Source organism: Burkholderia sp. PvR073 (genome assembly GCF_054055695.1).
In genome coordinates, this window is record NZ_JBSRXO010000003.1 from 512,299 (window position 1) to 558,920 (window position 46,622).

A 46,622-nucleotide genomic window follows, 5' to 3' on the forward strand; every position below is an offset into this window, starting at 1 on the left:
GGCTCGCCACCGCGCCGACAGCCGCGGTCGGGGAGACGCAATATTTTCAGGAAATTCGCAGAAAGGTGTTGCAAAGACCGAAATACCCGTGCATAATCTTTCTTCTGTTGGGGGCGTTAGCTCAGTTGGTAGAGCAGCGGACTCTTAATCCGTAGGTCGAGTGTTCGAGTCACTCACGCCCCACCAGGAATTCCGAAGCCCGGTTAGCGAAAGCTAACCGGGCTTTTTCCATTTCCGGCGCCGCCCGGCTCTCCCGCATCACGGCATGCGCATACATACATGCCCCGCTCCCGCGCTTTCCCGCTAGAATCGTCCGACAAATATCACACGACCGGACGGTGATCGCCGTATCGCCGCCGGCACTGAGAGAGCATGGGACGTCGAACATGGAATCATGTGAGCGAGACGCGACCATTCAGAGGCCATGGTCACGCCGATATCGGTGCGCACGTCGAGTCGCACCCTCCACCCGATCGCATCCGGATGCATCACACGACGCACGAAGCGAAGCCGGTCATGCTGCGTAAGGACGCACTCGTCGCGTTCGCGCTCGGCATTGCGCTGCTCGTGGCCGCGGCCGCGCTCGCCGTCACCGCGGGCGGCGCGACCGGCCATCTGGTCCGCGCGCCGGGCACGGTCGTGCGCATCGTGCAGGACAGCGACGCGATGCGCGCATACCGCCCGATCGTCGCCTATCTCGCGAACGACGGCCGGCGCCGCGAAGTCGCCGGCAATACCGCATCGATGGTCCCGGCTTACGACATCGGCGAAAGCGTCGACGTCCTGGTCGACCCGGACCATCCGAACCGCCCCGCGCTGATCGACGATTTCGCGCAACGCTGGTTTCCCGTCGCGGTGCCCACCCTGCTCGCGGTCGCGTCGCTTGCGATCGGCAGCCTGCTGTACGTGAACGAGCGCCGCAACCGGCAAGCCGACGCGCTTTCCGCTCCGGCCGCCCGCAAGACGATCCGGCGCCGCTGGAACATCGCGATCGTGCTGATTCCGATTGCGATCGGCACCGGTTTCCTGGCCGGCGCCGGCGCTGTCGGGCTGCGCCAGTGGCAGATCGACCGCCATTACGCGCGCTCGACCGGCCATGTCGTCGAGATCGCCGAAACGGCCCACTCGCCCCCCGCCCGCACATCGCTCTATTCGGTGAGCGTCGCGTTCACGACCGACAGCGGCCGCCAGGTCACGTTCGCGCAAAGCTCGGCGTCATCGCAACCCGGGCTGTACGAAGGCGAGATCGTCAACGTGCTGTACGACCCCGTCACGCCCGAGCGCGCGGTCGTCGACCGGTTCTGGGATCGGTGGGCGCTCACGGCGATCCTGTTCGTGATCGGCGCGCCATTCCTGGCAGCGGGGTTGTTCGTTGCCGGGACCCTGTGGCCCGAGCATCGGCCGCACGAAATCGCTGAATGACCAACGACGGACCGGGCCGGCGACACCGCGGCCCCCGCCTCACCGCTCCCTGAACGCCTCCACCTTCGCGCGGTTCCCGCACGTACGCATGTCGCACCAGCGTCGCCCGACGCCGCGGCCGCGATCGACGAAGAACCACGTACAGCGGCCGCACTGCCGCACACGCGCGAAATCGTCACCGCGCAGCAGATGCTCGAACCCGAGCGCGGCCGCGTCGATCCAGCGCGACGCGGCGCGCGCATCGGGGCGCCACGCGAAACGGCCATCGACGGCGTCGAATGTGCCGCGCCCGATCGCCTCGCGAATCGCCACGGCGAGCCGGTCCGCCGCTCGCACGCCGGCGCTGCCGCCGTCGCCGGCCGTCAGGTGCGCGAGCGCCGCATACGCATCCTCGCGAAAGCCGTGCAGCGCAGCCAGTTCGTCGGCGCCGTCCTGCCGGGGATGACGCAGGAACCGCGTCAGGTCGGCCGCCGCCAGCAACCCGGACTTCCCGGCCCACGCGCGGACGGCCGGCCAGTCGACGAGTTTGTCCTCGTCGCGCGTCTTGCCCGTGTCGGCCACCGTGTTCAGAAAGTCGAGCGCCGGATGGCCGCCGACGAAATCAGCGGCGCTCCATGCGTGCGCCTGCCGCGCAGGCTCGTATCGAGTAACCATTTATTTGCACCTATCGGTTTCATGTCCGGACGAACCGGCGTAACCTGTTAACAACCAATATAGGTTAGCACGGAGGTACCGATGCTCGATCTCGCCAATCGCTTCATTTTCGAAGGTCACCGGATCGCCTGGGGCTCGCTCGGCGAAGGGCCGCCGCTCGTGCTCGTGCACGGCACGCCGTTTTCATCGCAGGTGTGGCGCCGGATCGCGCCGTGGCTCGCGCGGCGCCATCGCGTGTTCTTCTACGACCTGCTTGGCTACGGTCAGTCGGACATGCCTGACGCGGACGTATCGCTCGGCCGGCAGAACGTGCTGTTCGGCGCGCTGCTCGACGAATGGAATATTTCGCGCCCGCGCGTGCTTGCGCACGACTACGGCGGCGCGACGGTGCTGCGCGCGCATTTCCTCGACGGCATCGCGTATTCGGACCTGACGCTCGTGAACCCGGTCGCGATCGCGCCGCAGGGCTCGCCGTTCGTGCGGCATGTCGCGCAGCACGAGGCCGCGTTCACCGGGTTGCCGGCCTATGCGCATCACGCGCTCGTGTCGGCCTATATCGGCAATGCGGTCGCGCAGCCGTTGAGCGACGACGTGCTGTCGATCTACCGCGCGCCATGGCTCACGGCCGCCGGCCAGGCCGCGTTCTATCGGCAAATCGCACAGATGCGCCAGCGTTACATCGAGGAAGCCGAGGCCCGCTACGCGCCACCGGACTTTCCGGTGCGCATCGTATGGGGCGAGGACGACGGTTGGATTCCGCTCGAACAGGGGCAGGCGCTTGCCGATCGCATCGCGAACGGCAAGCTGATCAGGGTGCCGCGTGCGGGTCACCTGGTCCAGGAAGATGCGCCGGAGGCGATCGTCGCCGCCGTGCTCGACCGGTAGGCGCACCCGCGCGGGTAGAACGTGCAGTGCTGCTTACCAGGGCAGCGAATAGGTCTTCGTATTCGTGAAGCTCTTCATCGCTTCCTGCACGCCCTCCTTGTAGCCGAGGCCCGAATCCTTCATGCCGCCGAACGGCGTCAGTTCGAGCCGGTAGCCCGGCACTTCGCGCACGTTCACGCTGCCGACCTCGAGCTCCGTGATGAAGCGCGTGATGCTGTCGAAGCGGTTCGTGCAGACCGACGACGACAACGCATAGTCGGTGCTGTTCGACATCCGGATCGCCTCGTCGATGTCGCGAAAGCGCATGATCGGCGACACGGGGCCGAACGTTTCGTACTTCACGAGCGGCATGTCGGGCGTCACGCGATCGATGACGGTCGGCGAGTACAGCGCACCGTCGCGCACGTTGCCGACCAGCAGCCGCGCCCCGCGCGCAATCGCGTCGTTCACCTGCTGCTCGCAGACCTTCGCGGCCGCTTCGTCGATCACCGTGCCCATGTCGACCGACGGATCGGCCGGGTTCCCGTACGCCCACGCACGGGTTTTCTCGACGACCAGCTCGGTGAAGCGATCGGCCACCGCCTCGTGCACGAGCATCCGCTTGATCGCGGTGCAGCGCTGCCCCGAGTTCTTGTACGAACCCGACACGGCGAGCGTGCTCGCCTCGTCGAGATCGGCATCCTCCATCACGATGATCGGATCGTTGCCGCCCAGCTCGAGCACCGCGCGCCGGTAGCCCATCCGCGACGCGATCGACTTGCCGATCGACACGCCACCCGTGAACGTGATCAGATCGATCGCCGGGTTCGTGATCAACTCGTCCGCGATTTCCTTCGGGTCGCCGGTCAGCACCTGCAGCATCTGCGGCGGCAGGCCGGCTTCATACAGGATGTCCGCGAACAGGTAGCACGACAGCGGCACCTTCTCCGACGGCTTCACGACGATCCGGTTGTTGGTCGCGACCGACGGCACGACCTTGTGCGCGACCTGGTTCATCGGATGGTTGAACGGCGTGATCGCGGAAATCACGCCGAGCAGCGGCTCGCGCTGCGTGTACACGCGGCGCTTCTTGCCGTGCGGCGTCAGATCGCACGAGAAGATCTGCCCGTCGTCCTTCAGCACTTCGCCCGCGCCGAACGTGAGCACGTCGGCGACGCGCCCGGCTTCATACGTCGAATCCTTGAGACACAACCCGGCCTCGGCCGTGATCAGCGCCGCGATCTCGGCGGTGCGCGCCCGCACGATGTCGGCCGCGCGGCGCAGGATCGCCGCGCGCTCGTGGCGCGTGAGCGACGGCCGGTACGCACGCGCGACCGCAAACGCGCGCCGCACGTCGTCGAGCGTCGCCTTCGGCACGGTGCCGACGAGCGCGCCGTCGTATGGGTTGCGCACCTCGATCACCGCGTCGCGATGGATTCTTTCACCATCGATTCGCAGTGCTTCGCGATGAAGCGCGCGGACCTCCGTCGATGCTGCAATGGCGTTCATGAGTATCTCCCTGGCGGATGCGTCCGCGTCACTGCAGATGGTTGAGCGCAATGTCGATGATGTCGAAGTTGCGCAGCCGCGCGCGGCCCGTGACGGCGGTCGCGACCGGCTTGCTGAAGATCAGCGGCACGATCTGCTCGGAGATCCCGCCGTGCGAGCGCAGCGGCACGTCGAGCCCCGACAGGTCGTGCTTGATGCGGCGCGTGCCGAGCACGACGTCCTGCTTCGAGATCACGATCAGGTCGCCCATCCGGTCGGGCGGCAGCTCGAAGCGCGCGCAGCCTTCGGCGCCCGTCAGCACGACCTCGATGCCGTCCACCGCGGCAAGCCGCGCGCGCAGCGCGTCGACCTGGGCGGAATCCGGCACGTAGACGGTCGCGAACGAGCCGAGCGCGCCGTGATGCACGACGTACGGATCGGTGATCGGCAGGATCACGCGCGCCGCGTCGTGGCCGAGCCACGCGTCGAACAGCTCCTGCAGGTAGATCACGTTCGGCTCGCCAGTTTCGCCGTCGTGCTTCGCGTTCATCCCGTGGTCGGCCGTGATCGCGACGATCGCGCCGAGCTCGTCGAGCCGCTTCAGATACGTGTCCATCATCTGGTAGAACGCGTTCGCGCCGTCGGTGCCGGGCGCGCACTTGTGCTGCACGTAGTCGGTCGTCGACAGGTACATCAGGTCGACCGGCCGCGTCTCGAGCAAACGCACGCCGGCTGCGAACACGAATTCCGACAGGTCGGCGCTGTACACGCTCGGCACCGGCTTGCCGACCAGCTCGAGCACATTGTCGATGCCGTTTTCCGAGAGGCTCGCCTCGTCGGCCTTCTCCGACGAGAAGCAGATGCCCTTGAGTCCCTTGCCGAGCAGGCGGCGCAGCTTGTCCTTCGCGGTGACGACCGCGACGCGCGCGCCCCGCTCGGCGAAGGTAGCGAGCACGGTGGGCGCGACGAGGTACTTCGGATCGTTCATCAGCACCTCGGCGCCGGTGTCGCGATCGTAGAAGTAGTTGCCGCTTATCCCGTGGATCGCCGGCGGCACGCCGGTAACGATCGACAGGTTGTTCGGGTTCGTGAAGCTCGGCACCACGCACTCGCCCTTGAGCGCCGTGCCCGGCTTCAGCAGCGTGCGCAGGAACGGCGCGACGCCAGCCTCGGCCGCCATCTCGAGATATTCATACGCGCAGCCGTCGACGCAGACCACCACCACGGGGCGGCTCATCCAGTTGTAGCGACGGCCGTTCACTTCCACGGATACAGGCGTTTCACTCATGACGTTCATTCCTTTCGGTTCGAAGAGGGGTTGAGTCGTCGGCGCCCGCGCCGCGCCGATGGGGGTGTTCCATGCTTGACATTAAAATTGATGATTTGTAGATTGTCAACAATAGGCAGAGAACAGAAAGCAGAATGTGTCAGCACGACGAGGATCTGTACGACCAGTGGGTGTACATGCAGCGCACGACGCAATGGCGCTTCACGGCGGCGCTCGACGCGGCCGTCGCGCAATACGTCGACGAAGGCGGCCTCGCCGCGCGCGGCGGACGGTTTTATCAGGAGGTCAAAAAGCGCGGCTACATTCTGTATCCGGGCAAGCTGACCGAAGTCGACACGTTCCGCCTCGGCTGCATCGGCCACTTCGGCGAAGCGGGCATTCCGGGCGCGGTCGCCGCGATCGCCGACACGCTGAAGGCGATGGGCGTGCGCCGCGTGTCCGCCGAAGCGGCGGCCTGACGCGACGCACCCGGCCGCATCGCGGCGCGCGACCCACCGCCGCGCGCCGCCGTGCGGCGGTTTCGCTTTCGTTTTCCCGCCGTGCGCGGCACGGCAACCCGACTCTTACCGGCACGACACCCGATGCGACCCTTCTGGATCGAACAAGCACTGTTCAACGACGGCGATCTCGCCCCCGCGCTGCAGGGCGCGACGCAGGCCGACGTCTGTATCGTCGGCGGTGGCTTCACCGGGCTCTGGACCGCGATCCAGGCGAAGCAGCAGAACCCGGCGCTCGACATCGCGATACTCGAGGCCGACCTGTGCGGCGCCGGCGCGAGCGGACGCAACGGCGGGTGCCTGCTCACGTGGTCCGCGAAATTCCTGACGCTGCGCCGGCTGTTCGGCGAAGCGGAAGCGATCCGGCTCGTGAAGGCGTCGGAGGCGGCCGTCCAGCACATCGCCGACTTCTGCCGCGCGCATCGCATCGATGCCGAACTGCGGCTCGACGGCACGCTGTACACGGCGACGTCGCGCGCGCAGATCGGCACGCTCGCGCCGGTGCTCGACGCGCTCGCCGCGTGCGGCATCCACAGCTACGAACCGCTGCCGGCCGCCGAAGTCGCGCGCCGCTCGGGCTCCTCCCGCAATCTCGACGGCGTGTACTCGCCGATCGCCGCGACCGTGCATCCGGGCAAGCTGGTGCGCGGGCTGCGCCGCGTCGCGCTCGACATGGGGATCCGGATCCACGAGCGCACGCCGCTCGTCGACTTCACGCCGGGGCAGCCGGCCGTCGTGCGCACGCCGTCGGGCAGCGTGCGCGCGGGCAAGCTGGTCTTTGCGATCAACGCGTGGATGGCGAGCCGCTTCCCGCAGTTCGAACGCACGATCGCGGTCGTGTCGAGCGACATGGTCATCACCGAAAAATGCCCGGAACTGCTCGAGAAGACCGGGCTCGTGGACGGCGTGTCGGTGCTCGATTCGCGGATCTTCGTGTACTACTACCGCACGACGACCGACGGTCGGCTGATGCTCGGCAAGGGCGGCAATACGTTCTCCTGGCGCAGCCGCATCGCGCCGGTGTTCGACCGGCGCTCGCCGTACGAGGCGCAGCTTACGCGGAGCCTGCGCGACTTCTTCCCGTCGCTCGCGGGCGTGCCGGTCACCGCGAGCTGGAACGGCCCGTCGGACCGCTCGGTGACGGGCTTCCCGTTCTTCGGCCGCCTCGACGACGCGCCGAACGTGTTCTACGGCTTCGGCTATTCGGGCAACGGCGTCGGGCCGACCTACATGGGCGGGCAGATCCTGTCGTCGCTGGTGCTCGGCCTCGACAACGCGTGGACGCGCAGCCCGATCGTGCGCGGCCCGCTCGGCCATTTCCCGCCGGAGCCGATCCGCTATGTCGGCGCGCACGTCGTGCGCAACGCGATCCGCCGCAAGGAGCGTGCGGAAGACGAGAGCCGGCGGCCGGCGGCCGTCGACACGTGGCTCGCGAAATTCGCGAGCGCGGCGGGGAAGGCGGACAAGGGGTGACCGACGGGTGCAATGCGATGGTGGGAAAAACGGCAGCGCCTCGCAAGGCCAGTGCACCGACGACTCGCGCGCCCAACTCCGCCGTTCTCAAAAATATTCAGGAATATCTCTAAATAATTGCAAATCGACAAAACACGCCCGCTGAAATCTCGATTAGATAGTTACTCACTTCGAGGCATTTTTCTCGTCTCCCCAATCGAATATCTCGATTTTATAACCGTCAATGACTTGATAGGATGTCACGCCCTCGATAAAAAAGCACATCTGCTACACGTCAATGCATACGTCGTCAACTATTGAAATTTTGATTAGCGACTCACGATCCATCTCCAGGGGATCTCAGTTCGGACATGCCGCGATCGCGATCGACGGAATCGTATATGGCAGGGCGCATCCGGGATGGGATGTCGATAACATCTCGCGTTATCTTGATCGCCAGCAGACCAAGATGCATCGCGACACGATCGGTTATCTCATCAATGCCAACGAGCGTGAAAAGGCAATCATCACTTCCGAGATAAAAAAGAGGCGCCTGGAAAACAGGCACTACTCCCTCGTCGACAATAACTGCTCATCGAATATAGCGGAAGTCCTTGGCAAGGCAGGCATTCTGGCTTACGACCCGAGATGGCAGCTGCCGGGTATCATAGCGCCTGCAGATTTGATGATCGGCTTGCGCCATTCGAAGCGATTGATTGGAATTCGACGATATCCGAAGAAATGATGCGCTTTTTGCTATTAGCCGCACTCACCGTAATGGTCAGCGCGTGCTCGAAATATAGAGATGAGAACTGGACGGCCCTTCAGGACATGCCGGCCTTCGCCGAACCAAACGACGACAGAACCCAGCCGATCTTTACGGTCAGGAAAGGCGAGTCCTGTGTCCCCGTGACGGATCGCGTTGCAAAGATTTATGCATACACCCAAGTGCGCTGCGAATCCGGAACGGGCTGGGTACTGGACGATTTCTTCGATAAACAGCGCGGCAAATGATCGGCCGCGGGCGATCACTGCTTTCGGCCGGACATCATCAACGTCGAGCAAACGGCCGTCAGGCGCCGCTCACGCGCGCGGCTTTCTCTCGCGCCGCCTTGCCCGTCGCGGGCGGCCCCTGCTCGTGCGTGCGGCGCATCCGCGCGAGGCCGTGCGCGACGTGCTCGCGCACGAGCGCGACCGCCTTCTCCTCGTCGCCGGCCGCGAGCGCCTGCACGATCTTGTCGTGCTCGGCCGCGGACACCGCGATGGCATCCTCTTCCGCCTCGATCGCGGCCTGGCGCAGCAGCCCGAGCTGGCGCACGAGCCGGCGATAGGTATCGGTGAGGTGCGTATTGCCGACGCCGACTACCATCGCGTCGTGGAACTGCACGTTCAGCTCGGTGTAGCGCGTGACGTCGTGCGCCTTCGCGGCTTGCTTCATCGACTGGATGATGCCCTTCAGCACCTTCAGCGTGTCGGGCGAAATGCGCTTCGCGAGCGCACGCGCGACCGACTCGTCGAGCATCGCGCGCACTTCGTAGATTTCCTCGGCCTCGCGCAGCGGCACGACCCGCACCGTCACGCCACGGTTCTTCTCGTTGCGCAGCAGCCCGGCCTGCTCGAGCGCGCGGAACGCTTCGCGCACGGGGCCGCGTGACACGTTCAGCCTGGTCGCGATATCGACTTCGTTAAGCTTCTCGCCCGGGGCATATTCGCCGGACACGATCGCGCGCTCAAGCATGTCCTGCACGATCATCGCGAGCGACTGGCTTTGCAGGAGTTCGATGGCGTTGAGTGCGTTCGGGGCGATCATGATCGGGCAGGCAGCGAAGCTGCGGGTGAGAACGAAGGCGCCATATCGGCGAATGATCCCTGTATACCCTCGGCCCGATATATTGTCAACAGTTTTCAGTTTCCAAAAACCAATCGCGCGGCCGGCGTGAATATGCCGGACCGCGCAATGTTAGCCCGCCGTCAGACCGTCTGCTTCACCGGCCCCGGGTCGCTCTGGCTCGGCCGGCCCGTCTCGACGTGGCCCGCGAAGCGGCGCACGACCTTGTCGTCGCCGCCGCGCAGCGTCGTCGCGGTGATCGTCAGATCGTACCAACCGTGGCTCGACGACAGCTCGAAGTGATCCTCGATGCGCGCGCCCGGCTCCAGCGTGTAGGTGCGCGCATGCGCGTGGCTGTACGCGTTGTCGACGACCACACGGCACGCCGCGCGGCCGCTGTTGCGCAACTGCAGGTACACGTGGCGGTTGCGCACGTCGTAGCCGATCTTCGCTTCCGGGTTCGCGTGAGTGCCGTCCGCGGCCAGCCGCGTGTTGCCCTGGAACTCGCACAGATAGCCGTTCGGGCCATAGGCGGCGAGATGGTAGTCGCCGCGCGCGGCCGACGTGCTCCAGGTATCGGCGAAGCGGTCGTGCGAGGACACCGCGTAGCGGCGCGGCGGCGTCGCCGGATTGCGGCGGTCGTACACGTAGAACGCGGCACCCGCGTCACCCGAGTTCGCGAAATCGAGCGACACGCTGTCGTCGCGGCCGTTCACGCGGGCATGCACGAACAGCTCGTACGGCAGCGCGCGCGCCGGACGCGTGCCGGGCTCCTGCGCCGGCATCGACTGCTGCGCGGGCACTTGATACGCGTGGCCGGCGGTGGAGATGTGCTGCGGCACCGTGAAGCTCACCGTACGCGTATCGGGGCGCGCGGAGAAGTCGAACGCCGATGTGAGATCGCCGCAGACCGACCGGCGCCACGCGCTGATGTTCGGCTCCTTCACGCCGAAGCGCGCTTCGAGGAAACGCAGCACCGACGTGTGATCGAACGTCTCCGAGCAGACCCAGCCGCCCTTCGTCCACGGCGAGATGATGATCAGCGGCACGCGCGGCCCGAGGCCGATCGGCTGGAGGCCGCCCGGGTCCGCGCCCGGCACCAGCGGGCTCATCTCGCCGGGGTACTTGTTCAGGTCGAGCAGTTCGTCGCCGAGGTTAGACAGCAAGTTCGACGACACGATGCCCTGGCCGCCCACGCCGCTCGTGACCGGCGGCACCGGCGGCACGACGTGGTCGAACAGCCCGTCGTTCTCGTCGTAGTTGAGGATGAACACCGTCTTCGCCCACACCTCGGGGTTCGACGTCAGCGCCTCGAGCACCATGTTGATGTAGAACGCGCCGTCGGTCGGCGACGCCTGCGGGTGCTCGCTGTACTTGTACGGCGACACGATCCACGATACCTGCGGCAGCCGGTTCGCCTGCACGTCGGCCTTCAGCTCGGCGAGCGTGTGGTCCGACGCGCCCTTGTCGACCAGCGGGCCGCTCGCGCCTTCCTTCACCTGGAAGCGCTTGAAGAACATCAGCGAATTGTCGGTGTAGTTGTCGGTCGGATCGCCCGGAATGCCGGTGCCGCCCTGGTACACCTTCCAGCTGATCTTCGCGTCCTCGAGGCGTTCGGCGTAGGTCGTCCACGTGTAGCCGTTCACGTTGTTGCGCTCGCCGATGCCCGGGCCGTTCGGCTGGTTGCCGTAGATATTGCGCGGGTCGATCGTGCCGGTCCACAGGTAGATGCGGTTCGGCGCCGTGTCCGCGTGCGCGGAGCAGAAGTACGAGTCGCAGATCGTGAACGCGTCGGCGAGCGCGTAGTGGTACGTGAGGTCCTGACGCTTCAGGTAGCCCATCGTCAGCACGTCCTGCTTCTGGTTCACCCACTGGTCCCACTGGCCGTTGTTCCAGGACAGGTGGCCGCTGCTCCAGCCGTGGTTGGTGCCCGGCTGGAATTCGGTCGTCTGCTTCGGGTCGAGGTAGAACGGCAGCACGTACGGCGCGGCCGGGTCGAGGCCGCGCGAATGGTAGTTCTTCGTGAACACCGACGCCGGCGGCTGCTGCCACACCGGCGCACCGCTCGGCAGCAGGTGCGGACGCGGGTCGTTGAAGCCGCGCACGCCGCGCAGCCCGCCGAAGTAGTGGTCGAACGAGCGGTTTTCCTGCATGAAGATCACGACGTGTTCGACGTCGCGAATCGTGCCGGTGCGATACGCGGCCGGCATGGCCAGTGCGTTGCGGATCGCGGGCGGGAAGCCGGCGTAGGCGGCCATCGCGCCGGCCGACTGGGCGGCGAGGCGCAGGAAATCGCGTCGATTGTTGGCGGACATGAAGAGGATCCTGTGGGTCGGTAAGGGTGGCGCCGGTCGAGCGGGGCCGGCGGTCGTGCGTTGCCGCTATTAGTCCGCACCGGCATGTCCCGGCCGTGACCGGTTCCAACAGGTTTCTTGCGCTTACCCCCAGCTTTTTTTCGAAGCGGCGCACGACGCGCCTTTCATCCGGCCGACACATGCGTACGCTACGCTGACGCGCGATGAAGAGGGGGGAGAAGCCGAGTCGTGTTCGATCAGCTGAAGGCGTTCCACGCGACCGTCAGGCAGGGCAGCATCACGCGCGCCGCGCGCCATCTGGGCGTGAGCCAGCCGACGATCGCCGCGCAGATCCGGCAGGTCGAGCAGTTGTACGGCGTCGAGCTGTTCTACCGCAGCGGCCGCAAGCTCGAGGTCACCGAGACCGGGATCGAGCTGCTGCCGCTCGTCGAGAAAATGATCGCGCTCGAGGCGCAGGCCGACATCATGCTGCGCAACGTCGGCGGCCTGTTCGAAGGCCATCTGCGGATCGGCGCGACGGGGCCGTACTACATCATGGACGCGGTCGGCCGCTTCTCGCACGCGCATCCGTCGATCGCACTCACGTGCCGGATCGGCAATTCCGAGGAAATCCTGCAGGCGCTGCAGGAATTCCGCATCGACCTCGCGGTGTCGTCGCAGCGCAATGACGCGGACGGCCTCGAACGCAAGGTGATCTCCACCGATCCGCTCGTGCTCGTCGTGCATCGCGACCATCCGCTCGCGCGCTTCGACGCGATCGACGCCGCGCAGCTCGCCGATGTGCGGCTGCTGATCCGCGAGGAAGGGTCGGTCACGCGCCGCTGCACGGAGACGATCCTCGCGGCGGCCGGCGTCGCGGCCACGTCGGTCGCCGAGATCGGCAGCCGCGAAGCGATCCGCGAGGCGATCCTGCATGGCGTGGGCGGGAGCCTGTTTCCACGCGGCGAGGCCGAGCGCCATCCGGACCTGCGCGTCGTCGCACTGCGGGGCGTCGACACGACGATCGACGAATACGTGTACTACCTGAAGGCGCGCCGCCAGAGCCCCGCGATCGATGCGTTCCTCGCGTGCATCCTGCGGGCGCAGTCCGCCACGCACGACGCGGCACGCGCGGCGCGGCAGGTGAACGCGCGCTGAGCCGCCGCGCGTTCACCGGTTTCGCGTATTGCCTGTCGCACTTCCCTGCCCTTTCCGGCGCTTTTCCCGCGCCTTCCCTCGTTGTCGTCCTCGTGCCTTCGTTGTTGCTTCCTTGTTGCTTCCCGTCGCGCGTTATTTCGGCAGCGCAGGGATCATCCACGTCAGCACGTGCTGCTGCAGGAACACCAGCACGCCGAGCAGCAGCGTGAGGATCACGCTGTGCCAGAAGGTGCGCGCGAACACGACGCCTTCCTGCCCTTTCAGGTCGGTCGTCGACACGCCCGTCGCGATGTTCTGCGGCGAGATCATCTTGCCCATCACGCCGCCCGACGAGTTGGTCGCGGCCATCAGCACCGGATCGAAGCCGAGCTGGCGAGCGGCGACGACCTGCAGGTTGCCGAACAGCGCATTGCCGGACGTGTCGCTGCCGGACAGGAACACCGCGATCCAGCCGAGCGACGCCGACACGAGCGGGAACAACGCGCCGGTCGACGCGACGCCGGTGCCGAGCGTGTAGCTGATCCCCGAGTAGTTCAGCAGGTACGCGAGCCCGACGATCATCATCACCGTGACGATCGCGATCCACGTTTGCCGCCACGTCTTGACCACGCATTCGAAGAACGCGCCGATGCCGGTGCGCGTCAGCACGGCCGTGATGATCGCCGACAGGAGGATCGCGGTACCGGTGCCGAGCGGCTGGAAGTCCCAGATCGCCGCATACGGCTTGTGGTACAGCGACACGAACACCGCGTTGTGCAGGCCCGGCCACTTGATCTTCACGTCGCCGATCGCCGCGATGTTCGCGTGCACCCAGACGATCACGACCACCGACACGACGAGCCACGGCAGCCAGCCGCCGAAGCCCGCGCGCGCGGCGCCGGCCGTGGCCGGCACGCTGCGCGCGAGCGCGTACTGCGGGTCGGGCTGCGGCTTCCACACTTGCAGGAAGCCGATCGTGACGATCAGCGACGTGAGTGACGACAGCACGTCGGTGAGCTGGTACCCGAGGAAGTTCGACGTGACGAACTGCGCGATCGCGAAGCTGGCGCCCGACACGAGCAGCGCGGGCCACAGTTTCGCGATCGAGCGCAGGCCGCCGTATGCGCCGACCACGTAGAACGGCAGCAGCAGCGCGAAGAACGGCAGTTGCCGGCCGACCATCGCGCCGAGCGTTGCGGGCGGCAGCGACGTGACCGCGCCGAGCACGGTGATCGGCACGCCGAGCGCACCGAACGCGACCGGAGCCGTGTTGAACAGCAGCGTGTAGGTGAGCGCTTCGAGCGCGGGGAAGCCGAGCGCGATCAGCAGCGCGCTGGTGATCGCGACCGGCGTGCCGAAGCCGGAGATCCCTTCGAGCAGACAGCCAAACGAGAACGCGACGACGAGCAGCACGAGGCGGCGGTCGTCGGGCAGGTTGTCGAGCATCCACTGCCGGAACTGGTCGAAGCGGCCCGACTTCACCGCGATGTTGTACAGCAGCAAGGCGTTGAACACGATCCACATCACCGGCACGAGCGCGAGCGCCATGCCGGCGCCGACCGCGTTGAACGCGAGGCCGACCGGCATACCCCACGCACCGATCGCGACCGCGAGGCCGGCGACGAGCCCGGCCAGCGACGCCTGCCACGCCGGCCGGCGCAGCACGCCGAGCGCGATCAGCGCGACCGCGATCGGGATCACCGCGACGAGGAACGACAGGAGCAGCGAGTTGGCGATAGGCGTCAACGGCTGCGCGAACAGGATGCCGGGCGGCAGGGCTGCGGTGGGATTCATCGTGTCTCGTGTCTCCGTGTCGATAGGAGTTAGCGCTTCAGCGCTTACTCCTATCCCATGCTTCGCGGTCGGCGGGAGTTAGCGCTTCAGCGCTTACTCCCGTCCCATGCTTCGCGGTCGACCGCAGTAGGCGCCCTGGCGCCCGCGCACACCCCGCCCCCGTATCAAACGCGCGTTCCACGGCGGCGAAGACGCCCGACGCTTGCGCATGCAACCATGCCGCGGCGCCGACCGATCGGTCGCTTAAAAAAGGTTAGGAGGCGCATCGCGCTTGTACAAGGAGGGCAAGCCCGATGCGCGCGGCGCCGATACACGGCGTCCCCCGCACGCTGACCGGCGGCCGGCGGCCCGCTGACACGTCCGCCAGCAAGCCGCCGGGCGCAATGTTGCTCAACCGGCAAAGGTGACTGATGGCGGGCGGGGTGTTTCGTTTGGCGTCCGAAGCCTAGACTGGCCGCATCGATTCCGCCCGTGCCGACGACGGCGCGGCTCCGGAAACCTCACGGAGCAAACACGATGAAAACCATGAAACTCGCGGCCTGCACGTTGCTGCTGATCGGCTCGGCTGTCGCCGCCCAGGCCCACGCCGCGTCGACATTGACGCGTGCGGAAGTTCGCCAGGAACTCGTGGAACTGCAGGCCGCCGGCTACCGGACGAGTCTCGCCAGCAGTCCCGACTTTCCGCAAAACATGCAGGCGATCATGCGGCGTGCCGCGCAGGCGCGCGGCGACGCGGCCGGCTACGGCAGCGACGGCCATGCGAACGTGGAATCGGGGAAGCCAGCGCTGCCGCACGTGGTCGATCGCGACACGTACGCGCATCATTGAAGCGGGTGAACCGGGTCGCTCGCGTGAACACGCGACCATCCGGCCCGCAGCCGGCTACCCGCCGCGCGACGCGCAGCGGGTTGCTGCCATCAAACGCTGAAGCGGTTCAGCGTATACGCGCGATAGGCCGCGACGAACGCGTCGAATGATCCGGCCTCCTTCGCTTCCAGCTCGGCCTGCTCGGCCAGCGACTTCGCCGCGAGCGCCTGCTCGGCGCGCATCGTCTCCGCCGACGGCGGGTTCGCACGGAAATGCGCGGCATGCGCTTCGCTGTGCGCAAGCGCGAACGCGAGGAACGACTGCCCGTTCTCGCGCATCTCGCGCAGCACACGCGCCGACGGCGTGCGCTCCGGATCGGCAAGCTTCTCGCGCTGCGCGGCGATCGCACGCGCATGCTCGTCACCGCCGCGGATCTCGTCGAGACGGCGCCCGACGGTTTCGATATCGGTCATCAGGTCGTCGGCCCATGCCTGCAGCGTGACCGGCTGGCCGTCGCGCATCAGCGTGAGGCCCGGCTTGCGCCCGTCCATCGTCACGCTGGCGAAGTTCGCATTTGCTTCCTTGTACGCGTCGCAGTCGAGCGCGGGGCTCTCGTCGAGCGCGCACGCGAGCAGGAACGCATCGATGAAGCGGGCGGTCTCGAGCGCGATGCCGGTCGGCTCGAACGGATCGATGTCGAGGCAGCGCACTTCGATGTACTGCACGCCGCGCGACGCGAGCGCATGCAGCGGGCGCTCGCCCGAATACGTGATGCGCTTCGGACGGATCGTCGAATAGAACTCGTTCTCGATCTGCAGCACGTTCGTGTTGATCTGGATCCATTCGCCGTCGCGATGCGTGCCGATCGCCTCGTACGGCGGATACGGCTCGCTCACGGCCGTCGACAGCGCGTCGAGATAGCCGGACAGCGTGTTGTAGTCGACGTGCAGCGCGGCCTGCGCGGTCGTGTTCGAGTAACCGAGGTCGCTCATCCGCAGGCTCGTCGCATACGGCCGGTACAGCGTGTCGGCATCGAACGCATCGAGCTTGTGCGGCTTGCCGCGCAGGAATCTCGTGTCGAGCGCGGGCGATGCGCCGAACAGGTACATCAGCAGCCAGCTGCGACGGCGGAAGTTGCGGATCTGCGCGAGATAGCGCTCCGACTGGTAGTCGACGAGCGTGGCCGTCGAGCCTTCGTCCGCGTGCAGGCGCCGCCACACTTCCTCGTGCAGCGAGTAGTTGTAGTGGATGCCGGCGATGCACTGCATCGTGCGGCCGTAGCGATGCGCGAGGCCGCGGCGGTACACCGTCTTCAGGCGGCCGATGTTCGACGTGCCGTAGTCGGCGATCGGGATTTCATCGTCGGCCGGCAACAGGCCGGGCATCGATTCGTTCCACAGCATCTCGTCGCCGAGCGATGCATACACGTAGCGGTGCAGATCGTCGAGACGTTCGAGCGTGAGCGACGCGTCGGGCTCCGCCGGCGTGATCAGTTCGATCAGCGCTTCGGAATAGTCGGTCGTCAATGACGGATGCGTGAGGGCCGAGCCCAGCGCGCGCGGATGCGGCGTAAACGCGATCATCCCGTCGCGCGTCACGCGCAGGCTTTCCTTTTCGATGCCGCGCAGGCCGTCGGGCAGATGCTGCCGCGTCGGGCCCGAGCTCAGCGCTTCGAGACGATTCAGCAGCAGTTCGGACTGGCGGTGAGTCATGGTGTTCGACATGGAGACGCAAGTGCGTGACGGACGCGCGCGGAACGCCGCGCGCGGCCGGCTGGATTATTGGTCGCTTCGTTGGTAGCGGGCACTTTAACATCTCGCCGAAACACGCGCTTGAGGTGGCTCAGGGCGGTGCGCGCCCGCCGCAGCGGGCCGCCGGGCGGGTCGATGGCGACAATCGCAGCGTGCGCGTCCGAGGGCCGTCGGCACCGCCGGACGCGGCGATCACGTGAAATTCGTCGGACGGAACGCGAACGGTGCGAATCGTGCGCGAAGCCGCGCCGACAGGTGCAACCCGCGCGGCCGAACCCGCCGGGCGATATCGTCGAGGCGCGGTCGACCGTACGCCGCGGGCGACAGGCGGCGGAGCGGCTTGATCGCCGTCAGGCGTCGCAACCATGAGGACGACCGACCGATCGCTGCCGGACCCGCGCCCGCCGCAGGTTGCATCGCGGCGTTGCCCGGTCGCCCCGCGGGCAGGCCACCACAACCGTCATCCGCCGCGCGCGCCGCCGGCCCGGTCCGCCACGTCGTTCCACAGATGAAGCGCCGCATACGCGCGCCACGGCCGCCAGCCTTCGGTACGGTGCTTCTGGCTCGCGAGCCGGTCGAGCGACGGATCGCGCGCGGTGATCGACTGCATCAGCACCAGATCGGACGCCGGCCACGCGTCGGGGTCGCGCCACGCACGCATTGCGATGTATTCGACGGTCCACGGGCCGATGCCGGGCAGATCGAGCCATGCGCGGCGCAATGTCCCGAGGTCGGCCTGCGCGGGATCGAGCGGCACGTGGCCGGCCGCCACCGCGCGCGCCATGCCCGTCAGCGCCGCGGCTCGCTTGCCGGGCATGCCGATCTTCTCCAGATCGCACGAGGCGAGCGCGTCCGGCGTCGGGAAACGCCAGGCCGGCGCGCCATCCGGCGTCGACATGCCGTCGTCGTGCACGACGCGCTCGCCGGCCCGCTGGACGAGCCGGCCGACGATCGTCGTGGCCGCCTTCACGCTCACCTGCTGGCCGACGATCGCGCGCACCGCGAGCTCGAACCCCGACCAGGCGCCCGGCACGCGCAGCCCCGGCGCGGCCTCGACGAGCGGCGCGAACCACGGGTCGCGCGCGAGCCCGCCGCCGATCGCGGCCGGATCGGCGCCGAGATCGAACATCGACGCGACGCGGCGCGCGAATGCGTCGTCGACATGGCGCGCGGCCGCCCCTTCGACCGTCGCGATCAGGCAATGCCGGCGCGGATGCTTCGTGACGGTAAGGCGGCCCGCGTCGCCGTTCAGATCGACGATGCGGCGATACACGCCGTCGACGACCTGTTCGACACCCGGAATCGCACGTCCGCTGAAGAAGCGCAGCACGCGCGCCCAGTCGTACGGCGCCTTGAAGCGCAGCGCCATCTGCGCGGACGGCGGCACCTGGCCGCCGTCCGCGATCGACGTAATCGTGGTTGTTTCGATGCTCAAACTACGTTGCCCTCCGCAACGGCTTCGGTTTCATCGTCGCGCACACGGCGCGCCTCGGACGCGAGCAGCGTCGCCTTGCGGCGCACGCCCCAGCGATATCCGGCAAGCGCGCCGCCCTTCTGCACGACACGATGGCACGGAATCGCGAGCGCGACCGGGTTCGACGCGCAGGCCGATGCGACGGCGCGCACCGCACGCGGCGAGCCGAGCGCCTCGGCGATCTCCGAGTAGCTGCGCGTTTCGCCGTACGGGATGTGCGTCAGCGCTTCCCAGACGCGCTGCTGGAACGCGGTCGGCGCGATGTCGAGCGGCAGGTCGAACGCGTGCCGCGTGCCGTCGAGGTACGCGCGGATCTGCGCGACGAACGGCGCGAGCCGCGACGGCGCTTCGACCAGCTCGGCGCGCGCGAACGCATCCTTCAGTTCATCGACGAGCGGCGCCGGTTCGTCGCCGAACGCGATCCGGCAGATGCCCTGTTCGGTCGCGGCGACGAGCACCGTGCCGAGCGGCGTCGACGCGGTCGCATAGTCGATCCGCAGGCCGGCGCCCTGACGACGGAACGCGGACGGCGCCATCCCCAGCTCGCGCGGCACCGATGCGTAGAGCCGCGACGGCGAATTGAAACCCGCGTCGACGGCCGCCTGCGTGACCGGCTGCCCGCTTTGCAGCGCCTCGCGCAGGGCGGCGCCGCGCTGCGCGGCCTGGTACTGCCGCGGCGACACGCCGACCACGCGCTTGAACAGCCGCTGCAGATGAAACGGGCTCACGTGCACGGCATCGCTGAGCTGCTGCAGCGTGAGCCGCTCTGGATGCGCGTCGAGCACCGCGCATGCCCGATTGACGATTTCGAGCTCGCGCGGCAGCCCTTCCGGCTGGCAGCGCTTGCACGGGCGAAAGCCTGCCGCGCGCGCCGCGGCCGGATCGGCGAAGAAGGACACATGCTCGCGCCGCGGCAGCCGCGACGCGCAGCTCGGCCGGCAGAACACGCCGGTGGTACGCACGCCATAGAAGAACGCGCCGTCCGCATGCGGATCGCGGGCGGTCACGGCGCCCCAGCGGGCATCGTCGGTCGAATAGGCGGTTTTCATCTGAACCTCGCACTCTCTAGTGTAGATGGTGCCTACTCTAGACATCGGCATGGGCCGTCGCGCCCTGAATCTTGCTCTGTGATTCGCATCGGCAAAACCGGGGACGCATCCAAATCGATCAATCGGACGAAAAGCCGCGCGAGCGCTGCCCGGACGCCGCTTTGGTCATCTTCCCGTCACCCTTTTGCTGCAGTGCGGCTGCGACAAATCGCCGTCCTGACCATTTTTTACACTCGGAATATTGCAACGCACCATCGCCGTGTGTATAGTTGGAACTGTCTCCTCCATGTCTCCTCCTGATATGGATTAAGCCCGTTCCGCTCTGCGTGAACGGGCTTTTTTTCGTCCGTCGATCGGTGACGCGTTCCGGCATCCCGCGCCGGCGCGGTCTACACTCGGGGCACGCCATCCGTGAAGGAGTGCCTGCTCATGAAACCGACCATCCGCGCGATCGATCACGTCGTCCTGCGCGTGACCGACATGGCTGCGATGACGCGCTTTTACTGCGACGCCGTCGGCTGCCACGTGGAGAAGGAACAACCCGACCTGGGCCTCGTGCAGCTGCGCGCCGGCGACGCGCTGATCGACCTGCTGTCGGTCGGCGGCCCGATCGACCGTCCCGACAGCGGCCCGCCCGGCACCGGCCGCAATCTCGACCATCTATGCCTGCGCGTCGAGCCGTTCGACCCCGACGCGCTGATCGAGCATTTCGCCGCGCACGGCGCGCGTCCGGGCGCCCCCGCCGAGCGCTACGGCGCCGGCGGCTACGGGCCGTCGATCTATCTGTTCGATCCCGAAGGGAACATGCTGGAATTCAAGGGGCCGCCCGCCGCGATCGGCTGAGCGTCGGCCGTCACGCGCCGGCGCGCGCCTTCAGCACGGTCCATTCGACTGCAACCGGATCGTGGTCGGCGCTCGAGATCCACGCGGCGCCGTCCTGCACCGTGCATTGCAGACGCATCGTGCGCTCGGCGAGGCGCCCAAGCGCGGCGGCGACGCCGTCGGCCAGCGACAGCACCTGCACGTTGCGCAGCCGCTCCACCTTGCTGCGCACGCCCTGCCACCAGATGTCCGAGGCCTTGCCGCCGTATGCGATCACCGTGACCTGCCCGGCGCGGCCTGCCGCCTTCGAGATGCGCCGTTCGTCGGGCTGGCCGGCCTCGATCCATACGTCGATCGCGCCCGTCAGGTCCTTTTGCCACAGGTCGGGCTCGTCGACGTCCGACAGCCCCTTGGAGAATTCGAGACGCTCGTGCGCGAACAGCGCGAACGCGACGATGCGCACCATCATCCGGTCGTCGGTTTCCGACGGGTGACGGGCGACCGTCAATGCGTGATCGGCGTAGTAGTGCCGATCCATGTCGGCGATTTGCAGCTCGGCTTTGTAGATCGTGGATTTCAGCGCCATGCGGATACGGCCCGGGCGGGCATTCGGTTCGGTGGGTCGTGATGATACCGAATGCACGCCGCCCGGCACGCGACGGGCGCTCCACAGCACGACGGCCCGGCATCGGCCGGGCCGCATTCGGGCCGCGCCGCCGGCGAATCGGGCCGGCGCGCGGGGGCGCGAGAGGTGCGCGTGCGGTTACTGCTTGACGAAGCGCGAATCGGTCCAGAGACCTTGCTGGTCGCTGTTGTCGGCGCTGACGAACTGAACGTCGCCCTGGTCGACCGACACCACGCGGAAGCGCTGGCCTTCCGGCACCGACAGGCAACGGTAGTCGTCGAAGTACTGCTGCTTCGCCTGCGACTTGCCGTCACGCTCGTGGTTCAGTACGGAGTCCAGATTGTCTTTCGACAGACAACCCCATGCATTCTTCGTCAGCTGAATTTCCTGCTTCGGCTGGACAGCCGCATCGCCGCCCGCCTGGGCGATCGACACCACGGAAAATGCACCGACAAGGGCAAAAAGGACACCGGTTCGCTTCATCATGTTTTTTGTCTCCAGGCTTGCGGGCACCAGGCTGGGTTAGCTATGTGTTTAAAGGTGATCGTGAACCCGCGTTTTTCACTTTAGAAGACCGGCAAGCGATAGCAAGCACATTTGTTGTGCGATCGCAATAGCGGCGAATTGTCGCACCCTGTGCGCACCCGGTTTTTCGCGTGTCGCGCATGGGCGCCGATGTCTCGCGGCGCGCGGACCGGCGCGCATCGCCGGTCGCAAAGCATTGCGGGGCAAGACTTTCAGCAAAGTTACAATGCGCCGATTGAACGGTTTGGATAATTCATTTCAATACCGGAATTATTTTGGTGCGCCGCACACAAAGTCATTCGAAACGATATAAATTTACCGCAGTGCGGGATCGCATTTACGTGACACAAGAATAATGCCAGGTATAAGCGCGTTCGTATTTACCCGTATTTTTCGAGTGGGCCGGGCGCCCGCGGCAGCGGGGCCGCGGGGGTTTTCACTCGTGTTTTTACCCGGCGTTATTCAGGCCGATTGTGGGCGCTCGAAATAATCGCGCTGGAAAATGCACATGCGATATGCGTTGTGATACGCGCCGTTGCCGAAAAATTCTTCCTTCAATTCCGCCTCGTGCTGGAATCCGCATTTCTCGTACACGTGGATGGCCGCCGCATTCGACGTATCGACGATCAGGTACAGCTTGCGCATGTTCAGCACCTTGAACGCATATTCGATTGCGAGGCGCGTCGCCTGCCCCGCATAGCCGCGCCCCTGGCGTTGGGGCGCGATGATGATCTGAAACTCGCCGCGACGATGGATGTAGTCGAGCTCGATCAGCTCGACGAGGCCGACCAGTTCGTCCTGCGGATCGACCGCGACGAAGCGGCGCTCGCGCTGGTCGTGCACGTGACGGTCATACAGTTGCGACAGCTCGGAGAAGGTTTCGTATGGTTCCTCGAACCAGTAGCGCATGATCTTCGCGTCGTTGTTCAGCTCGTGAACGAAGCGCAGGTCCTGGCGCTCCAGCGGCCGCAATGCAAGCGTGTGCTTATCGTTCTGGAGTTGCATGTTGGTGTCCTTTTTGATGCCCGCGCGTGCGTGAAACACCCGTGACGCGCTACCGCGAACAGGGGTATTCCGCGGTGCAAGAAGTTGACCGCGGGCGAAGTTCAGAGCCTAGAATGGGAGCAAGGGTTCCTGCCACCGCAAGGAGGCTATCGTGATCGAGCAAGTCATACTCGGCATCTTCCTCGTGCTGCCACTCGTGATCGTGGCTGCGCTGTTCTCCGACGAACTGTGGCAGGAACATCGGCGCCAGCATCCGCGTGACGAAAACGCACCGCATATCGACTGGAAGCATCCGTGGCGCCGCGTGCGGCGCGGGCACTGAGTCGATCGCCTTCCCCGCAGTGCAGCCGTCCGGGCGGGTCGCCCCGAACGGTGCCGCCTTCCGCTACGAACCGATTCCCGCTCAACCAGCGAGACGCCGACGTGAACGACAAACCCGCTCTCCCTCCGCACGATATCCCCGGCGAAGCGATCGACCTGCAGATCGCCGACGTGCTGGCCACCGTCCGCTACCCCGCGAACAAGGATGCGATCGTCGACGCCGCGCGCGATGCGGGCGCGAGCAACGAAGTGCTGTCGATGCTCGACGGCCTGCCCGAACAGGACTACGCGGACGTCAATGCCGTCACGCGCTGGGTCGCCGGCAACTTCGGCCCCGGCCTCGGTATTTGAGCGCACGCCAATAACGAGATAGGATCGGGCCGCACCGATCGCATCGCGGCCGGATGCATGTCGCCCGGCGCCAAGACCGGGCGTTTCCGCATAAGCGCCCGGGGGAATCCATGGAAGGAATTCTGATCCAGCACACGACGCGTCGTCAGCTGTGGTTCGGCGCGCTGACGGCACTCGTCATCGTGCTCGCGCTCGGGATCGCCGCGCCACACGCGAACGTCGCGCTGCCGGCCGTCGAGCCGTTCATGCCGATGTGCGCGCTGACCGTGTTCACCACCGCGAGCATCGCCGCATTCTTCCTTGGTGCGCAGTTCACCGTGACGCGCCAGCCCGTGCTCGGCGCGCTCGGCGGCGCCTATGCGTTCACCGCGCTCGCCGTCGCGCTGCAGCTGCTGACCTTTCCCGGCGTCTTTGCGCCACATGGGCTGTTCGGCGCACAACCGCAAAGCGCCGCGTGGATGTGGATCTTCTGGCATGCGGGTTTCCCTGGTTTCGTCATGGTTGCGCTGCTCGCGCGCGCTCGGCTGGCGCGCGCGCCGATCGGCGCCCGGCAAACGCGCTGGTGGGCGCTCGCGCTGGTCGGCGGCCCCGCTGTCGCCGCCGGCGTGCTGTGCCTGTTCGCGCTGAACGTGTCGCTGCCGCCCGCGTTTCATCCGCCGGGCAATGCGGCCGTGCTGCCCGTCAACGGCGTCGCGCTCGTCGTGTGGATGCTCAATGCGCTGGCGCTCGTCGCCGTGCTGGCCTCCGGCCGGCTGCGCACAACCCTCGACCTCTGGCTCGCGATCGCGGTGCTCGCGTGCCTCACCGATACGACACTGAACCTGTTGAGCACCAATCGTTTCACGATCGGCTGGTATCTCGCACGCGTGTTCAGCATGTTCACGCCGGGCGTGCTCGTGTGCGTGCTCGCCTGGGAAGTGACGATGCTGTATCAGCGGCTGTTCGAGGCGCATGCGATGCTGATCCGTTCGTCCGCGCGCGACGGGCTGACGGGCGCGTTCAACCGTAGCCACTTCAACGATCACTTTCACACGCTGTTCCTGCAGGCGCGGCGACAGGGCGAACCGCTGTCGCTGCTGATGGTCGACGTCGATCACTTCAAGGCATACAACGACGCGTTCGGTCACGTGAAGGGCGATGCGTGCCTGATCGCGGTCGCGAATGCGCTGGCCGGCGCGGTGCGGCGGCCGGCGGATATCGTCGCGCGCTACGGCGGCGAGGAGTTTGCGATCGTGCTGCCGAACACCGGCGCACGCGGTGCGCGGCTCGTTGCCGAGGAAGCGCGCGAAGCCGTGCTGCGGCTCGATCTCGCGATGCCTTCGTCGCCGGCAGGACGCGTGAGCGTCAGCGTCGGCTGCGCGACCGTGTCGGCCGACGAGCTGTCGACGCCCGATGCGTTGATCGAAGCCGCCGATGCCGCGCTGTACCGCGCGAAGGATGCGGGGCGAAACCGCGTCGTCGTGGCGTGAAAACGTCTGCGGATTGGGGATTTGTTACGGTCATTGTGACCGGAATAATCCGCCGTTACGGAATCCGGCACGGGGAAACGATCGCTTACACGCCGTGTTGAGCGCGCTCGCTATGCTCGGTTCATCTCGAATCCGAGCAGGTGAACGCGATGAAGAAAACTCTTTTGCTGATTGCCGGTGTGGCCGTGCTGTTGAGCGGCTGCATCGTGGTGCCGGATGGCGGCGGGTATTACGGTGGTGGCGGGTATTACCATCATCATCGGCATTGGGATTGATGACGGTAACGAGGTTCGGACGCGTCGGCATGCAAGGTGTAGCGAGCAGCATCGACGGTCCGGGCCGCAACCTGATCAAGCCGGCTTGATCGGCTCCGCATGCATCAGAAATACCTGTAGCGCAGCGAGCGTTTCGCCGTGAAGACGCTCGAGCCGCGCATCCTGGTTCCCGTCCTTGACGGGATTACCGGGCGAACAGGGAATGTCCGCACCGTCAGGCTGTCGTGAGAGCATGCGCTCACTTCCCGATACAGAACCGGCTAAAGATAACCCCCAGCAGATCATCGGAAGTGAATTCCCCGGTAATCGCATTGAGCTGTTCCTGCGCGAGCCGTAGTTCCTCCGCAAACAGATCGAGCGCCTGCGCCCGCTGCTCCGCATGATCCGCCGCCTGTGCAAGATGCTCCTGCGCGGCCCGCAGCGCGATCAGATGCCGCTCGCGCGCGAGATACACCCCTTCGGCCCCTGCCTGCCACCCGGCGATCCGCAGCAGCTCCGCGCGCAGCATGTCGATCCCGTCGCCGCGCTTCGCCGACAGATGCACCTCGGTCAGATCGCCTTTCGCCGCCGGATGTTCAACGCACGCCGGCACGCCGGTGAGATCCGTCTTGTTCAGCACGCGCACCACCGGCACGCCGCCCGGAAACCGCGCGGCGATCACCTCGTCATCCGGCGTCATCCCCGTGCGCGAATCGAGCAGATGCAGCACGACGTCCGCGCGCTCGATCTCGCTCCAGGTGCGCGCGATCCCGATCCGCTCGACTTCGTCCTCCGTCTCGCGCAGCCCGGCCGTATCGATGATGTGCAGCGGAATCCCCTCGACCTGGATCGTCTGCGCGACCTTGTCGCGCGTCGTGCCCGCGATCGGCGTGACGATCGCCAGCTCCGCGCCGGCGAGCGCATTCAGCAGCGACGACTTGCCGACGTTCGGCTGCCCCGCCAGCACGACCGACAGCCCCTCGCGCAGCAGCGCACCCTGCCGCGCGTCGCCGAGCACGTGCGCGAGCTGCTCGCGGATCTTCGCGAGCTTGCCGCGCGCATCGGCCGCTTCCAGGAAGTCGATTTCCTCTTCCGGGAAATCGAGCGTCGCCTCGACCAGCATCCGCAGCGTGATCACGTCCTCGACCAACGCATGAATCTGCCGCGAGAACGCGCCATCGAGCGAGCGCCCGGCCGAGCGCGCCGCCGCTTCGGTGCTCGCCTCGATCAGGTCGGCGACCGCCTCGGCCTGCGCGAGATCGAGCTTGTCGTTCAGGAACGCGCGCCGCGTGAACTCGCCCGGCTGTGCGAGCCGCAGCCCGAAGCCGCGCCCTGCATCCAGGCAGCGCTGCAGCAGCAGCTGCATCACGATCGGCCCGCCATGCCCCTGCAGTTCCAGCACGTGCTCGCCGGTGTACGAATGCGGCGCGGGGAAATACAGTGCGATCCCGCGGTCGAGCGGCGCGCCGTGCTCGTCGAGGAACGGCACGTAGCTCGCATGGCGCGGCGCGAGCCGCTGCCCGCACAACGCGTCGATCAGCGGCAACGCGGCCGCCTCGCCGCCGCGCCCGAACGACACGCGGACGACGCCGATGCCGCCCCGGCCGGCAGCAGTGGCAATGGCGACGATCGGATCGGAATCGGTAGCGAGCATGGGAATCGGACGAATCGGGTAAGCAGACAGTGAATGGTGCGCCCGCGCAACAGTTCGGGCATCGAGACGCCGGCATTGTAGCGTGCCGGCCCGCACGCCACCGGACGCCACCTCGGTTTCGAACTCGGCCGAATTTATCCCGACGGAGCTAAGTCAAGTATCAATCCCGGGCAGCCACATACTGTCCATTTCGGACGAATATGCCTGTCCGAGTGGCTCGATACTGGGGCCCCCAATTTTGCCGTACGCTCCGTGGCAGGTTGGGATTCATCTAAATAGGCTATGTTTAGCTTATATGGTTGTCTGAGACGCGTCGGTGGAATTGCACAATCACCCCCATGCCGACACCCGAAGAAAAAGCAGCGTTCTCGGAACGCCTGAAATTCGCCTTGCGGCGCAGCCCGGAGAAGATCACCGGTGCGACGGAGCTCGCGAACCGGTTCAATCTGCGTCACCGCGGTGCGCAGCCGGTTTCGCCGCAAACCGCGCACAAATGGCTGACGGGCCGCACGATTCCGACGCCGGACAAACTCGAAACGCTCGCCAGCTGGTTGCGCGTGGAGCTGCACTGGTTGCACTACGGCCCATCGCCGAGCGTGATCGAGCACACGACGCCGCAACCGCTGCCGCGTGACGAGCGCTATCCGCCGACACCCGAGACGATCGAACTCGCGTCGAAGATCGAGGCGCTGCCGCCGCATCAGCGTTACCTCGTTCAGGAGCTGATCGAGCAGTTCTACGGCGGCGAATCGAAAATCGAAGCGAAGAAGGCCTGAACGGCAGCGGCCCACGTACGCGCACGCCACCGCGCCACCTGCCGGAAACTAAAAAGCCGCATGGATCGCACCATGCGGCTTTTTTGCGTGCATCGCGGGCGGCGGGCCGCCCGCGTGTGCCACGGGCGTCAGGCCGGCTTCTTCTTGACCCCGCCGAGCTTGCGCGTGATGTAGTACTGCTGCGCGATCGACAGCACGTTGTTCACGACGTAGTACAGCACCAGGCCAGCCGGGAAGAAGAAGAACATCACCGAGAACGCGATCGGCATGAACTTCATCATCTTCGCCTGGACCGGGTCCGGCGGCGTCGGGTTCAGGCTCGTCTGCACGAACATCGAGACGGCCATCAGCACCGGCAGGATGAAGAACGGATCGCGCTGCGACAGGTCGTGAATCCACAGAATCCACGGCGCACCGCGCATTTCGACCGACGCGAGCAGCACCCAGTACAGCGAGATGAACACCGGGATCTGGATCACGACCGGCAGGCAGCCGCCGAACGGATTGACCTTCTCGGTCTTGTAAAGCTCCATCAGCGCCGAGTTCATCTTCTGCGGATCGCTCTTGAAGCGTTCGCGCAGCGCCTGCATGCGCGGCGTGATTTCCTTCATGCGCGCCATCGACTTGTAGCTCGCGGCCGACAGCGGGAAGAACACGGCCTTGATCAGCACCGTCAGCAGCACGATCGCCCAGCCCCAGTTGCCGACGAAGCCGTGGATCTTCTCGAGCAGCCAGAACAGCGGCTTCGCGATGATCGTCACCCAGCCGTAGTCCTTCACGAGTTCCAGGCCCGGCGCGATGCCTTCGAGCATGCGCTCTTCTTCCGGACCGGCGAACAGGCGCGCCTGCACGTCGGCCGACTGGCCCGGAGCGATCGCGGCGACCGGCTGCTTCACGCCGACGCGATACAGCGCCGGATCGATCTTTTCAGCGTAGATGTCGCGCTTCGCGCCCTGCTGCGGAATCCAGGCCGACGCGAAGTAGTGCTGCACCATCGCGACCCAGCCGTTGTCAGCCGCCTTCTCGAAGTTCGCCTTGTTCTTGTCGAGGTCGCTGAAATCGATCTTCTGGAAGTGCTTCGCGTCCGTGTAGACCGCCGGCCCGAGGAACGTATGCGAGAACATCGGCGTTTCGACAGCCGTGTTGTCGCGCACCAGTTCCATGTAGACCGTCGGCGTGACGGGTGCCGTGCCAAAGTTGTCGATCTTGGTGTCGACGCCGATCACGTAGCTGCCGCGTGTGAACGTGTAGGTCTTCACGACCTTCACGCCGCCCTTCACCGGCGATTCGAACGACAGCTTCAGCGCGTTCTGGTCGCCCGTCAGCGACGTCGTGCCCGCATTGACCTGCGTGTAGACGTCGTTGTGGTTCGGGAAGTCGCCGCCGAGCAGGCCCGTGCGCGCGAGGTACGTGTGGCCGGCCGTGTGGTCGAACAGCGTGATGTACAGGTCGGGCTGCTTGCCGTCGCCCTGCTTCTTCAGCGTCAGCTTCGCGAGCGTGCCGCCGCGCGTGTCGATTTCGCCGTCATAGACGTCGGTCGAGAACTTCACGAGCTGCGCCTGCGCGGCCGGTGCCGTCGTCGACGGTGCGGTGCCCGCTGCGGCGGCAGGCGCTTCACCTGCGGTCGTCGTCGTCGCGCCCGTGCCCGATGCGCCGCCGGCAGCGGCGGGGGCCGTCTGCGTGGCGCTCGGGAAGAACATCGACGGGCGTCCATGGGAGCGCTGCCAGTTGTCGTACAGCATGACAGCTGACATGAAGAAGATCACCCATAGGACGGTGCGTTTGATATCCATGCGTTGTCTCAGAGTCGATGGGACCGCGCGTCGGCTTCGCCGCGAGCGCGAGTGTCGGAGTTAGGCGGCGGGACGAGGTCGATGCCGCCCGCGGAAAACGGATGGCATCGGCACACGCGCCTGACGGCGAGATACGTGCCGCGCGCGGCGCCATGATACTGGATTGCCTCGCGCGCGTAATCCGAACAGGAAGGATAAAAACGGCAACGGTTGCCGAGCATAGGGCTCACGGCAACCTTGTAGAAGCGCAGCAAGGCGATCAATACCGTTTCCATACCTTGGGCGGCGCCGTTCGACGCCGCGTCAAAACCGGCCGGGCAGGCGCGAACGCCGCACCGGGCACGGATGCGTCACTCGGACGCGGGCTTCGACGCCCGGCGCGCGATCTCCCGGACTGCCCTGTCGAGCAGTTCGCGGATTTCGGTCGCGCACATCGCCGCGAGCGGGGCGGAAGCCGCGCTCGGCAGCGCTTTCTTGTCGAAGCGCGTGTGCTGCCGCAGCAGCAGGTCGTAACCGGCGAATTCGGCCCGGCGCAAGCGAAACGCGTCGCGCGCCAGCCGCTTCACGAGGTTACGTGTTACTGCACGCGGCGCATACTTCTTGCCGACGACGAGCCCCAAACGGGCAGGCTGACCGGTCGGCTTGCCGTAGATCACGAAGTGCGCGGAGCGCCGCCAGGGGCGCAAACGAAAAACGGATGAAAATTCATCCGTTTTCAGAAGTCGCGCAGCTTTCGGGAAGGCGGCTTTCGTCTGCGACGGATTCGCACCCGGCTCGACGGTACCTTCCGCAGGACTGCGGACGGCGGACACAGCGCGCAACCTGCCTTAGATGGCGAGGCGCTTGCGGCCCTTCGCGCGGCGAGCGTTGATGACCTTGCGGCCACCTGCCGTCTTCATGCGGACACGGAAGCCATGGGTGCGCTTGCGGCGCGTCACGGACGGTTGGTAAGTACGTTTCATGATGTTCTCACTTGTTCGAGAATGTCGAAATTCAGGGGACCGCGTGCCCTTAACCGGAGGCATTCGGGCGAACGCAATCGCCGGGAATACAGGATTGGTTTTCGCGGAACCCGCTATTTAAACCGTTTTTCTCTTGGCGGTCAATACTTTAGGAGTCGTCCGCCTGTGCCGGCCCCTGCCGATCCGACCCCGCGACCCACAACCCCAGCCTGTGGATAAGTCCCGCTGTGGCCGCGTTTGGCGTTAGAATCTCGCCTTATCTCCAAGAATCCCGCACGCCGCTTCGGCCCCGCCTGCCCCTCCACGACTGTGACGCAGGCGTCCGACGCACGCTCGCACGACCGCTTCGGGCCTTGTTGCGCCACAGCGACAAGGGCGCCGGCGAGCCGCGCTGTGCATGCAAAAAACGACAGCTACTTGATGAACGATTTCTGGCAACACTGTTCCGCACTGCTGGAGCGCGAGCTGACGCCCCAGCAGTACGTGACGTGGATCAAACCCTTGGCCCCGGTGGCCTTCGATGCGTCAGCGAACACGCTGTCCATCGCCGCGCCGAACCGCTTCAAGCTGGACTGGGTCAAGAGCCAGTTTTCGGGCCGGATCTCCGATCTGGCCCGGGATTTCTGGAATGCGCCGATCGAAGTCCAGTTCGTCCTCGATCCGAAAGCCGGCATGCGCAGCGCCGCCGCGAGCGCCGCGCCGGCCGCCCAGCGCGCGCCGCTGACACCGAACGGCCCCGCCGCGACGGTCGCCGCGATCGCCGCCAACCTGGCCGCGAATGCCGGTGCAGCGCCCAGCGCGCCGGCCGACGTGCCGATGACGGCGTCGGCAGCCGCCGCGCACCACCTGAACGCCGATGACGCCGACATCGACCTGCCGAGCCTGCCCGCGCACGAAGCGGCCGCCGGGCGCCGTACCTGGCGTCCGGGCCCCGGCGCCGCGCCCGCGAACGGCGGTGAAGCCGATTCGATGTACGAACGTTCGAAGCTGAACCCGGTGCTCACGTTCGACAACTTCGTGACCGGTAAAGCGAACCAGCTCGCACGCGCCGCCGCGATCCAGGTCGCGGACAACCCCGGCATCTCGTACAACCCGCTGTTCCTGTACGGCGGCGTCGGCCTCGGCAAGACTCACCTGATCCACGCGATCGGCAACCAGCTGCTGCTCGACAAGGCCGGCGCGCGGATCCGCTACATCCACGCCGAGCAATACGTGTCCGACGTGGTAAAGGCATACCAGCGCAAGGCGTTCGACGACTTCAAGCGCTACTACCACTCGCTCGACCTGCTGCTGATCGACGATATCCAGTTCTTCTCCGGCAAGTCGCGCACGCAAGAGGAATTCTTCTACGCGTTCGAGGCGCTCGTCGCGAACAAGGCGCAGGTGATCATCACCAGCGACACGTACCCGAAGGAGATCTCGGGCATCGACGATCGCCTGATCTCGCGCTTCGACTCCGGCCTCACCGTCGCGATCGAACCGCCCGAGCTCGAGATGCGCGTGGCGATCCTGATGCGCAAGGCGCAGTCGGAAGGCGTGAACCTGTCGGAAGACGTCGCGTTCTTCGTCGCGAAGCACCTGCGCTCGAACGTGCGCGAACTCGAAGGCGCGCTGCGCAAGATCCTCGCGTATTCGAAGTTCCACGGCCGCGAGATCTCGATCGAGCTGACCAAGGAAGCGCTGAAGGACCTGCTGACCGTGCAGAACCGGCAGATTTCGGTCGAGAACATCCAGAAGACCGTCGCCGACTTCTACAACATCAAGGTCGCCGACATGTATTCGAAGAAGCGTCCCGCGAACATCGCGCGGCCGCGGCAGATCGCGATGTACCTGGCGAAGGAACTCACGCAGAAGAGCCTGCCCGAGATCGGCGAGCTGTTCGGGGGGCGCGACCACACCACCGTGCTGCATGCCGTGCGCAAGATCGCCGACGAGCGCAGCAAGGACGCGCAGCTCAACCACGAGCTGCACGTGCTGGAGCAGACGCTGAAGGGCTGAGCGCGCGGCGCGCTTGATAATTCGGCATCCGCCCCAAATTAAGGGGGGCGGTTCGGTTTTGAGGCACAATACAGGTTTGACCGCCCCGGCGGCGGCCGGCCAAGAGCCCGGCTGGCGGGGCGCTGCGTGGCTGCTGCGCTGCAGGCCGTTACTCAACGAAGGAACTCTATGCAACTGGTCAAGACCGAACGAGACACACTCCTCAGGCCGCTGCAAACGGTCAGCGGCATCGTCGAACGCCGCCATACGTTGCCGATCCTCGCCAACCTGCTGATCACCAAGAACGGCCCGGACGTTTCTTTCCTGTCGACCGACCTGGAGCTGCAGATCACCACGCGCGCCGATTTCGGCGTCGGCGGCGACCAGGTGGCCACCACCGTCGCGGCCCGCAAGCTGCTCGACATCCTGCGCGCGATGCCTGACGGCCAGGTCACGCTGTCGCTCGCCGACAAGCGCCTCACCGTTCAATCGGGCAAGAGCCGCTTCGCACTGCAGACGCTCGCGGCCGACGAGTTCCCGACCGTCGCGCAGGCGAAGGATTTCGGCGCGACCCTGACCGTCCCGCAGAAGTCGTTCCGCCAGCTGCTCGGCATGGTGCACTTCGCGATGGCGCAGCAGGACATCCGCTACTACCTGAACGGCATGCTGCTCGTCGTCGACGGCGACCAGCTGATGGCCGTGGCCACCGACGGCCACCGCCTCGCGTTCTCGTCGATGAAGCTTGAAGGCGGCACGTTCGGCCGCCAGGAAGTGATCGTGCCGCGCAAGACGATTCTCGAGCTGCAGCGCCTGCTCGAAGATATCGACGACACCGTCACCATCGACATCGCGCAAACGCAGGCCAAGTTCACGTTCGGCCAGGTCGAGCTCGTGTCGAAGCTGGTCGAGGGCAAGTTCCCCGACTTCCAGCGCGTGATCCCGAAGGCGCACAAGAACACGTTCGAGATCGGCCGTGAAGAGCTGCAGCGTTCGCTGCAACGTGCGGCGATCCTGACGTCCGACAAATTCAAGGGCGTGCGCTGCATCATCGCGCCGGGCCAGCTGAAGATCATGTCGACCAACGCCGATCAGGAAGAGGCGCAGGAAGAACTGGAAATCGCGTACCAGGGCGATACCGTCGACATCGGCTTCAACGTCACGTATCTGCTCGACGTGCTCGCGAACCTGAAGGTCGACACCGTGCAGGTGAGCCTCGGCGACGCCAGCTCGAGCGCGCTGATCACCGTGCCCGAGAACGAAGAGTTCAAGTATGTCGTGATGCCGATGCGCATCTGACGCGCTCGACATCGCAACACACACCAGGGGGCGGCAAGCCCCTTTGGCGTTTTTATGGCGAACCGACAACCCGTCCCTTTGGTGCCTTTCGGCGCCTCGGGCGGGCCAGGAAACTGGAGCGGCCGGCCTGGGCGGCCCCGCGCTTTCCCTCGCTGAAACGCACCGCGCCGCCACGAGAGTGGCCTCGCAGAACCGGAAGATATCCATGAGTGAACAGCACAATTCGCAACCCGATAACAGCAGCTACGGCGCTTCGTCGATCCAGATCCTCGAAGGTCTGGAAGCGGTGCGCAAGCGCCCCGGGATGTACATCGGCGACACGTCGGATGGCACCGGTCTGCACCACCTCGTGTTCGAGGTGCTCGACAACTCGATCGACGAAGCGCTGGCCGGCTACTGCAACGACATCCACGTGACGATTCACGCCGACAACTCGATTTCCGTGACCGACAACGGCCGCGGGATTCCGACCGACGTGAAGATGAACGACAAGCACGAGCCGAAGCGCAGCGCCGCCGAGATCGTGATGACAGAGCTGCACGCTGGCGGCAAGTTCGACCAGAACAGCTACAAGGTGTCCGGCGGCCTGCACGGCGTGGGCGTGTCGTGCGTGAACGCGCTGTCGAGCTGGCTGCGCCTCACCGTGCGCCGCAACGGCAAGAAGCATTTCATGGAGTTCCATCGCGGCGTCGCGCAGGAGCGTGTGCTCGAGAAGGTGGACGGCGTGGAAGTGTCGCCGATGCTGGTGACCGGCGACACCGAGAACCGCGGCACCGAAGTGCACTTCATGGCCGATCCGACGATTTTCGGCACGGTTGAATATCACTACGACATCCTCGCGAAGCGGATGCGCGAGCTCTCGTTCCTGAACAACGGCGTGCGGATTCGCCTCACCGACCTGCGTTCGGGCAAGGAAGACGATTTCGCGTTCGCCGGCGGTGTGAAGGGTTTCGTCGAGTACATCAACAAGACGAAGACCAACCTGCACCCGACCATTTTCCACGCCAACGGCGAGAAGGATGGCGTGGGCGTCGAAGTCGCGATGCAGTGGAACGACAGCTACAACGAGAACGTGCTGTGCTTCACGAACAACATTCCGCAGCGCGACGGCGGCACGCACCTGACCGGCCTGCGGGCCGCGATGACGCGCGTCATCAACAAGTACATCACCGATAACGAAATCGCGAAGAAGGCGAAGGTCGAGACGACCGGCGACGACATGCGCGAAGGGTTGTCGTGCGTGCTGTCGGTGAAGGTGCCGGAGCCGAAGTTCAGTTCGCAGACGAAGGACAAGCTGGTGTCGTCCGAAGTGCGGGCGCCGGTTGAAGAAGTCGTCGCGAAGGCGCTGGAAGAGTTCCTGCTCGAAACGCCGCTCGACGCGAAGATCATCTGCGGGAAGATCGTCGAAGCCGCGCGTGCGCGCGATGCGGCACGCAAGGCGCGCGAAATGACGCGCCGCAAGGGCGTGCTCGACGGCGTCGGCCTGCCGGGCAAGCTCGCGGACTGCCAGGAGAAAGACCCGGCGAAGTGCGAAATCTACATCGTCGAGGGCGACTCGGCAGGTGGTTCGGCCAAGCAAGGGCGTGACCGGAAGTTCCAGGCCATCCTGCCGCTGCGCGGCAAGGTGCTGAACGTCGAGAAGGCCCGCTACGACAAGCTGCTGTCGTCGGAGCAGATCGTCACTTTGGTCACTGCGCTCGGGTGCGGGATTGGCAAGGAGGATTACAACCTCGACAAGCTCCGCTATCACCGCATCATCATCATGACCGACGCGGACGTCGACGGTGCGCACATCCGGACGCTGCTGCTCACGTTCCTCTATCGCCAGATGCCGGACATGATCGAGCGCGGGTATGTGTATATCGCGCAGCCGCCGCTTTACAAGATCAAGGCGGGCAAGGACGAGCGGTATCTGAAGGACGATACGGAGCTGAACGCGCATATGCTGCGGTTGGCGCTGCAAGGGTCGGAACTGGTGCCCGGCGAGAATGCGGCGGCGATTTCCGGCGATGCGCTCGGGGAGCTGGCGCGGTCGTACCTGCTGTCGAAGAGCGTGATCGAGCGGTTGAGCCGGTTGTATGATCCGGCCGCGCTTGAAGCGGTCATGGACGGGGTGGCGATCGATCTTTCCAATGAGGCTTCGACTGAGGCTTCGGCGAAGGCTCTGCATGCCGCGCTGCATGATGATGCGCTGAAGAACGAAGTTCGTGTGGTGCCTTCGTATGACCCGGTTCGTGAACAACGGTCGCTGCATATCGAGCGGACGCATCACGGGAACGTGCGGGTTTCGGTCATCGACCAGGAATTCCAGCACACGGCGGATTATCAGCAGCTTGTGACCACCGCGGATACGTTCAAGGGGCTTATTGGCGAAGGTGCGGTCATCAAGCGTGGTGAGCGCAGTATGGCTGTGTCGGACTTCAAGAGCGCGATGAAGTGGCTACTTGCCGATGCCGAGCGGAACGTGTCGAAGCAGCGGTATAAGGGGCTGGGAGAGATGAACCCGGGGCAGCTGTGGGAAACGACTATGGATCCGGCTGTGCGGCGACTGCTGCGGGTGCAGATCGAAGACGCGATTGCGGCGGATGGGATCTTTACTACCCTCATGGGGGATGATGTCGAGCCGCGGCGGGCGTTTATTGAGAGCAATGCGTTGCGGGCGGGGAATATTGACGTTTAAGCGGTGTGTAGCGGGAGCCATAACCTGAGATTTTGGGAAGCATCCATTGAGATATTTATTGATGGATGTGCTCCGATAGATTCATGACGGCATCTAGTGACGTCACAGCCGCTGGAACAACGGCCACCGTGTTGAGGTGGCCGTTGTTTTTTGGATCTCGCCAATAGTTAGCGAGGCTTTCCTACCTCGACTCCCCTGCCTTTGTCCGCGGTTCTCGCGTGTGCTTCAGCCTAGTGTACTGAAAGCGATTCGGCCTGCGTAAGTAGCCTACGTCCTGTCCGCCGCGGTAGCGCCGTAGCCGATGAGGCCCACAGCTCGCAGACCGGCGAGGCCGCGGCCAAGCTCAAGCAGTTGCTGTCGGCCGAGGAATGGGCCGTGCTGCAGGACGGCGGTGAAATCGATACAGAAGCGCTGCTGGCGTCGCAGATGTACGTCGACAAGATGCTCGGCGGCATCCAGGCCGTGCAGACGCTGTCACGCCTCAACCGTGCACATCCGGGCAAGGACACCACCTACATCCTCGACTTCGTCAACGATGCGGGCGAAGTCCTGAACGCATTCAAGACGTATTACGAGACCGCCGAACTGGAGGCCACCACCGACCCGCATCACATCTACGACCTGCGCGCCAAGCTCGATGCGGCCGGCTATTACGACGACTTCGAGATTGACCGCGTCGCCCGGGTCGAGCTCGACCCGAAAGGTACTCAGGCGCAGCTGCAGGCTGCCATCGCGCCAGTGGCCGACCGGCTGCTCAAGCGCTACAAGGCCATGCAGCAGGACAAGGCCGCAGCGGAAGCGCAGCACGACGGCAAGGCCGCTCAGGCCGCCAAGGACACGCTCGATGCGTTGGTCCTATTCAAGAATGACATGGGGGCGTTCGTGCGTCTCTACTCGTTCCTGTCGCAGATTTTCGACTACGGCAATACCGATATCGAAAAGCGCTTCCTGTTCTACAAGCGGCTCATCCCGCTGCTGGAATTCGGCCGTGAGCGCGACACCGTGGACCTGTCCAAGGTCACGCTGACGCACCACAGTCTGAGAAACACTGGCCGCCAGCCCCTGAATCTCGGTCACGGTGAGGCGCCAAAGCTGCCGCCGATGGATGGGGTCGGCAGCGGTGCGGTCCAGGAGAAGGAAAAGGCGTTCCTCGATGAAATCATCCAGAAGGTCAACGGCCTGTTCGACGGCGAACTGACCGATGACGACCAGCTCATGTACGTGAACGGGGTGCTCAAAGGCAAGCTGCTGGAAAATGAAGTGCTGGTGCAGCAGGCCGCAATCAACAGCAAAGAGCAGTTTGCGAACTCCCCCGACCTGGCTAGCGCGCTGACGCGCGCCATCATCGACGCCTTCGATGCGCATACCACCATGAGTAAGCAGGCGCTCGATTCGGAACGCGTGCGCGACGGACTGAAGGACATCTTGCTGGGACCGGCCCAACTCTACGAGGCTCTGCGTGCCCGGTCAGGCGCATCGCCACGGCCGGGAGCATAAGCCGGAAACGATTGGGGCAGGTTGCCAGTATTGGCAACCTCACCGAGCCTGCCGCAGCGCTATTCTCGTGTTGTGCTGATTTGTGGACCAAAGTGCGGGAGTGAAGCAATCAGAGTTGCTCATACCCTGGGTAACAAATATTCAGTGATAGAGATGCCTTCCTGAGCGGTGGCGCAGGCCGCTCGGCCATTTTCGCGCGTCTAGGGGGTTGGCTCGCCCGCCTTGCCTAGCCGGATTGGGCTGTCCACCAGTGTATATTCGAAAGCCGCAGACTTGCGGCGATAACCGAGTGCTCACTTCAACGGAATCCCACTCAAGTGAAAGACAAAAATCGCGACCTGACTTCCGATACCGCGTTGACCGAAGCTGTCACAGTCTCTATATCCGCAGCAACCGCTGCTGCGAAATCATGGTATCCAGAACTCAAGGCTCACTTGGAGCAAGTGGCGGCAGCGACGCGTGCCGACTTTGAAAACCGCGAGTTTCTTGAAGAGTTGTGGAGCAATGAATCGGTGTCTTCCACGGGAATGGGCAGCGTGAAAGTGGGTCCGGCACTCGATGATCCAGAGTTCCGAAAGTGGTTCAGCGAAGCATTCACCGAGCCTTTGCCAGAGAACGCGGCGCAGGCGGAGGCGCAGCTAACTGGTCTCTATAAAGAACTTGTGCGTCGATTAGGGGAAAAGTGCGGGCGCGTCGCACGCCTGAAACTTAATCGAGTGATGTGTGCAAGATTCCCACAATATTTCACGACCCTGGCGGATGTTGGTAAGCTCAAGTTCCTCCATCGAGCGCTGGGAGGTATCGCAAGCGACCACCCTGTCCATGCGCATATCGCAATTAAGCGCCGCCTTGAAGCGCTTCTCGGACCCGTCGTCCCAGGGGGTTCAACTGGTGAGCTAGACAGACTCTCGTTGCCGTGGTTTTTGTATGAATACATCGCCGACGAATCCCCATCGGTCGCCGAGTCGTCCTCTACAAACGAGGCAGCCTCCTCCACGGACGGACTACATCCGTTACCGGCAGCTCTAAGACGGAAAGGGCTTACGGCCATCAAGGGCAACTTCGGAACGCTCCTGGAATTTGTGCAGGTACTGCAGGACGGTCTGACCCGAGAGGAGTTCGTCGATGAGGTGCGACGAAGCAACCCCGACCTATCGGAAAATAGCCTTGGTACGGTCATCAATACGGTCGCTAGGGAGTTCGACTTGTGCGTCCGAGACGGTGACATGTATCGCCTGAACGCTCGCGGCCTCAATCTCCTAGAGACTAGGGACCCGGACGAATTTGCCGATCATTTGCTAACCAAGATTCTCGGTGTCGACCATGTCATAAAGGCTCTCGAAGGTGGGCCACTCGCTCTCGTGGACTTGACAGAGAATCTGAAGGAGGTGAACCCGGGGTGGACGTCGGATTTTATGCCGCGCTCAATAATTGCATGGTTGACAAGTTTCGAGGTTATTCAGCAGAACCAAGCACGCAAATGTTCCCTTACTGACCGTGGAAGAACGTGGGCGAACAAGGTCATTTGGTCCCCTGAATCACTGAAAATCGTCGACGCGCCAGTACAACCACCGCTCGACGCAGTTATCGCAACGGCCGAAGCGCCTCGTTTTGTTGAGGTCTTACACAGACTCGAACTCATCAATCAAGGCAAACTTCTGTTGCCAACAGATTTGGTTCGGCAGCTGCACGTTGGATTGTGGTCACATCCCGTCCGCCACTTCGCTGTACTGACGGGCATATCGGGGTCCGGAAAGACTCAACTCGCCTGGCAATATGGCCTCGCTGCTTGCCAAGCCGAGAATGGCCAAACCGAACGTGTGCGCATCATTCCCGTACAACCAGGCTGGTTCGACCCAACGCCGCTTTTCGGATACGTCAGTCCGTTGAGCCAACAATACTGCTCTGCCCCGTTTCTTGAGCTTTTGCTGCGCGCGGCACGCGACCCTGAGCGCCCATACGTAATCATCCTCGACGAAATGAACCTGTCACATCCCGAGCAGTATCTGGCCCCGCTGTTGTCGGCAATGGAAACCCGCGGATGGATTGACCTGCACGAACTGCCAGAGGGCGTAACCGACGTTCCCCGTCGGGTCCAATACCCATCCAATCTCGCCATTATCGGAACACTTAATATGGATGAGACTACTCATGGGCTGTCGGACAAAGTACTCGACCGTGCATTTACTCTAGAATTCTGGAACGTTAGCGTCGACGAATTCCCCGGATGGGACAAGTTCGAGCTACCGGCCAGTTTGCAGACTTCCGTGAAGAATCTGCTCGGGGATTTGAGCACGGCGCTCGCACCGGTAAGGCTTCACTTTGGGTGGCGAACGATAGAGGATGTGTTGAGATTCCTGCGGCTGGCCATCGAAGCGGGCGACACAGAAATCAATGCACTCGATGCGGTTGTCTACGCGAAAATACTTCCTAAGCTGCGTGGCGAGAGCACAGAACGGTTTCATCTCGCCCTCAATTCTGCGCATGCAGTCCTGCTGAAACGTGACCTGAAGCGTTCTGCAGGAAAAATATCGACACTAGTTGCGGACCTGAAGGAAACGGGGGCAGCGAGATTCTGGCGATGACATTCGTCAAGCAAGGCGGAACCGGCCCAAGCTTAGTCGTGCATTCATCCTGCGGGGGCAACACGTCCGCAACGTACCGACCGGGCGACACTATCTATGGACTGCGGGAAAGCGAGAGGTGCATCTTGGAGGTTGACGGGGTCGATAATGCGCGAATATTTGTCGACGACGTGGAAGTTCGACAGGGCGACGATGGTCGATACGAGTGGACCGCAGCATTCTTTGCCGGCCGCGTCCAGATTGTCGTGGCATCGTCCGCCGCGAGCGACGCGACGTATTTCGCATTTGTAGGGCCATCAACTGAGAAGGTTGCCGACGAGCAGTTTGACGCAATGGTTGGTGAGATTCAAAAATTTCGCGCGTCTCTCCTTCTAGGAAGTTCAAGTGCAGCTATGGAGTTTGGCGACAGCGCGGGAAGCAACACGCTTGAAACTCTCGTCCGATTGGCCAGGCTCAGGCTTTATGCTCCGGAGTTCCTGCGCGAAGTCCGGAAAATATGCCGCGCCCCGCACCGGTCTCTCCTCCAGGCAGAGCGTCGAGTTTCACTCGCGCGTGTTAAGCGCCTTCATCCACTTGCTCTGCGTGAACCACTGATTGCCGCCGCTGTCGCCGGCCGCACGGCGGAGCCTATGTCACTCGATTTACTGCATGTCGGGACGTCGACGGCGACGCCAACCTTTGACACGCCGTCAAATCGCGCGCTAAAGGCACTCGTGACGCGATTGACAGCGCAAGCGTCTATGTTGCTCGACGCCGTGGCGCAAGGTCGGCTTGGCGGGGACCCAGAGGAACAGAAGTGCCGACGCCCAAGACGAGAGCATTTCCTTCGCAATCTTCTGACGGAGGCGAAGGCTCTGCTAACCAGAGAACCGTTCTGCAGTGTGTCCCGATTGGAGACGTCAGCAGCCAGCCTGACCCAGATTTCCGCACAACCGACCTACAGTAGTGCCTTCCGGCACGGCACGCGGGCACTGATTCGTGGCGTGGAAGGCTCGCGTTCACGAGACCATTTGCACGTCAGTCCGACGTGGGGTATCTACGAGACGTGGTGTTTCGTCCATATACTATCGAAGCTCGCCGAGAGGTTTGACCACTTCGACTGGAGGGCCATCGGGAGCGGCGTTGTAAGTGCCTCCGAATCCTACGAGCTGGAGTTGAGTAGCGGGATTCGAATCGAAGCACACTTCCAGGCGAACTTCACCGCTGGCGGGCCCCCCTCCAATCGGGTGGGTTGGAGCCTCTCGCGCCTCCGAATTCCGGATATCGTCATCGTTGTCCGAAGTGCGAGTAGATTGGATTTCCTCGTGCTCGATGCGAAATTTCGAAGTAAAAGGGACAACGTCCTTGAGGCCATGGCATCGGCTCACATTTACCACGATTCCTTGCGGGTCAGACAGCAGAAGCCGAACTTCTGTGCGCTTCTATTACCAGCGATGGCGGACGTTCCGCACTTAGAAGCAGACTCATTCCTTCTCGAGCACGGAGTCGGCACAATTTGTCACTTCTCGCCTGGAGGACCGGGCGTTGGGCGCTGCGTGGACTTAATCGCCAACTGGGCAGTGGGAAACGCCTTGTGATCTCTTCCCTGACGGCAAAGCTACGATAGCTCCGTCGAGCCTGACGGCGGCGACGTGTTGATTCGCCCCGATTTGCCATTAGCAATCGCACTCGCTTGCCCACAGTAGGTTGCGATTGCCATAGAGACCTACTGTTTGCATTCGTCGCAAGATCAACTTATACTTGACGCGTACACAGTAGAACTCTTCTGACATCATGAGCACATACCTCGCAGAACTCGCCAGCGTCCAAACCGCCGTGACGTTTCGGAATCAGGCGCCTCAAGTAGATCCGAATGGCAATGTGCGCGCCTTGGCTATCAAGGATCTGGTGTCGAGGCAGCCCTTGCGTTGGGATGACTTGCATCGTGTGGTCGTCGACGACAAATACCTTTCATATTGTTTGCAGCCAGGTGACGTGGTGATTCCATCGAGAGGTGACTATTACAGGGCGTGGCTATTCGAGGGAAGCGAGGAACCGGTGTTCCCCGTTGGGCAGTTGAACGTGATCCGGCCGGGCAACGGTTTGGATGCCCGCTACCTAGTTTGGTATCTGAATCAGAAATCAACGCAGGCAAAATTCTCGCTGTTGCTGACAGGCACCAGCATCAAGGCGATGACGAAGAACGCCTTGCTCAAGCTGGAATTGGAAGTTCCTCCTCTATCTAGGCAGCAGCGAATCGCAGAGTTGGACCATACCACCCAACAAATCGTGAGTATCCGACACCGCTTGAACGAGCTGGACACGATTGAGATCGCCTACTTGACGAAGCGGATGCTGGAAGAGGGAGATATTCGTCATGCTTGATCTGCAACGACAACACGCCATCCGGAGCGCCATTTGGCAAGCATGTGATTTGTTCCGTGGCGTCAGTGGTCCTGGAAAGGACCTCACGATGGCGATGCTTCTGCTGAAATACGTTTCGGACATTGGCCGGAGCCCCAACGATTTGGGCGATGTGGGGGGCGATGCTCAGCGCTTCGTCGTACCGAGTGCCTCGAGTTTCTATGCACTATCGTCGGCAAGGCTTGAATCGGGCAACGGTCGTCGCATAGATAAGGCTCTTGGCGAGATCGAACAAGCCAATGATGAATTGCGCGGAGCTTTTGACGTCATCAGTTTCGATGCAACCACCTTGGGCAACGTAGAGCAGAAAGACCGCTTGCTTTGTCAGTTGCTGGACGTCTTTCACGCGAACGCGCTGGACTTTCGCGCAAATCGCGAGAACGCGACGGAAGCAGTCGCTTATGCGTGTGATTCGATTATCAAGTACGTTGCCGGCGGCGGAAAATTTGGCACAGAGTTCTTTACTCCCTCCGAGATGTGCCAGTTGATAGCTCGCCTCGTGCAACCGGAGGACGGAGATGCCATTAGCGACCCTTGCTGCGGCTCCGGCTCACTCCTGATTGCTTGCAGCCAACTGGCGCATGAGCGGTCGGGCCGCGGAGCTTGTCACCTATACGGCCAGGAGAAGAATGGAAGCGCCTGGGCGTTAGCGAGGATGAATATGGTCTTGCACGGCGAGACCCAATACCAGCTCGAATGGGGCGACACCTTGCGTGATCCGAAGCTACTTGGGGCTGGTGGCCACTTGAGGAAGTTCGAGATCGTTGTGTCTAGCCCACCGTTCTCTCTAAAGGACTGGGGGCATGAAGGTGCCGGACGTGATGCTCACCAGCGCTACTGGCGCGGAGTGCCTCCCCGTATGTCTGGAGATTATGCGTTTATTAGTCACATGGTCGAAACTCTGCAGCCGGAGACGGGACGCATGGCTGTAGTCGTTTCCCATGGAGTGCTGTTCCGAGGGGCGGCTGAAGGCCAGATCCGAGAACGACTTCTTCAGGAAAATCTCATCGACGCCGTGATCGGACTCCCGCCGAAGATGTTCGCTAACACCAGCATACCGGTGGCGATCTTGGTGTTGCGCAAAAGCAGAGCGGACGACAGCGTGCTGTTCATCGATGCCAGCCGCTCTTACCAACCGGGCAAGATACAGAACGTTCTGCGGCCGACAGACTTGGATTTGATCGAGGACACCTACCTTGGCAGGAGGGATGTCAGCCAGTATGCGCGGCTGGTGACGCGGACTGAGATTGCCGCGAATGACTCCAATCTAAACGTCGCGCGCTATGTCGATACAACTGAAATCGAGTCGGAAATTGACCTAAGTGCTCTGCGTTTGGAGCGTGCGCGGCTTACGGTCGAGCTGGAAAATTTGGAAACAAAGTTGGCGGCGCTAATAGCGGGGGGCGGCCATGCGTAGCGGAAAGGAAAACGGCCGCTTGCGCGGCCGCCACCTCTTTTGCGTCTTGGAGCCTGATGTCCGTCCGAAGAGGGAGCTATCAAGCAATCTAACCCAAGCGCTTACAACTGGATCATAACACGCATGCTCAAACAGATCAAAGGCAATGCCTCGGGGAACTTGGCGCGTATCCAAGCTCTGTCACACGCGCGTCTGAGCAACTATCGGAGCTTTTTCGGCGCCGCAGACGATGCGCAGGCGCTCGGACTCTATCAGTGGAACGAGGATTTGAGCGCCGTGCTGTTCCGCACCATCTCCCAGGTCGAGGTTGTACTGCGTAATCGGTTCCACCACGCCATTAGTTTGCGTTACGGCACGGTGGGTGGCCACGGCTCCAGAGACTGGTACGCATACGTCGCGCTGGGTGCTCACTCGAGATCCAAGATCACGGACGTCACCCACTACAAACGAGGTCATCAGCTATTGCCCCGGGTGCCGGCTCCTTCACCCGATGACGTGGTATCGCGTCTGACGTTTGGATTCTGGCCCCATTTGCTGGACTTGCGAAAGGACGTTCACAACCGGACCGTCGACTGGGGACCTATCCTCGTCGACGTCTTGCCGGGTCATCGGCAACGCCAGGCCACGCATTGGGCAAAGCAAAAACACCGCGACGCCATGTTCGCCCGGCTTGATCTATGCAACGAGCTGCGCAATCGCATTGCTCATCATGAACCAGTCTGGAAGCTAGGCCCGCTGATGGACGAGGGACGCGCGCGGCCTGGCGTGCCCTTGACCATTCAGGCTCCCGCGCCATCAACGCCCGCTGAGGCGTTAGCTCGCCTGCAATTGCTGTACGGTCGCGTGATCGAGCTGCTGGCCTGGCTCTCACCGACCGTCGCGGCGCAGTACGCCGCGAGCGATATGCATCTGCGTTGTCTGAACTTGCTTCAACCTGAAGCGCTTGAAGCCTACAAGCGCACCCTTCCTCCCGCGGAAATCGATCTGTCCAATGTGGGGAACCTGCGCGCTCTGCGCAAGGCTTTGCGCTACGCCGCGCGCCGTAAGCAACCCGTGCTAGTCAAGGACGGTCGACGTTTGATTGGACACTTGACCGTGAGCTCGGAGTTACTCACGGCTGGCCTCGGCCCTTGATTCAGTCCACGGTTGGGTGGCAACGCACATCGATCCTACAGCGGCTTGAGCACTGTTGTCGAAGTTAATGACGAAAACTGTGCGGGACTCCGTAGTGGTCCGACCAGGAAACCGATTTTCGTACGCAGTGAATTACAGCCATATCGAGTGAAAGTGCTGTATGAAAACGCGACAGCATAGCTCAAAGCGTTGAAATTATTTTGTAATATTTGTGGGGCTATTTTCACTCGTGGCCGTTTCGCGCAGAGTGCTCCTGCAACAAAAACGAGAGACCAACATCGTGAGCCAGTCCGGGAACCTCAACTTTCTGTCCGAGCACTCTACGGTCTTGATATAAAACCTTACTATTCTTCGCGTTGTTTTACTGGGCATGCGAAGTCATATCATTCCCATCGTCATCGAACCACTGGACGAGTACGAAAGTCCTTCTCCGACCGAATTGCCCCCTCTCCTTGCGCATCCTCCATTTAGCTATCCGACAATTAAATTGATTTATGAGATGCCCCACGAACTAAACTGTCTGTAGCGCGCGCGATGGAGAAAATCGTTTCGCTAGAAATCCCGAATTAGAAGGAAGACTGAAGAGAGAGCAAAGCAGTAAGAGCGCGGGCCGCATGGGCTGCCACCCATACGACCCGCTGACCACAACCAACTCACACAAGGAGTCGGAAATGGCTGTCGCCAATATTAAAGCGCTGTTCCGTAAACGCAAGCAGCAAGACCCGAAAACCGTGCTTCAGATGATCCTCCGCAGCACGCCTGACAAACCAAAACGAGGTTAGCCATACCTGCCTTGGATGGCCGTCATCGACGCGCACTTCAAGCTGTTCGGATTCGAGCCTGGCGATCGCGTCTATCTCGAGATCAACCACAAGACCCGGCAAATCCACATCACGCCGCACTATGGCGATCTTGATTTCCGCGAGCAGCCCTACCATCAACCGGACTGTCGGCGGCCATTCGCACGCTAGAGGGGCAAGGGCCGCTTTACGCGGCCCTCACTGCCTCGGTAATGGCCAGCGTCCTGAAAGTCTCTCCATGCGCGAAAACCAGCGCAGTTCTCAACAGCTATCGTCAACAACCGTCACACCAACGGCCCACAGATCGATGGTGCTGATCTCTTGTAGCCGCATTTCCAGTGCCACAAATGCAAAAACCCCCGCCTTTACGGGCGGGGGTTTCTGGCTTAGGGAGCCTGACGATTACCTACTTTCACACGGGAATCCGCACTATCATCGGCGTAGAGTCGTTTCACGGTCCTGTTCGGGATGGGAAGG

Annotated in this window: 40 protein-coding genes, 1 tRNA gene, 1 rRNA gene and 2 pseudogenes; 24 read left to right on the plus strand and 20 right to left on the minus strand. The window is 63.8% G+C overall.

The genetic code is table 11. The annotated features are described in order from the left end of the window. Positions 1–110 precede the first annotated feature (110 nt). Both ACVK00_RS14095 and ACVK00_RS14100 read left to right on the plus strand, forming a co-directional pair. Positions 111–186, plus strand: a tRNA-Lys gene (locus ACVK00_RS14095). A gap of 186 nt (positions 187–372) precedes the next feature. Continuing rightward, the gene (locus tag ACVK00_RS14100; protein WP_284899644.1) at positions 373–1,422 is read left to right on the plus strand and encodes a DUF3592 domain-containing protein; all 1,050 of its coding nucleotides are present in this window, start codon (positions 373–375) and stop codon (positions 1,420–1,422) included. A 39-nt stretch (positions 1,423–1,461) separates the two neighbouring features. On the opposite strand, the gene ACVK00_RS14105 is transcribed toward ACVK00_RS14100, so the two are convergent. Next, positions 1,462–2,076, minus strand: coding sequence for a CGNR zinc finger domain-containing protein (locus tag ACVK00_RS14105; RefSeq protein WP_284899642.1), 615 nt, complete (start codon positions 2,074–2,076; stop codon positions 1,462–1,464). Between the two features lie 81 nt (positions 2,077–2,157). On the opposite strand from ACVK00_RS14105, the gene ACVK00_RS14110 reads away from it, so the two are divergent. Then, positions 2,158–2,961, plus strand: a complete 804-nt coding sequence (locus ACVK00_RS14110; RefSeq protein ID WP_284899641.1) for an alpha/beta fold hydrolase — start codon at positions 2,158–2,160, stop codon at positions 2,959–2,961. Positions 2,962–2,994: 33 nt separating this feature from the next. Here ACVK00_RS14110 and phnY read toward each other — a convergent pair whose 3' ends face one another. Continuing rightward, positions 2,995–4,449, minus strand: coding sequence for a phosphonoacetaldehyde dehydrogenase (phnY, locus tag ACVK00_RS14115; protein ID WP_284899639.1), 1,455 nt, complete (start codon positions 4,447–4,449; stop codon positions 2,995–2,997). Positions 4,450–4,477: 28 nt separating this feature from the next. Then, the gene (phnA, locus tag ACVK00_RS14120; RefSeq protein ID WP_284899637.1) at positions 4,478–5,716 is read right to left on the minus strand and encodes a phosphonoacetate hydrolase; all 1,239 of its coding nucleotides are present in this window, start codon (positions 5,714–5,716) and stop codon (positions 4,478–4,480) included. A 152-nt stretch (positions 5,717–5,868) separates the two neighbouring features. Here phnA and ACVK00_RS14125 point away from each other — a divergent pair. The 4 genes and pseudogenes from ACVK00_RS14125 to ACVK00_RS14140 form a co-directional block, all read left to right on the plus strand. Next, positions 5,869–6,174, plus strand: a pseudogene (locus tag ACVK00_RS14125) (2-aminoethylphosphonate--pyruvate aminotransferase); the annotation flags it as partial. Positions 6,175–6,297: 123 nt separating this feature from the next. After that, entirely contained in the window at positions 6,298–7,686 is a 1,389-nt protein-coding gene (locus ACVK00_RS14130) for an FAD-dependent oxidoreductase (protein ID WP_284899636.1), read from the plus strand. A gap of 277 nt (positions 7,687–7,963) precedes the next feature. Further along, entirely contained in the window at positions 7,964–8,410 is a 447-nt protein-coding gene (locus ACVK00_RS14135) for a hypothetical protein (protein WP_284899634.1), read from the plus strand. Then, positions 8,407–8,679 carry a hypothetical protein gene (locus ACVK00_RS14140; protein WP_175715573.1) on the plus strand — a complete coding sequence of 91 codons (273 nt, stop codon included), beginning with the start codon at positions 8,407–8,409 and terminating at the stop codon, positions 8,677–8,679. The genes ACVK00_RS14135 and ACVK00_RS14140 overlap by 4 nt, the downstream gene beginning before the upstream one ends. Positions 8,680–8,737: 58 nt before the next feature. On the opposite strand, the gene ACVK00_RS14145 is transcribed toward ACVK00_RS14140, so the two are convergent. Together ACVK00_RS14145 and ACVK00_RS14150 are read right to left on the minus strand one after the other, a co-directional pair. After that, entirely contained in the window at positions 8,738–9,475 is a 738-nt protein-coding gene (locus ACVK00_RS14145; RefSeq protein WP_284899630.1) for a phosphonate utilization associated transcriptional regulator, read from the minus strand. A gap of 161 nt (positions 9,476–9,636) precedes the next feature. After that, positions 9,637–11,808 carry a phosphocholine-specific phospholipase C gene (locus ACVK00_RS14150; RefSeq protein ID WP_284899628.1) on the minus strand — a complete coding sequence of 724 codons (2,172 nt, stop codon included), beginning with the start codon at positions 11,806–11,808 and terminating at the stop codon, positions 9,637–9,639. A 228-nt stretch (positions 11,809–12,036) separates the two neighbouring features. Here ACVK00_RS14150 and ACVK00_RS14155 point away from each other — a divergent pair, with 228 nt between their 5' ends. Then, positions 12,037–12,945 (plus strand): LysR family transcriptional regulator, encoded by a 909-nt coding sequence (locus ACVK00_RS14155; protein WP_284899626.1) that lies wholly within the window; start codon positions 12,037–12,039, stop codon positions 12,943–12,945. A gap of 132 nt (positions 12,946–13,077) precedes the next feature. Here ACVK00_RS14155 and ACVK00_RS14160 read toward each other — a convergent pair whose 3' ends face one another. After that, complete coding sequence (locus tag ACVK00_RS14160) at positions 13,078–14,718, minus strand: L-lactate permease (RefSeq protein WP_284899625.1); 1,641 nt, start codon at positions 14,716–14,718, stop codon at positions 13,078–13,080. 516 nt (positions 14,719–15,234) lie between these two features. Between ACVK00_RS14160 and ACVK00_RS14165 the strand changes: the two genes are divergently transcribed. Next, on the plus strand, positions 15,235–15,546 hold the full coding sequence (locus ACVK00_RS14165; protein WP_228906260.1) for a DUF4148 domain-containing protein: 312 nt from the start codon (positions 15,235–15,237) through the stop codon (positions 15,544–15,546). Between the two features lie 89 nt (positions 15,547–15,635). On the opposite strand, the gene gshA is transcribed toward ACVK00_RS14165, so the two are convergent. From gshA to ada, 3 genes are all read right to left on the minus strand, one after another. Further along, positions 15,636–17,249, minus strand: coding sequence for a glutamate--cysteine ligase (gshA, locus tag ACVK00_RS14170; RefSeq protein WP_284899622.1), 1,614 nt, complete (start codon positions 17,247–17,249; stop codon positions 15,636–15,638). Positions 17,250–17,736: 487 nt separating this feature from the next. Then, the gene (locus ACVK00_RS14175; protein WP_284899620.1) at positions 17,737–18,711 is read right to left on the minus strand and encodes a DNA-3-methyladenine glycosylase family protein; all 975 of its coding nucleotides are present in this window, start codon (positions 18,709–18,711) and stop codon (positions 17,737–17,739) included. Continuing rightward, positions 18,708–19,799, minus strand: a complete 1,092-nt coding sequence (ada, locus tag ACVK00_RS14180; RefSeq protein WP_284899619.1) for a bifunctional DNA-binding transcriptional regulator/O6-methylguanine-DNA methyltransferase Ada — start codon at positions 19,797–19,799, stop codon at positions 18,708–18,710. The genes ACVK00_RS14175 and ada overlap by 4 nt, the downstream gene beginning before the upstream one ends. A gap of 429 nt (positions 19,800–20,228) precedes the next feature. On the opposite strand from ada, the gene ACVK00_RS14185 reads away from it, so the two are divergent. Continuing rightward, positions 20,229–20,642, plus strand: coding sequence for a VOC family protein (locus tag ACVK00_RS14185; protein WP_006756946.1), 414 nt, complete (start codon positions 20,229–20,231; stop codon positions 20,640–20,642). A gap of 10 nt (positions 20,643–20,652) precedes the next feature. Here ACVK00_RS14185 and ACVK00_RS14190 read toward each other — a convergent pair whose 3' ends face one another. The 3 genes from ACVK00_RS14190 to speG all read right to left on the minus strand — a co-directional run bounded on the left by ACVK00_RS14190 (position 20,653) and on the right by speG (position 22,776). Then, on the minus strand, positions 20,653–21,207 hold the full coding sequence (locus tag ACVK00_RS14190; RefSeq protein ID WP_006756945.1) for a YaeQ family protein: 555 nt from the start codon (positions 21,205–21,207) through the stop codon (positions 20,653–20,655). 177 nt (positions 21,208–21,384) lie between these two features. Beyond that, positions 21,385–21,732 carry a surface attachment protein Sap1 gene (sap1, locus tag ACVK00_RS14195; protein WP_175657142.1) on the minus strand — a complete coding sequence of 116 codons (348 nt, stop codon included), beginning with the start codon at positions 21,730–21,732 and terminating at the stop codon, positions 21,385–21,387. A gap of 501 nt (positions 21,733–22,233) precedes the next feature. Further along, positions 22,234–22,776 carry a spermidine N1-acetyltransferase gene (speG, locus tag ACVK00_RS14200; RefSeq protein WP_006756943.1) on the minus strand — a complete coding sequence of 181 codons (543 nt, stop codon included), beginning with the start codon at positions 22,774–22,776 and terminating at the stop codon, positions 22,234–22,236. A 151-nt stretch (positions 22,777–22,927) separates the two neighbouring features. Here speG and ACVK00_RS14205 point away from each other — a divergent pair, with 151 nt between their 5' ends. The 4 genes from ACVK00_RS14205 to ACVK00_RS14220 all read left to right on the plus strand — a co-directional run bounded on the left by ACVK00_RS14205 (position 22,928) and on the right by ACVK00_RS14220 (position 25,192). Next, on the plus strand, positions 22,928–23,098 hold the full coding sequence (locus ACVK00_RS14205) for a hypothetical protein (protein WP_006489933.1): 171 nt from the start codon (positions 22,928–22,930) through the stop codon (positions 23,096–23,098). 101 nt (positions 23,099–23,199) lie between these two features. Then, a complete protein-coding gene (locus tag ACVK00_RS14210; RefSeq protein WP_284899613.1) occupies positions 23,200–23,448 on the plus strand; it encodes a DUF2795 domain-containing protein in 249 nt (82 codons plus the stop codon). A gap of 110 nt (positions 23,449–23,558) precedes the next feature. Next, a complete protein-coding gene (locus ACVK00_RS14215) occupies positions 23,559–24,917 on the plus strand; it encodes a sensor domain-containing diguanylate cyclase (protein ID WP_284899611.1) in 1,359 nt (452 codons plus the stop codon). A 149-nt stretch (positions 24,918–25,066) separates the two neighbouring features. Then, positions 25,067–25,192, plus strand: coding sequence for a hypothetical protein (locus tag ACVK00_RS14220; protein ID WP_006750105.1), 126 nt, complete (start codon positions 25,067–25,069; stop codon positions 25,190–25,192). 75 nt (positions 25,193–25,267) lie between these two features. On the opposite strand, the gene ACVK00_RS14225 is transcribed toward ACVK00_RS14220, so the two are convergent. Next, a complete protein-coding gene (locus ACVK00_RS14225) occupies positions 25,268–25,426 on the minus strand; it encodes a hypothetical protein (RefSeq protein ID WP_284899609.1) in 159 nt (52 codons plus the stop codon). 4 nt (positions 25,427–25,430) lie between these two features. Then, on the minus strand, positions 25,431–26,825 hold the full coding sequence (gene mnmE, locus ACVK00_RS14230; protein ID WP_284899607.1) for a tRNA uridine-5-carboxymethylaminomethyl(34) synthesis GTPase MnmE: 1,395 nt from the start codon (positions 26,823–26,825) through the stop codon (positions 25,431–25,433). Between the two features lie 338 nt (positions 26,826–27,163). Here mnmE and ACVK00_RS14235 point away from each other — a divergent pair, with 338 nt between their 5' ends. After that, complete coding sequence (locus tag ACVK00_RS14235) at positions 27,164–27,601, plus strand: helix-turn-helix domain-containing protein (RefSeq protein ID WP_228906276.1); 438 nt, start codon at positions 27,164–27,166, stop codon at positions 27,599–27,601. Between the two features lie 128 nt (positions 27,602–27,729). On the opposite strand, the gene yidC is transcribed toward ACVK00_RS14235, so the two are convergent. From yidC to rpmH, 4 genes are all read right to left on the minus strand, one after another. Next, on the minus strand, positions 27,730–29,394 hold the full coding sequence (gene yidC, locus ACVK00_RS14240) for a membrane protein insertase YidC (RefSeq protein ID WP_284899604.1): 1,665 nt from the start codon (positions 29,392–29,394) through the stop codon (positions 27,730–27,732). 8 nt (positions 29,395–29,402) lie between these two features. Continuing rightward, complete coding sequence (gene yidD / locus ACVK00_RS14245; RefSeq protein ID WP_006750110.1) at positions 29,403–29,669, minus strand: membrane protein insertion efficiency factor YidD; 267 nt, start codon at positions 29,667–29,669, stop codon at positions 29,403–29,405. 75 nt (positions 29,670–29,744) lie between these two features. Then, positions 29,745–30,206 carry a ribonuclease P protein component gene (gene rnpA, locus ACVK00_RS14250; RefSeq protein ID WP_284899600.1) on the minus strand — a complete coding sequence of 154 codons (462 nt, stop codon included), beginning with the start codon at positions 30,204–30,206 and terminating at the stop codon, positions 29,745–29,747. Positions 30,207–30,221: 15 nt separating this feature from the next. Then, on the minus strand, positions 30,222–30,356 hold the full coding sequence (gene rpmH / locus ACVK00_RS14255) for a 50S ribosomal protein L34 (RefSeq protein ID WP_004198824.1): 135 nt from the start codon (positions 30,354–30,356) through the stop codon (positions 30,222–30,224). A gap of 420 nt (positions 30,357–30,776) precedes the next feature. Between rpmH and dnaA the strand changes: the two genes are divergently transcribed. From dnaA to ACVK00_RS14300, 9 genes and pseudogenes are all read left to right on the plus strand, one after another. After that, the gene (dnaA, locus tag ACVK00_RS14260; protein ID WP_219847169.1) at positions 30,777–32,354 is read left to right on the plus strand and encodes a chromosomal replication initiator protein DnaA; all 1,578 of its coding nucleotides are present in this window, start codon (positions 30,777–30,779) and stop codon (positions 32,352–32,354) included. Between the two features lie 168 nt (positions 32,355–32,522). Further along, the gene (dnaN, locus tag ACVK00_RS14265) at positions 32,523–33,629 is read left to right on the plus strand and encodes a DNA polymerase III subunit beta (protein WP_006750113.1); all 1,107 of its coding nucleotides are present in this window, start codon (positions 32,523–32,525) and stop codon (positions 33,627–33,629) included. A 205-nt stretch (positions 33,630–33,834) separates the two neighbouring features. After that, positions 33,835–36,309 (plus strand): DNA topoisomerase (ATP-hydrolyzing) subunit B, encoded by a 2,475-nt coding sequence (gene gyrB, locus ACVK00_RS14270; protein WP_284900039.1) that lies wholly within the window; start codon positions 33,835–33,837, stop codon positions 36,307–36,309. A 426-nt stretch (positions 36,310–36,735) separates the two neighbouring features. Then, a pseudogene (locus ACVK00_RS14275) lies at positions 36,736–37,806 on the plus strand (type I restriction endonuclease subunit R); the annotation flags it as partial. A gap of 317 nt (positions 37,807–38,123) precedes the next feature. Continuing rightward, on the plus strand, positions 38,124–40,391 hold the full coding sequence (locus ACVK00_RS14280) for an McrB family protein (RefSeq protein ID WP_284899292.1): 2,268 nt from the start codon (positions 38,124–38,126) through the stop codon (positions 40,389–40,391). Next, on the plus strand, positions 40,388–41,968 hold the full coding sequence (locus tag ACVK00_RS14285; protein WP_284899291.1) for a DUF2357 domain-containing protein: 1,581 nt from the start codon (positions 40,388–40,390) through the stop codon (positions 41,966–41,968). The genes ACVK00_RS14280 and ACVK00_RS14285 overlap by 4 nt, the downstream gene beginning before the upstream one ends. Positions 41,969–42,164: 196 nt before the next feature. Beyond that, complete coding sequence (locus ACVK00_RS14290) at positions 42,165–42,755, plus strand: restriction endonuclease subunit S (RefSeq protein ID WP_284899290.1); 591 nt, start codon at positions 42,165–42,167, stop codon at positions 42,753–42,755. Further along, positions 42,748–44,211, plus strand: a complete 1,464-nt coding sequence (locus ACVK00_RS14295; protein ID WP_284899289.1) for an HsdM family class I SAM-dependent methyltransferase — start codon at positions 42,748–42,750, stop codon at positions 44,209–44,211. Before ACVK00_RS14290 ends, ACVK00_RS14295 begins: the two co-directional genes overlap by 8 nt. Positions 44,212–44,334: 123 nt before the next feature. Next, on the plus strand, positions 44,335–45,345 hold the full coding sequence (locus ACVK00_RS14300; RefSeq protein ID WP_284899288.1) for an Abi family protein: 1,011 nt from the start codon (positions 44,335–44,337) through the stop codon (positions 45,343–45,345). A 653-nt stretch (positions 45,346–45,998) separates the two neighbouring features. On the opposite strand, the gene ACVK00_RS14305 is transcribed toward ACVK00_RS14300, so the two are convergent. Beyond that, a complete protein-coding gene (locus ACVK00_RS14305) occupies positions 45,999–46,283 on the minus strand; it encodes a hypothetical protein (RefSeq protein WP_284899287.1) in 285 nt (94 codons plus the stop codon). A gap of 255 nt (positions 46,284–46,538) precedes the next feature. Continuing rightward, positions 46,539–46,622 (minus strand): 5S ribosomal RNA (gene rrf, locus ACVK00_RS14310); the annotation flags it as partial.

Coding starts and splice junctions, on each gene's coding strand:
- ACVK00_RS14295 (WP_284899289.1), top strand. CDS start 42,748: ATGCTTGATCTGCAACGACAACACGCCATCCGGAGCGCCATTTGGCAA.
- yidD (WP_006750110.1), bottom strand. CDS start 29,669: ATGGAAACGGTATTGATCGCCTTGCTGCGCTTCTACAAGGTTGCCGTG.
- ACVK00_RS14160 (WP_284899625.1), bottom strand. CDS start 14,718: ATGAATCCCACCGCAGCCCTGCCGCCCGGCATCCTGTTCGCGCAGCCG.
- ACVK00_RS14130 (WP_284899636.1), top strand. CDS start 6,298: ATGCGACCCTTCTGGATCGAACAAGCACTGTTCAACGACGGCGATCTC.
- ACVK00_RS14105 (WP_284899642.1), bottom strand. CDS start 2,076: ATGGTTACTCGATACGAGCCTGCGCGGCAGGCGCACGCATGGAGCGCC.
- ACVK00_RS14285 (WP_284899291.1), top strand. CDS start 40,388: ATGACATTCGTCAAGCAAGGCGGAACCGGCCCAAGCTTAGTCGTGCAT.
- yidC (WP_284899604.1), bottom strand. CDS start 29,394: ATGGATATCAAACGCACCGTCCTATGGGTGATCTTCTTCATGTCAGCT.
- ACVK00_RS14165 (WP_228906260.1), top strand. CDS start 15,235: ATGAAAACCATGAAACTCGCGGCCTGCACGTTGCTGCTGATCGGCTCG.
- dnaA (WP_219847169.1), top strand. CDS start 30,777: ATGAACGATTTCTGGCAACACTGTTCCGCACTGCTGGAGCGCGAGCTG.
- phnA (WP_284899637.1), bottom strand. CDS start 5,716: ATGAGTGAAACGCCTGTATCCGTGGAAGTGAACGGCCGTCGCTACAAC.
- ACVK00_RS14140 (WP_175715573.1), top strand. CDS start 8,407: ATGATGCGCTTTTTGCTATTAGCCGCACTCACCGTAATGGTCAGCGCG.
- ACVK00_RS14300 (WP_284899288.1), top strand. CDS start 44,335: ATGCTCAAACAGATCAAAGGCAATGCCTCGGGGAACTTGGCGCGTATC.
- sap1 (WP_175657142.1), bottom strand. CDS start 21,732: ATGATGAAGCGAACCGGTGTCCTTTTTGCCCTTGTCGGTGCATTTTCC.
- ACVK00_RS14225 (WP_284899609.1), bottom strand. CDS start 25,426: ATGCTCTCACGACAGCCTGACGGTGCGGACATTCCCTGTTCGCCCGGT.
- ACVK00_RS14100 (WP_284899644.1), top strand. CDS start 373: ATGGGACGTCGAACATGGAATCATGTGAGCGAGACGCGACCATTCAGA.
- phnY (WP_284899639.1), bottom strand. CDS start 4,449: ATGAACGCCATTGCAGCATCGACGGAGGTCCGCGCGCTTCATCGCGAA.
- ACVK00_RS14110 (WP_284899641.1), top strand. CDS start 2,158: ATGCTCGATCTCGCCAATCGCTTCATTTTCGAAGGTCACCGGATCGCC.
- mnmE (WP_284899607.1), bottom strand. CDS start 26,825: ATGCTCGCTACCGATTCCGATCCGATCGTCGCCATTGCCACTGCTGCC.
- ACVK00_RS14290 (WP_284899290.1), top strand. CDS start 42,165: ATGAGCACATACCTCGCAGAACTCGCCAGCGTCCAAACCGCCGTGACG.
- ACVK00_RS14215 (WP_284899611.1), top strand. CDS start 23,559: ATGGAAGGAATTCTGATCCAGCACACGACGCGTCGTCAGCTGTGGTTC.
- speG (WP_006756943.1), bottom strand. CDS start 22,776: ATGCAACTCCAGAACGATAAGCACACGCTTGCATTGCGGCCGCTGGAG.
- ACVK00_RS14135 (WP_284899634.1), top strand. CDS start 7,964: ATGCATACGTCGTCAACTATTGAAATTTTGATTAGCGACTCACGATCC.
- ACVK00_RS14150 (WP_284899628.1), bottom strand. CDS start 11,808: ATGTCCGCCAACAATCGACGCGATTTCCTGCGCCTCGCCGCCCAGTCG.
- ACVK00_RS14185 (WP_006756946.1), top strand. CDS start 20,229: ATGAAACCGACCATCCGCGCGATCGATCACGTCGTCCTGCGCGTGACC.
- ACVK00_RS14220 (WP_006750105.1), top strand. CDS start 25,067: ATGAAGAAAACTCTTTTGCTGATTGCCGGTGTGGCCGTGCTGTTGAGC.
- ada (WP_284899619.1), bottom strand. CDS start 19,799: ATGAAAACCGCCTATTCGACCGACGATGCCCGCTGGGGCGCCGTGACC.
- gyrB (WP_284900039.1), top strand. CDS start 33,835: ATGAGTGAACAGCACAATTCGCAACCCGATAACAGCAGCTACGGCGCT.
- gshA (WP_284899622.1), bottom strand. CDS start 17,249: ATGTCGAACACCATGACTCACCGCCAGTCCGAACTGCTGCTGAATCGT.
- ACVK00_RS14145 (WP_284899630.1), bottom strand. CDS start 9,475: ATGATCGCCCCGAACGCACTCAACGCCATCGAACTCCTGCAAAGCCAG.
- ACVK00_RS14235 (WP_228906276.1), top strand. CDS start 27,164: ATGCCGACACCCGAAGAAAAAGCAGCGTTCTCGGAACGCCTGAAATTC.
- dnaN (WP_006750113.1), top strand. CDS start 32,523: ATGCAACTGGTCAAGACCGAACGAGACACACTCCTCAGGCCGCTGCAA.
- rpmH (WP_004198824.1), bottom strand. CDS start 30,356: ATGAAACGTACTTACCAACCGTCCGTGACGCGCCGCAAGCGCACCCAT.
- ACVK00_RS14190 (WP_006756945.1), bottom strand. CDS start 21,207: ATGGCGCTGAAATCCACGATCTACAAAGCCGAGCTGCAAATCGCCGAC.
- ACVK00_RS14305 (WP_284899287.1), bottom strand. CDS start 46,283: ATGGTAGGGCTGCTCGCGGAAATCAAGATCGCCATAGTGCGGCGTGAT.